This window comes from Mesorhizobium sp. WSM4816 (assembly GCF_055811535.1).
The window spans coordinates 1-56,413 of the sequence record NZ_JBVVQR010000004.1; the positions used below are offsets into that span (position 1 = coordinate 1).

Below are 56,413 nucleotides of genomic sequence, written 5' to 3' on the forward strand. Positions count from 1 at the left end.
ATGACGATGAACACCAGGATCACGGCGATCATGACGTGGTTCTGCAGATCGCCGAGCAACTGGTTGACGAAGACCGACTTGTCCTGCGTGTAGGTGACGTGCATGCCTTCCGGCATGGTCTTTATGAAGGCATCGGACACGGCTCTCACCTGGGCGATCGTGTCGATCAGGTTGGATTCGATGCGCTTCTTCACCTCGATGGCGATCGCCGGCTTGCCGTCGAGACGGGTCGCCGTCTCGGCGTCCTTGAAGGTGGAGCGGACGGTGGCGATATCCTTGGCCTGCACCACGGCATTGGGGCCGGCGACGATCGTCAGCGCCGCCATGTCCTGCGGCGTTTCGATCAGCGACGGCACCTTGACGGCATATTTTCCCTCGGACCCTTCGATGTTGCCGGCGGCGACAACACTGTTGGAATCGCCGACCGCACCGATCAGCTGCTCGAGCTGCAGCCCGTAGGACGACAGTTTCATCGGTTCGATGACGACTTCGACGAGCTCGTCGCGGGCGCCCTGCAGCGAGCCCTTCAGCACGCCAGGCACTTCCTCGATGCGGTCGCGCAGCTCGCGCGCCGCCGTTGTCAGAACGCGCTCGGGCACCTTGCCCGACAGCGTCACGACAAGGACGGGGAACTCGGAGACGTTGACTTCGGAGACCACAGGCTCCTCGGCCGCCTGCGGCAGGTCGGCCTTGCCGTCCTGGACCTTGCTGCGCGTGTCCTGCAGCGCCGTCGCCAGGTCCGTCTGCGGGTGGAATTCGACCATCACATAGCCGCCGCCCTGGAAGGCGGCCGAACGCATCTCCTTGAGACCTTTGAGGCTCTTCAGCTTGGCTTCCATCGGCCGCAGCAGAAGGCGCTCCGAATCCTCGGGCGAGATGCCCTGATAAATCAGGCTGACATACATCATCGGAATCGGAACGTCGGGTTCGGCTTCCTTGGGTGTCGACTGATAGGCGACCGCACCGGCAAGGATGAGGAACACCAGCAGCGAAATGGTCAGCCTGGCATTGCTGATTGCGAGTTTGACGATATCCATGATTACTGCGTCCCGGCCATCGCTTCGCCCAGCAGCTTGTGGATGGTCGCCTGGTCGGCCTCGACCGGCTTGACCACTTCGCCTTCCTTCACCAGTTCCTGGCCGGCGACGATGATGCGCGCATCGGCAGGGATGCCGCCGAGCACCAGGCCGGTTGGCGTATCGTCGACCAGATCGATCGGGAAGAACACGACCTTGTTGTCCTTGTCGACGGCGCGGATACCGAGATCGCCCTTGTCGCCGAGCGTCACCACGGAGCGCGGCAGCATGACTGCGTCGGTCGGCTGCGCGCTCAGCGCGATCTCGGCGGTCATCCCGGCCGGAATAGTGCCCTCGGGATTGGGGATTGCGATCTCGACGCGGAAGGTGCGGGTGGCGGACGAGGCGTCGCGGCTGATATAGCGCACGGTGCCTTCGACATTCTGGTCGCTGACCAACCGTACCTTCGCCTTGTCGCCGATCTTCAGATAGCCGAGTTCACGTTCGCTGACCTCGCCGCGGGCAATCACCGGATCGAGGCTCAAAATGGTCGCCACTTCGTCGCCCTGCATCACGGAACTGCCAAGCTCCACCGGCACCCGGTCGATGACGCCGTCGAACGGCGCCTTCACCTCGTTGCGGTCGAGCTCGGCCTGCGCGGCTTCCAGGTGCGACTGGGCCAGCGTCAGGTTGGAGCGCGCCGTGTCGAGCTGCAGCTTGGGCAGATTGCCGGTTTTCATCAGCCGCAATGCTGCATCGAGTTCGGCCTGACGCTGGACCAGGAGCTGCTGGGCGTTGCTGACCGCCGAAAGCTTTTCCTCGGCGGCCAGCATCAGCACGAGGTCGCCGGTCTTGACGCGCTGTCCCTGCTTGACCGGCAGCTTGTCGATGACGCCGGCGGCGCGCGTCGCCAGGACGGCGCGCTTATCGGCTTCGGTCAGTCCGGAAATCCGGATGGCGCGCGCATGGATACGCCTGGGCGGAGTTATGGTCGCGACGGTACGCAACGGCGCCTTGGGCTGTTCTGCCTCAGCGGGCTTGACCTTGCCGGCGTCGGCCGCCTTTGGCCGCTCGACCTCCCCCGCCTCGGGTTTGTCGGCGGCCGCGCTACCGACCGACGAGAACTCGCCCGTCGCCATCCACGCAGCGAAACCGACAAGCACAACAATGGCTGCAAGCTTGTGAAACCTGTACTTCGGCATCGTCATTTTTCCAGTGCGCGGGATTCGGCCAGGCCGCGTCTTCTAGCTCGGCGCGTCGCCGATATGGGTGCGCGCAGAAAAGTTGATGGGTTATTACTTCGCTGGACAGGATGCGCCCGCCGTCGTGAGGCGCGCCGGACCAGCGCGGCCGTTCATCTGCGACATCACACTCGGCATCTTGTCCCACTCGGGGCAACCCCTTAATTGGGGGCTAGCCGCTGCGTAAAAGCGCCGGCAGCGCACCCGACTTCGAGCGCATTTGCGACAGGACCTTGCGCAAGTGACACCTGAGAATTTGCGTATGGCGCTCCCGCTCGAACGGATTGCCATCGAGCCGCCATGGATCGTCTGCGGCCATTTCTCGATTCAGCAGTTCATGATCGACTTTATGGGTCAAATTCACACCTCGCTAAGTCAGCAATCACCGACGCTGCAAAACGCCGTCAGAGATAGCGTCGGGACCCGGGCACGCTAATTTTGAAAGCGGGGCCGTTCGTGAGACCCGATGTCAAAACACCACCACGCTTCACCGTGTGGTTGCCCACCTCGTGCACTTCTGGGACCATTCAGCGAATGAGAGTCCGTTTGACGCGCGCATAGACACCGATGAGGAGGAACGTCCCGGCACCAATTTCCACCGTCTTCGGATCGTTGCCTTCTGTACTCCTATGGGCATAGGTGGTTGGTGCTCAGGCTTCTTCGTCGGGCGTGCCTGCAGGCCGAGGCACGTGATTTCGGTCACACTCCTAATAGGGTCGGCAGGATTGGCAAAATTGATTGTTCGGATGACAACCATCCACGCCCTAAACACATCGAAGGCGGAATTGGGCTTGCCTGGGTCCGCGCCTGTGTGGCGTTGGCCGACAAACGCTTTGCGGTGGGCGGGAATCCCGCACACACAGCGATTGAGATGCTGACGATCCGCGATGGAAGAGGCTCGCGGCATTCAGCAGCCCCGTCTTCATCAAGCATGGATCCTACCCTGTGCATTATCGATCTCGCAGATGCGATCGAATTTGTGGAGGAGTGGCCGGGGGACCGCCGCAGTCTGATCCATGAACAGCCCTTCACCGGTGCTACCAAGCACAAGACGCCGCACGCCGATGGGCGTGGCCCGCGATGCCTTTGTCGGCTCCGCAATCCTGAAAGACTTCGTGGCGGAAATGCCGTGGATCGCTGCTTCCAATTCGGGCGGTGGACAGGTGCAGGTTCGTTCGGCCGTCCACCTCATTTTGTGCCGCATATGCCGGGCTGCCCGGTCGCTTTGTTGGGCAGGGCACGACCGATGGAGGCAGAATATCACCAACTGCGCCGGATGCGGCTGACCATGGTGGAGAACGACGAGCGTGCAACCACGGAACCGGCTGCGCGCTACGCGGGTCGAAGGTCACGGCCATAAGGCGGAGGTCAACTTCGCAGGGAGCGCGGCGGTCCTCTCTCGTTCGAAGACAGAGCAGTCCTGACCGATCGCTCGTAGAGGGGAGGCCATGCCATAATTGCACCGAAAGCCGACCCTGGCCGAACCAGGAACGCTTGAAAGAGCAGATCACGCTTTCGCGCATACAAGGAAGGGGAGGAAAGCGTCATGCTCTTCACTGGGATCGTGATCCCGTGCAGCCGCGACCGCTCACATCGAACCACACTCGCCAGCTTATTACGACGCCAGCACGCTGACGATGACTGTGACTGTGGCTCACCGCCTCAGCATGGCCGCAATGCCATGACGGACAAAGGGAAGATGTTGGCCGAAGCGCAGCCCCACATGTCTTGCAAGCCGTGCAGCCGGGTGCTCGCTTGAGTAGACTCTGTGGAGCATGTCGGGATCGGCAGTGTCGCGACGGTCGCGCCATACTGTCAGGATACCATGGGCGAGTTGCCTCTGGCCGCCGAGGCCGATGTTGAAGCCATGCGCGGTCACCGGGTGCATGCCAATGGCAGCGTCGCCTATCGATGCGGCGCTCGGCGCCCGGAACCTGTGCGCCCAGGTGGTGACCAAAGGATAAATATGGCGGTTGGTGCAAGCTCATGTTGCCGAGGCGCCCTCGACAGTGCTTCGTCAACTCCATCAGGAACAACTCGTCGTCGAGGGCAAGCAGTCTGTCGGCCTCGTTTGAGGGCAAAGTCAAAAGCAGCGACGACATGCCTCGCGCGAGGGGCAACATCGCTATCGTCTGATGGTGATCGAACCATTCGATCGCGATCTAGTGGTGGGGGCGCTGTTGCCTCACTCGGCAAATCAGCATCGAGCTGCCAAGCCGTTTGATATCGGCGCCGATGCCGAGCAGATTGCGGGTGGCGGACAAACGCGAATCGGCGGCAACGAGAAGTCGAGCGGTCAGTCGCCTGCCGTTGGAGAGCGTTCTGACTGCTCCCTGATGGCTGTTTGTTGCACGCGCGACCGAGTGGCCGCACAGCAGCCCGGCATGGCCCTGCAAGCGGATGATCTTGAACAGGGCATCGCGAATCCGGCAATTCGGGACCAGAACGCCAGTGGTTCCGCGGATCCGCCAGGAGAATCGAAACACAGCGCAAAAGAGGGCTCGATTCGTTGAGGACGCGTGCGCCTTGAAGCGGTGACTTGTCAGAGCCGCGGATAGCATCCCAGGCGCCGAGCTCGCGAAGGATCCCAATAGAAGCGTGGGTGAGCGCGATCTCGCGACCGTCGAAAGCCGGATTTTCCAGTCTTTCCAGGGACTGCCCTTCGACAACCGCCAGTTTGAGCTCGCTGTGGCAAGCGATGCGGCGAAGGAAAGTCCGACCGGCCCGGCGCCAACGACAATGATGTCGAAGCTGTCATCAAAGCCGGCCATCAGCGTGCCGCCAGCGCGTTGGCTATGCCCGACAGATCATGAAGCGCTCCCATGGCCCACATTTTGCGGCAATCGATACGGCAAAGCTGACCAAGAACGAGCGTCGCTTCTTTGCAGAAAGGGCAATCACGGTCATTACATGCCGACGGGTCAAGCCGCAGCCCGTCTCGTCGGACTGGGCGAGACATTGCATGAGGCCTAACGGGCAATCGTTGAGCCTCCCCAGACGCCTCAACATTGCCGAAAAAGTAAAATGGGCATTGTCTTCCGGGTTATTCAACAACTCCGAGAGGCGCTGCTGTTTCGAGCCAGCGCTGGAAGAGCTGCGACGGTTATTTCATTCGAGGCTTCAGCTGCTAGGACATTCGATGCTGCGGATAAACAGCGGCGACGGGCTCGAACCAGCCGAGCAGAGCATCGTCTGGCGCCGGAGTTGTCGCGGCGAGCGGTCGCAGCTGATCGGCTTCATTTGGCGGCGGAAGCTGTGCGCACGGCACGATGATCAGGGGTGGTTGGGGTCGATGCCAATCAAGCTAAGGCCAAGCGTGCTCACCGCATAGGCGGTCACCTGCCACTGCCATCCCAGAGCGTCAGGATGCTCTGCGCGATAGCTTGGCGCGCTGCACACGCGAGCGATTTGTTCAGGGCAAGCCGGTTCATCAACGAGACCCGCTGCTGCAGGAGTTGTAAACGCCCGCACCATGGCGCCGCGAATCCCCGCTTGTGGCGCCATGACCTTGAGGCCAGTGAGTTCGGCGCTAACAACGCAGACTGAAGCAGGCCGATCAGCCCGGCCCATGCCGGAGAGCACGGCGACCAATGCCGTCAGCTACACCACCTAGGGGGACACGACCCAGGACACGATCCCGCCTGCGGCTAAGCGCGAGTTGAAAAGCATACGTCCACGTCCGCCATTACCGCATGCACCGCCTTGGATAAGGCCCGCCCCGAGGCATGGCGGGGCCCCGGTTGGCGTTCGTATCGACGGCAGGTTCCTAAGCAGCGACTCCCGTGAGGTCGAGCAGTTCTAACTGGCGGCTTGAGTCGACGGCGCTCACGCACAGCCGTTCCAGGTGCAGCCCGTTATGCGGCCCCTCGCCCTTCCCATTGGCTTGGGCAAGCTTTTGGGTGGTCCTCAGCACCGCCGGTCGCAGAGACGTCCGGTTTGCACCGTTAGCACAGGCCAATATTGCGGCCGCCTCGGATGTATGCGTCCCTCTCTTCTGTTTGGCCTGACTGAACAAACTTGCACCCGGTCGGACACGCAGTCCAACCAGGATGCGCGCATCCACATCAAGCCCCATGAAGGCGAAGAAAATCCTCATACGTCGCTTGCAACCCGGCACCAAGAGACGTTTTGGCTTTCCAGCCAAGCTTACGCAAGCGCGTTACGTCCAGTAACTTGCGCGGAGTACCGTCTGGCTTCGTCGTGTCGAATACCAGATTGCCCTCCCAGCAGACCGCCGCCTTGACGAGTTCCGCCACCTCGCGAATTGTGACATCCTCGCCAACACCAACATTAATCAGGGGCGCAGTGTCGGGGGCAGTCAAGGCGTCAAAATCCGAATCTGGCAGGCCAAGCAGGAACGCAATGGCATCGCCTATATCCGACGAATACATAAACTCTCGCCGAGGGTTTCCGGATCCCCAGACCCCCACCGAGGAGTCGCCGTTTATTTTAGCTTGATGAAAACGGCGTATCAGAGCAGGCAGAACGTGGCATTTTTCGGGGTGATAATTATCGCCGGGACCATATAAGCTGGTCGGCATCAACGCGAGATAGCGCGTCTGGTACTGCCGGTTAAAAGACCAGCATGATTCGACTCCTGCGATTTTTGCCAAAGCGAAGGGACGATTCGTCGCTTCAAGCGGACCGGTGAGAAGATATTCCTCCCGTATCGGCTGCGGACAGTCGCGTGGATAGATACATGAGGAGCCAAGAAAAATCATCCGTTCGACGCCTGAAGCGTAAGCGGCATCAAAAACACTGAGTTGGATCGCGAGGTTGTTATGAAGGAAATCGACAGGAGAGCTAGCGTTCGCCAGTATACCACCAACCTTTGCGGCGCACATAATGACGTAATCGGGCCGCCGCGACATGAAGAACCTGCGCGTCTCGGTCCGGTCAAATAGATCCAGTTGGTCGTGAGTACGTGTTATTATTTCATACGATCCTAACGTCTCGAGGGCACTCATTGTGGCGGATCCAACAAGGCCGCTATGGCCTGCCACATAGACTTTCTTCATCTTTTTGTTTCCCATGTGATAACGCTATGGACGCTCCTTAAGAAGGCCACCCTAACGCTGACAACAAGCCAGCATGGCGCCGCCGTTGTCATCATAACTCTCGTGGACTGTATGAATAATAACCCTGCGTCATCAGCACTGCGTCACGCTCTGCCATGCGCAAATCTTCCCGAACCATCTCCCTAACCAATTCAATGAAGGAGATTTTTGGCTCCCACCCAAGTTTTTCTTTGGCCTTGCGGGCATCGCCGAGAAGTGTCTCGACTTCTGCAGGACGAAAATAACGGGGATCTACTTTTACGATCAAAGCTCCCGTCTTTGCATCGTATCCCTCTTCGTCGACCCCTTCCCCAACCCAACGAACACCAATGCCGAGTTCAGCGGCCGCGACGGTGACAAATTCGCGCACCGAATGTTGCTCACCGCTAGCGATCACAAAGTCTTCAGCTTGCTCCTGCTGCAGCATCAACCACTGCATCTGGACGTAGTCTCGAGCGTGCCCCCAATCGCGAAGAGCATTAAGGTTGCCCAAGAATAGATTCGGCTGCATTCCAAGCTTAATCCGAGCCAGGGCGCGCGTGATTTTTCGCGTTACAAATGTTTCTCCGCGCGCAGGTGACTCATGATTAAATAAAATGCCGTTACATGCGTACAAGTTGTAAGCTTCTCGATAATTTACGGTGATCCAGTGAGCATACAATTTGGCAACAGCGTAGGGTGATCGGGGGTAGAACGGTGTCGTCTCGGTCTGTGGCGTTTCCCGCACCAGCCCGTAGAGCTCAGACGTCGAGGCTTGGTAGTAGCGCGTATGCTCGACGAGCCCCAGGATCCGAATTGCCTCGAGGATACGCAGCGCACCCAACGCGTCCGAGTTCGCGGTGTATTCTGGTTGTTCAAAGGAGACTGCAACGTGGCTCTGAGCTGCCAGATTGTAAATTTCGTTTGGCTGAACCAGTTGGATGACGCGCGTAAGGCTGGACGAGTCTGTCAAGTCCCCGTGGTGAAGTGTAAGATCAACGCCACTTTCATGAGGATCATGATAGAGATGGTCTATACGGCCCGTATTGAAAAGAGACGATCGTCTTTTTATCCCATGCACAGAATAGCCCTTTTCCAGCAGCAATTCTGCGAGGTAGGAACCGTCTTGCCCCGTGACCCCGGTGATTAAAGCGACTTTTCTCTTTGACAAGCTTGAATCCTTTTGATTTTGACGCGCCGAAGAAAATGCTCGCCTGCGGCAGGATTGCGTGGCGAGAAAGGGGCGCATTGGGCAGGGCGAACGGGGCCTCTGCGCGAAGGCAAGGGAGAGTTAGAGCGGGATGCCAACCCCTTCATGGGGTCGGGGAACGGTCGAAAGAGTTATCAATCAAGATCAAACGACGCGGGTCATTCAGATCGAATTCGACAATTCGTGGCACGAAGAGGCGGGCATAGCGGGAGAAGGCGCTAGTCGGAGGAAACCGAATTACAGTGTCGCATCTACCAAGGAGATACATCTCAACGAGAGCGGAAAAACCCCCGTCAATGCCCAGTGCTGCACTGTTTAAGGGGCCGGCCTGATCCGCTTGGAAGCGTTTGGGGACGGTGAAAAGTTCGGGAAATACGCCCGACAAGTGATCAACAACCTGGGCGCTGTCTGTACACAAGAACACCCTTACAGGTCTTGGATGCGGTTGCGCTTTGGCCATACGAATGGCAGTGCATACCTGCTCTAAGGCAACCTTTGGATCAGCCCAGTAAGGTGCGTGATCCATAATATCTCCGCCGTTGCCGTGGCGGACATGGACCCCAATTATGCTGTGCCCGGCAAAGTGTTCCTGGTAGAGCGCTTCAATCCGATCCTCAATTTCGACCCTCGGTCTGATGCTCCGAAATATCGTTCGCTCGGCTTGCTCATCGCAGCGCCACATCAAGCAAGCATCACACACTACCGTGTTGGCTTCACAATCATCTTGGGCCTGGAAAAGATCGTTAAGCTCGTCACGTTCTTGGAAAATCTGTTCATCCGGACGGTACACGCAGTCGATGGATGGCTTGTTCCACCACGACGGGAAGAAGGGACCGGGGAATGAGACGTGGTTGATCTCGTCATCGCAAATGACCCGTACACCACCGATCTCTTCAATTGGCTTGAAGAAAGCCGGAAAGGCATTCGCAAACGGGTTGTCGAGGTAACAAGAGCCGCGCCAATCTATTGCTAAAGCCCGTCCCGTCCGATGTGCGTAGTCCCATGCCGACGCGAGAGACCACAAGCAATCACCGAGACCCTCGCGCCGTCGAGAAACAACGAACCGATCCATCCTTGAGCCATCAACAAGCATCTAAATTGCCTCTTTCCAAAACAACCACAAACCTCAGCTTTGCTGCTGCCTTTGAGGCAAGCGCCTGCGCAATTCGGGGAGCTTGTCGTGCTGCGCCAATGCGATGCAGCTTGCGTCGATCGCGGAAGTGCCTGGCCGCGATGGACGCGCGCCTCGGCTGGTATTCGGCGCACACCAGAAAATGCTCTTTGGAGCCAACGCAGACATCAACGACTTTCCCTAAAGGCTTACATCTTTGAATTCGTTCTATGCAACGTGCCGCAACATTCGTAAAATCGTCTGTTTCGATGAAACGCATCCACGTTATGGATGGCTAGTGACGTGGGTTCCAGGGCGTTGACCTGAACCCTCTCGTTGTGCGTCACTGCTAATCCCTGCGGAAGCTTACGGCGGCAGCACGCAGCATGACCCAAGTCAGCCGGCCATGAGCGCGACCGCAACGACGACATCCGACGGAGCCGTTGACCTGACTTCACTTGCACACTTCCTCAGATCATCATCCCTGCTGGAAGACCTGGGCAGAGCCGGCGATATCACGAGCGATGCAATTATCGCCGCCGATGCAAAGCCACGCTTTCGCTTAACGCGCGCCAAGCGGGCGTGGGTGCGGGGCTCGACCTGTGGCGTTTTCTTTCTTGCTCGTCGATCCAGCAATCGATGTGCAAATCCGGCGGCCGGACGGCAGCGATGTCGAGCAGGTCAAACCATTGCGATGGTAAACGGGCCGGCGCGAAGCCTGCTGAGCGGACCGCGCTCGATTTTCTGTGCCGTCTGAGCGGCATTGCTACGGCTACGGCCGCGTTGTTTGTCGAAGCGATACGCGGTCAGGCGCCAATCACCGCTTCGCGCTCGACGACGCGGTGCTCAAGGACAACCACATCGCCATTGCCGGCGACATCCGCACCGCAATCGAGCGGGCGCCTAGCGCCATAGGTCACATGGTCAAGATCGAGGTAGAGGTGGACAGGCTGGACCAGTTGGAGATAGCGCTTACAGTGGGCGTCGACGGCATGCTCCTCGACAACATGTCGGTCGAGGAGCTTGCGCAAGCTGTGCCTATGTCGGGCGCAGCGCGATCACCGAGGCCTCGGGCTTGAGTAACGCGGGCGAGCGCCCGGCAATTGCGGCGACCGGCGTGGACCGCATATCGGTGGCTGGCTTACCCGCGGCGCGCCCATTCTCGACATCGGTCTCGTGCTCGGCGCCGGCGGCATGCTGATGTACCCGGCCTGGGTTCTGACCGAATTGAAGAAGATCACTGAGGCCTCCGGCACGCTCCTGATCGCCGACGAAGTGATGACCGGTTGGGGAGCGCACCGGAACCATGTTCGCCTGCGAACAGGCGAACATCTCTCCAGATATCCTGTGCACCTCGAAGGGCTCGATTTTGGGATAGTCGATGCCCGTCGATTTCAGGGTGACGGGATTCAGGTCTGAAACGTCGGTGCGCGGAAGCTCGCGCTCGGATCGATTTAGATCGCAGATCTGCACGCTAATTCAGCCTTGATCCACAGCTAATGTGAATGGGAACGCGTATTCAGTCCTAGTAGCTCTGCAAAAATCCTCCGCTCTGGTGCCCTCAGCGCCATCACCCGGCACTTCAAGATGTCTCATAGCTCCGGACCGTTCCGAACGATCAGGGTGCCGGACGGCCACTCGCTCATCGAGCGTCCAATCGGCACAACCACGACGAGCACGTCCTCGACGCGCGTGGGCGGCAGGTCAAGACACACATCTGCGAGAGTGGACCGCACGCGAACGCCCGACACAATAGCCGCCAGGCCGTCTCTGCAGATCCTCTCAAAATGGTTCCGCATTGCGTGCCGAACGGTGCCGAAAGCGAATGGAACCCCAAGCTGCTGCATTACTGGATATAGAACGCGCATTGAATGACCGATCCCTTGTCCCTCAAGATCCGGACGCACCCCGTACAACCCCAGGTCGGCCACCAGGAGGTCTACCTCGTCAACCTTGATGAAGCGGCGTAGTATGCCGATATGAGCCGCTACGCCGTGCGCGTCGTAACTGATTGCGCGGAGCTCCGGCCTCGCACCGGCCCAGCTACGGCCGCCTTCGAATGGCTCTGAGTTGGAGGCCCCAGTCGGTCCGTAGGTCTTTCGGAAGAACTCGGAGAGTTCGACATGGTCGGCCTGTTGCAACTCATTTTCCCAGCACAACTTCCACCGCACGTCAGAGTACATGGAAAAACCTCATCTTTGTTGCTGCTTTGTTGAGGTAAGCCCCTACGCATAGGGACGTTTGTCGCATCGAGCCGGGTCGATGTAGCTTGCTCAGATCACGGAAGAAACTAGCCGCAATCAAGATGCGACTCCGTTGTGTTCGGCGCACACGGAAGGCGTACACCAGAAAATGCTGCTCGGAGCCAATACAAACATCGTTAATTACCTTTTGGCTTAGATCCTTGATATCTTGCTAGGCGACGTTCTGCAGAATTGGCAAATCGTTTGTTTCGATGAATGCATCCACGCCATGGATAGGAATAGCCCTGCGTTTCAAAGCGCTTGATCTAAACCTGCGCCCAAGGCGGCCTTTATCACACGAGGCTTCGACCCGGCCAGTTGCCCGACCGACCCGCTCGTCAGCTGCCGGCCCAATCGACTGCTATCTGGGACGGAACCTTCCTCCACCGTTGATACGCGTCCTCGTGCGCACTGAACTTTTAGGCTAAATCATTGCCATGCCGCCGTTCACATGAACGGTTTGGCCGGTGATGTAGGCGGCCTCGTTCGAGGCCAGGTAGACCACAGCCGAGGCGACTTCCACGCCGGTGCCCATGCGCCTGGCCGGAATCGCGGCCATGATCGCTTCTTTCTGCTTGTCGTTCAGCTTGTCAGTCATGGCCGATTCGATGAAGCCCGGCGCCACGCAGTTCACTGTCACGCCGCGCGTCGCGATCTCCTGCGCCAGCGATTTCGACATGCCGATCATGCCAGCCTTTGACGCGCAATAGTTCGCCTGGCCGGGATTGCCGGTTACACCGGACACGGAGGTGATGTTGATGATGCGGCCGTTGCGGCGGCGCATCATCGAATAGGTCAGTTCGCGTGTGAGCCGGAACACGGCGGTCAGGTTGACCTCGAGTACCGCGTCCCAGTCCGCGTCCGACATCCGGATAAAAAGCCCGTCCTTGGTGATCCCGGCATTGTTGACCAGTATGTCGACGCCTTCGAGTTCGGCTTCCGCCTTTGCGCCCAGCGCCTTGACCTCGTCGCGGTTCGAGAGGTTCGCCGGAAACAGTTTTGTCCGCTCGCCAAGCTCGGCAGCCAACGCCTCGAGCTTTTCGACACGCGTGCCGTGCAGGCCGACGGTTGCGCCCTGCGCGTGCAGCGCCCGCGCCACAGCCTCGCCGATTCCACCGCTTGCTCCGGTGACGAGCGCGTTGCGGCCGGTCAGATCGAACATTTATCGATTCCCTTTCTAAGGACCGGCTTCGCACGGAAGCGGTCACTGGCGGCCCTGCGCCGTCCAGACATTATCGGTACAGCTGCTGGACAGGCCTCGAGCCGAACTCGGAGGGCCTCGCTTAATCTTCCGGGTAGCGGTACGTCCACATCGCTTCAACAGCTGAGAATTTTGCAAAAACGTGCCCCGGCTCGTCCAGCTTCCGCAGCGCATTCACCGAGGCGGTCCAAGGCCACGCCCTTCACAATCGTGATCCGGCAAAGATTTGGAAACGAGAGATAGAGTTACTGGAGGAATGTCGCATGGCTTCTACACCTGCTTGAACGCCAGAACTGCGTTCATGCCGCCCATGGCGAAGGCGTTGCTCAGTGCCACGCGCACCTTGCGCTCGCGCGCCACATTGGGCGTGACGTCGAGATCGCAATCGGGGTCTGGCTCGCGATAATTGGCGGTCGGCGGCACGACGCCCTCCTGGATCGCCAACACGGAGGCGATCATTTCAAGTGCGCTCGCTGCGCCGAGGCAATGCGCGTGCATGGACTTGGTGGACGAGACAGACATCGAATAGGCATGGCCTCCGAAGACGCGCTTGATCGCCGCCGTCTCGGTCTGATCGTTGGCCTTGGTGCCGGTGCCGTGGGCGTTGAGGTAATCCACGTCCTCGGCATTCAGCCCGGCGTCGGCAAGGCAAGCGCGCATGGCGGCCTCCGGCCCCTCGATAGACGGCGCGACGATGTGGAAGGCATCCGCGGAAAGGCCTATGCCTGCGATCTCAGCAAGCATTGTGGCACCGCGCGCCGCGGCATGCTCATAGCTTTCCAACACGGCCATGCCCGCACCCTCACCTATCACCACTCCCTTCCTGTCGGCGGAGAAGGGCCGGCAAGTATCCGGAGCGAGCGCGCGCATTGCTTCCCATGCCTTCATCTGAAGCCATACGAGTGGCGCCTCGGCGCCTCCGGCAAGCATCACGTCGGCCCGGCCGAGCCTGATCTGATCCGCCGCCGAAGCGATCGCATGGTTGGCTGATGCGCATGCGGAGGCGATGGCAAAGACCGGGCCGCGCAGGCCTAGGCTCATGCTGACCTGGCTGGCAGCGGCGCTCGGCAACCCCCTTGGTGCAGTGTAAATGCCCACACGCCTCGCACCGTCCAAAAAGAGGTCGCGGTAGGTTTCTTCGACCGTTCCCCACCCCCAGCCGCAGACGCCTACTGCCGCGCCGAAGCGATACGGATTTCCCTCGTCGCAGGAAAGTCCGGCGTGTTGCATGGCTTCGCGCGCTGCAAGCACAGCGAGCAAGCTCAGGCGGTCCATGGAGACGAGCTGGTTGCGGCCGATGTCGTGCTTCGGCAGCTCCTTGATCTCGGTACCGACAGTGCCCTTCATCTCATGAAGCTCGGAAGTGACCATCGGGCGGACGGCGGAGCGGCCTTCGCGCATCTCTTTCCAGATAGAGGCGGCGTTGTTGCCTAGGCCGCAAAGCCCGCCCATCCCAGTAATGACGACTCGCCTGTCCAATCAGACCTCCTTCGCGAGCAAACCGCGGACGGCTTCCACCATGTCGCCGACATTCTTGAGATTCGACCAGGCGTCGGCCGCGTTCATGTCGATCTTGATGTCGTAGGCCTGCTCCACATCCCAGAGGAGATCCGCCAGACCCAGCGAATCGACTCCGAGCGAGGTCAGTTCCGTGGCAGTCGTTATTTCGCCGATGATGGACGCACTCTCGCCGCTCTCCGATTCGACGCGGTTCTTGATCGTGGCAATGATTTCCGTCGCGAGTTGATCAGCCATTCTGTTCCTTTCCATAGCAATGCCTTTTGACGTGGGTGCGGCGCCATACCTCTGCCAGTCACGTCGCGAAAATCGTCCCTGACTAGGCTTGTGCCACTCACCAACAGCAATCGGAAAAAAAAGACCGGATGAGTTCCGGTTGGTCTGCGGCGTAGGCATCCAACTGCAACTCATTTTCCTGGGGCAACTTCCATCGCACGTCTGAGCTCATGGAAATTTCTCCTTCGGGCTCTTTTTTCGCTAGCGTCACACGATAAGGGTAGCGGGCGATCAGGGCGTGTGAGGTGCTGTCAATGCGAGATTCCGGAAGATTGATAAAATCGTTTGTTTCGATGAGATGCATCCACCCTGTGGATAGAGATACATTCCAATGAACGGGCAAGCCTCTGGTTGCGGGAGATAATGCTACAGGAGACATCCCGCATGGCTCCACGCAAAAGGTCGGCACGTCTCGGGCGCTACTAGATGCTCAGCGCCTCACACTCGCTCTCTACGGTGCGACGAAGCGCGCTGGCGGTCGCGGAAGGCACAAAGGTTATCAATCCGCAGTGTGGATTCATCCTGTGGCTCGACCTTCCGCATACCATCGATTCGCTCGACTCTTTCAGGGCTGCATCGCGGCGGCGGCATGGGCGGTATGGGCGGTATGGGTTTCTAAGCTCTGCGCCTCTCACCAATCTCAAAGGGCGGCGGCAATGCCGCCCCCTTTTTTGGAACGGAGCCGGTCGGAAAAGGTTTGGGGCTTGGTCATCGGTGGTTCCTTCGCAGGTTGTGCCAGCAACCCAACCTTACCGAAGAACATCAATGACCGCCGCTACGCCGCTCGCTCGCTACAGCGCCGCGATCCTCGCCTTCGGCCTTGTCTACATGCATCCTTTTTTCGGGGACGGTAACGGCCGCATTCACTGCAACCTGATCCACCACGTGCTTGCCGTGCGCCGCTTCAACCCGCCGGGAGTGGTGTTTCCTATCTCGGCCGCGATACTGGACTCATGCCAACGACACGATTTATGCCGCTATTTCTACGCTTCCAACCTGAAGCGTGTCTGGCGTGTGGCGCCACCTCTTTGACGGGCAGCCCCAACACGTCGGCGACATATCCGAGCGCTAGCATATCACCCTCCATTCGATTGCATCTAATTTGAATCCGAACTTCGATACTTTCAATTAAATGCCAATCCTGGTCTAAATGACTGCATTCTCCAGTTAACTGTCATGAGACATATAATAGATTAAAAACATTTTCTGATTGAGTGAGTTCATATTATATTAATATTATGTAGCAAAATATAAACCGTCATAATTATTCATGAACTGGTTGTTTCAAACGCATGAAAAGCAATTAACCCCTTTCTGATTCTGATGCTGACAATGGAGTGGGACAACAGAAGCAGGCGCGATCTCATCTGAGTGGCATGAGATGATGGGCGAGAGATGATGACACTGAATGAGCCGGGGGAGCTTACGGTGTCAATTTCTATGTCTGCGCCTATGTCTGATGACAGAGGTTTCCATGTTCTTGAGGCGGCTCCGAACCGGGACCGACGATGACGTCGGCACCGTCGACATGATCCGGCAGACCGGCAAGTCCAAGAGCTGCTTATGGCGTTGGCAGAGCGCCCCAATTCCTCAATGCGGGTAACAATCCGCTGCATTGCGGCCGGATATCCGGAACGAATCGGCTCATCATCAGCGCCGTGCGGGAACGCGTTCCGCTTGGCAGCCTTGCGGGCCGTCGCCTCGTGCGCTTTCAGCTCGGCGCAGCGGGCGTCCGAAATCCTCATGCGCTTTTCATTGCGAGCCACGCGAAAGTGCTCGCGGTCACTCCGCCTAAAAAATTCGCTCTAACGAGCAGCCCTGATCAGCCTCTCAGCAAGACTTGTCTTTCGAGCGATGATTTCTGATCCTTCATAGGAAAGATGGCCGCTGTCCCGGTAGAGGAATTTGCCATCGATCTCGGTTCTGCATTTTGTGTCGTCGCAGAGAAAGTCGTGGTAAGAGACAACCTCTACGTCAGCTTTCAAAGCCACCTGGTTCAAGAGCTCAAGAGTGCGGGATCGCATCCGGCGGTAATCGGTGACATAAATTTCGCAGTCACTGTGCCGCCCGAGCATAAGATTTCCCCTCACCTTTCGCTCAAGGCAATCGCCGATATCGAAGCTTGCGACTGGCGGGGGAGCAACTACGACCACTCGCCTGCCCAAAGCGCGAACGGCGTCGACGAGGGACTTGATACCCTCAACGGCTCCATCTACCGAAGTTTCAACTTCCGTGAATGTCCCGTCACGCCTCTTAAGCAGCATGAAGTCTTTTGAATCAGGGGCGTCAAATGGGCTCGAAATGACAACGGTCCTTATCCCCGGCCGATTTTTCAGGATACCCAAAATACTGTCATTGAAGCGAATACAGTCCTCGGCGAAGGAGGGAGACGCTGCGCGCTTGGAGAAGGCAGCAACGCCGATGGCGGGGAAGCACCCGCTCATTGTGAGCTGAGCCAGGCCGGCCTCTCCGATCGTTTTGGCCAAGCCGGGAACCAGTGCCATGGCAAATGAATCGCCCCAAACCAGCATTTCGGGCCTGCCGGTCGTCTGACAGGCCTCGGGAATGCCCTGAGGAGGCGATCCAGATGTGAGATCACATGCCCTTCCCAGGCCGTAATTGATCCGTCGGCTCTCGGAAAAGCCAACCCTACTTTCGGCTGCGCCAATGTCGACTGGCCGCGCGAAGCCGAGAAGAACCGTTGCGGCAACGAGTCCTGAGGCCATCCGTCCACGAGATGCGACGAATCCCTGCCGGAACGGCTTTTCCACGAAACGGTGAAGAACTAAGCTGGCTACAACTGAGAAGGCAACTGCCGCGTAGATCGCAAGCGCGGGAGGCTCTGCCAGCCAAGCAGCCCGCACATATACAAGCACCGGCCAATGGACCAGATAGAGCGAGTACGAGATATCCCCGATCCTTGCCATGCTTCGAACCGCCACATTATCCCTGCTGGGCGACAGCAGGAGGATCAGGGTTGCCAAGCAAACCAAAGCGGCATCCACGATCGGGTTCTGCGAACTAAGTCCAATGGGAATAAGGAGGATAAGCACGAGCGCCGGGAGGCGCAGCGCCGCACACTTGGCCGCCACGCGAGCGCTGGCGGGAAGCAATGCCCCGAGCGAACCAATCGCTATTTCCCAAAAGCGGGTCGGCAAAAGATAAAATGCAGCGTATGGGTGACGAATGGCTACGTAGAGACACAGTGCCAGGCTGGCAACCAGGAGCAAACTAACCGCTGTGAGCCGCCATCTCTTGGGAGCCAAGGCCAAGAAAGCAGGAAGCAGCAGATAACACTGTTCTTCGACAGCGAGCGACCAGAAATGCAGGAGAGGCTTCGTTTCGGCGGATTCGCCGAAATAGTCCGCCTGAGACCAGAGAACGATGTTGCCGGTGAATGTGAGCGCCCCGAGGACCTGACTTCGGAAGTCCCGCAGGCCCACATCCGACAGGAAAAAGGGGGCAGCGATCGTCGTGAGCGCAATGACCACATAGGCCGCGGGCAACAGGCGCTTCGCACGACGATAATAGAATTCCCAATAGCTGAACCGTGACTGCTCAAGCTGGGTCGCGATGAGGCCGGTGATCAGAAAGCCCGAAATTACGAAGAAAATATCAACGCCGAGATAACCAAACGGCGCGATTTGGGTATGATAAAGGACAACCAGCAGGACAGATAGACCCCGCAAGGCCTGGACATCGGCTCGAAAGTCTCGCGGCATAGAAGACCTGATGAAATTCCCGGTTTAATTGGATGAACTGAGGCCTCGCACCAACGATGTTAAAATGGTGCCCTTCTAGATCATCCGCTGGATCGAATTCGGCCGATATGCCGCACTCGCCCATAACATAAGTAAGAAAGTTGCCGGCAGAAGGTGTCGGCGTACTTGCTTTCGGTCAATTGTTGTTCTTCTAATGGAGCATGCCCGCTAATTCGTAAAATCGATTGGTTGAATGCCATACATCCAGCCTATGGATCTCTTGCACACACTCTGATAGCATTCGATTCGGCGAGGTTGCCGACTGCTTGCCGTCACGTAAGTTTTTGCCGTCCCACAAAACGTCGAGCCAAAGGCGCCCGCCACGCGCGTTCGCCATAAGGCTTCATCACGCTGCATCTGGCTTCAAGTTCGAATCCACGGCTTTGAAGTAGGCGCGGTAGTTGCGCGCCGCGACACTGGCGTCGCCGATCTGCCGTCGCGTACTGTCGATCCGCACGAGTGCGGTCTCGACTTCGGCGACCGCGTCCAGCACAGCTGACTTGTAGGCGGCCACCGCCACCTTATATGCGGCTGCCGCGCTGCCCACTGCCGCCCGGCGCGAGCCACCGTCAAAGAGCGGGATCGAGATGGCCGGGCCGAAGGACCAGGGCAGAGAGGTTCCCATCAGCGATGAACTGTCGATCGTGACCGAGCCGCCGAGGCTGAGGCTCGGATAGAGATCGGCTTTTTGCCGCGCCGATCTCGGCGAGCGATGCAGCGACCTCGAGTTCAAGGGCGTCGATGTCGGGGCGCTGCCGTAAGGCGTCGGCAGGCACGGCGGACAGCTTGAGGATCCTCGGCGCGGTAACCCTTGCCTGCCCATCGCCAGAATATCGCGGACGTGAGGCCCGTCACCGCCAGTAAGTCGGGCGAGTGACTTGACGAGAACCTCGCACTCGACGTCAGCCCGACCAATCATGAGGCGATCATTTCCTGCGACGCCGAACACCGCCTGCGGAATCGATCGCGACCAGCGCTGAAGCCGATCCGCTCCGCAAGAGCAAGTACCTCAACAATCGGATCAGGACCATCGGCGCATCAAGCGCCGCACTCGGTCGATGCTCGGCTTCAAGTCGATGGCGAGTGCCGATGCCGTCCTTTCCGGCATCGAGATGGTTCACATGATGCGTAACGGCAGGCGAGGTTCGCCATAATCCACGTCCCTCGATCGCCGAGCAGTTCGAAATCCTTGCAGCATGATCTTCGGCGCGAAAGCGTCTCGTTGTAACCAGAAGCACGATTTGCGACAGAACCCTCCCGAGTAACCCCCATTTGCTATACAGCCGCAAAGACTAAGGGCGGGCCGCCAATCACACCACGGTCATAGCGTCTAGGCAGCGGTCTTGATCTCGGCCATGACGCCGACGATGTCGTTCACCACCGTCTCGACCAGCTTCTGGTCGTCGCCCTCGGCCATAACCCGAATCAGGGGCTCGGTGCCGGAAGGCCGGATCACCAGGCGGCCGGACTTGCCGAGCCGGTTGCGGGCATCCTCGATCGCGGCCTTGACGGGTGCCGTCTCCAGGGGCTCGCCGCTGGAAAAGCGCACATTCTTCAGGAGCTGCGGCACCGGCTCGAACTTTTTGCAGATCTCGCTGACCGGCTTGTTCTGGCGCTTGATGCAGGCCAGCACCTGCAGCGCCGAGACCAGCCCGTCGCCGGTGGTGGAGAAATCAGACAGCACGATATGGCCGGACTGCTCGCCGCCGACATTCAGCCCATGCGCGCGCATGTGCTCGACCACGTAACGGTCGCCGACCTGGGTTCGGTGAAATTGCAGGCCGGCTTCACCGAGGAAGCGTTCGAGGCCAAGATTGGACATGACGGTGGCGACGACGCCGCCGCCTGCCAGGCGGCCGCTGTGATGCCAGGATTCGGCGATCAGCGCCATGATCTGGTCGCCGTCGACGACAGCGCCGTTCTCGTCGACGATGACCATGCGGTCGGCGTCGCCATCGAGCGCTATGCCGATGTCGGCGCGCACTTCATGAACCTTCTTGGAGAGGCCCACCGGGTGCGTCGAACCGCATTCCTCGTTGATGTTGAAGCCGTTCGGCTCGTTGTTGATGGTGATGACCTCGGCGCCGAGTTCCCAAAGCGCTGCCGGCGCCACCTTGTAGGCGGCGCCGTTGGCGCAATCGACCACGATGCGCAGGCCCGCCAGCGACATGGACCGCGGCAGAGTGCGCTTGGCGAATTCGATATAGCGGTCGTGCACGCCGTCCACGCGCTTGGCGCGCCCGAGCCCATCCGCGTCGGCCAGCGAAATGTCGACATCCTGGTCGAGCAGCGCCTCGATGCGCATCTCGATCTCGTCCGACAGCTTGTAGCCGTCGGGGCCGAACAGCTTGATGCCGTTATCGTAATAGGGGTTGTGCGAGGCCGAGATCATCACGCCGATATCGGCGCGCAGCGACCGCGCCAGCATGGCGACCGCCGGCGTCGGAATCGGCCCGAGCAGGAACACATCCATGCCGGCGGCACAGAAGCCCGCGACCAGCGCGTTCTCGATCATATAGCCCGACAGCCGCGTATCCTTGCCGAGCACGACGCGATGGCGATGGTGGCCGCGCTGGAACGACAGGCCGGCAGCCATGCCGACCTTCATCGCAACCTCGGCGGTCATCGGAAATTTGTTGGCCCCTCCCCGGATCCCGTCCGTTCCGAAATATCGTCTCGTCATCTTACTCGACGTGCCCATATATGATTCACCCAAGTGTCGCCTCGTGGACATTCCCACAGGCAGCCAGTGTCCGAGTGACTGGCCGCTTGCCACTCCGCATCTTCTTTGCAGGATACCATGATTGTCAGGACGAAAGGTGTCCTTAGCTCACAATCTGGGGTGAGGACAAGAGCTGTACAAAATCTTGCGCTAAGCCCGAACGGATCGTGAAACTCATGCGGCTCGCCGGGTTGGGGTCGGTAGCCTAAGGGTTCGAAAGCCTTCGGGCATCTGATGCTCGGTGTCCCAGGTGGAGATGCCTGTCAGGTTGATATGTTACCAACTCAGCGGCGAGATATACTTCAACAGCGTATCTGGAATGTTTCGCCCTCCTCGTTTCAACTGTGTGGCCCGCGCGGTCGAGATAGACCGTGTTCCAGTGTACGATCGCGCTGACGACGAGGTTGAGCCCGGATGCGCGGAAGGCCTGGCTCTCGAACGAACGATCGCGAATTTCGCCTCGCTCATGGAAGAACACGGCGCGCTTGAGCTTGTGTGCTGCTTCGCCCTTGTTGAGGCCGGCTTGGCAGCGTGCCGGGCTTGAGTACCATTCAATCATGAATATGGATCGCTCGATCCTGCCCCGCAGCGCCCTTGCGAGTTGGCTTTCCTTCTGCAGTTAATGAGGGTCTTCCTCAATTTGTGTGGTTCAACCGCTGTTAGCGACGCCACTCTCTATCTTTCCCTGACATGCTGACCTTCCAACCTGCTTAGCGCTAGCGCGCTACCCCCGACAGCTTACCGAGCTGTAGCATCTGCCTCTTGAAGCGCCTGCGAACCGTCGCCAGCGCATCTGTGTCCATTCCCAGGGTCTTCCTCAATTTGTGTGGTTCATCCGCTGTTAGCGACGCTATCGCTATGGGCGGGCATGCGAACGAAATCGAAATGGTCGCCCGACCCAGGGGGCAGAATTCTGGGTGTCGCGCTCACTGATGATCACAGTTGGGTTGTTTCCGCTGCCGGACCAGCGATCGGCATTTGCCCCGATTGTGGCCGGCGAAGCCGAAGTCGGCATGGCTGGTCCAACCGCAGCCTTCAGGATCTGCCGGTCCAGGGCAAGCCCGTGACGGTGAAGCTCCTGCTGAGCCGCTGGCGATGTGCACATCAGAAATGTGGGCGACAAACGTTCACTGATCGACTCCCGACGGTTGCTTCCCCTTATGCGCGCAGGACGACGAGGGTCGTGGAGATTGTCGGCTTGCTCGGGCATAGCACGGGTGGACGTCCTGGCGAACGCCTCATGCAACGGCTCGGCATGCCGGTCAGTGACGACACCATCCTGCGGCAACTGAAGCGGGATGCCGCGTTTACTCACCGCGCCTCCGAGATTCGGGTGGTTGGCATCGATGACTGGAGCTGGCGGCGAGCGACGCGATACGGCACTATCATGGTTGATCTCGAGCGCCACTCGGACGTCGACATTCTCGATGATCGGAGTGTCGATAGCGCAGCCAGGTGGCTGCGGAATCATCCCTGCGTCGAGGTATCGTCAGCCGAGACCGCTGCGGCCTGTATGCGCAGGCCGTCCGTGAAGGCGCACCGCAGGCTCACCAGGTGGCCGACCGGTTTCATCTGGTCCAGAATCTTCGTACGGCAATCGAGGAACAGATGAGCCTTAGTGGACGTGCTTCAGGAAGATCCATCCTGTCCGAGGACGCTATTGTCGACGCTGCGACACATCGCCGGCGTGCCTGTCTCGCGCATAGGCAGTCTCGCCAGGAGATATTCGAGATGCTACGCCTTACGCCAGGAGGGTCTATCCTACAGCGCGATCGCCCGACGGACCGGCGATGAGCGTCGCAGCGTAGCGAAGTGGCTCAAATTCAAGGCTCCGCCAGATAGGCGGCGAGCAGCATTGAACCCCACATCACCATGGTGCTTTGAAACGTTCATTGCCCAATGCTGGAAGGAAGGGAACCGCTGCGGACGGCATCTTTTTCATGATGTCAAGCAGCGCGGCTACACGGCAGCTTCTCCAATCTGGAGCGACTGCTGGCAGCTTGGCGGCGGGCCGAAAAGAGTGCGCGCCGATGATGTTCCTTCGATCGCGATCAGCTTGGGACCCGTTCGAGATCCGGATACCGGCCACGCGATTTCGCCAGTTGTTGCCGCGGCGCTGTGCATAAAGCCAAGAGGCCTGCTGACGCCTCGACAAGCAAGGAAAGTCGACGCCCTGAAGCAGGGATCTGACGCATTCGCCGAGATGCGACGCCTGGCAATGCGCTTCAACGGTATCCTTCTGAGCAAGAGGTCGGAAACACTGGACCCCTGGATCGACGATGCAATCGACTCCGACATCATTCCGATCATGCGATTCGCCCGTGTTTTGCGCAGAGACTCGATGCCGTCAACAACGCCATTGAGCTGCCCTGGAGCAATGGACAGGCCGAAGGTCAGATCAACCGCCTCAAGACCATCAAGCGCGCAATGTACGGCAGGCTCCGAACCGGCTGGACCGACGATGACGTCGGCACCGTCGACATGATCCGGCAGACCGGCAAGTCCAAGAGCTGCATATGGCGTTGGCAGAGCGCTTCGCCGCCGAAGGCTTCAAGGGCTGTTGCGACAAGACGCGGCCCTCGCGGTATTGCGGCTCTCGGGCCCCGAAGCCCTGCCGAGCGCGGTTCTGATACGCCGTGAGAGGAATTGGATGACGGGCCAGAATTGTGAAATATATTGCGGCATTATGTAATTTTAGAAATCCCAGTAACAAATAAAGTTAACATTCTTTTCACTTGAATTTTCGGCCTTATTGTTAAATTAATTAGGGCGACCGAACCAGTCAAGCTCAAGCTGGTTAGTCGAAATCCAATTTTACTGGTGCTTTTTGAGAGATTAGACTCTACGAATTTTGCGCGAAGCTGCAAATGATTTTGTAGCTTTACTACATAATGGTTCTTTATGGAGTTGTTTGCATGCGCGTAGAAAATGGTCATTGCGATGTGATCGGTGTGTCGGTCGCTCCCACGCAACTTAATAGTCTGTCTGCTGCGATTCTGCAGCAGGGGGGGATGGCGCGAGTGTCGCTGCCAGGCAATGTGGTGACCTGGGCGGCAGGCCGTCACCAGACGCTCAGGCGGATGTTTTCCGACCAGCGTTTCAACAGGGACTGGCGACAGTGGCGGGCGCTGAAGGACGGCGAGATTCCCGAGGATCATCCGCTGATCGGGATGTGTAAAGTGGACAACATGGTCACGGCGCCTGGCACCGATCACCGGCGCTTGCGCGGCCTGCTGTCCAGGAGCTTCGCGCCAAGTCGTATCGCCTTGCTGGCGCCACGGATCGAACAATGCGTCGATCGACTCCTGGCCGAGATGGCGCAGCGCGGCGGCAGTGACGATCTGATGTGCGAGTTCGCCGTTCCGCTGCCCACCAACGTGATCGCCCAACTGTTCGGTTTGCCGGACGAACAGCGCGAGGAGATCGTCGCGCTCACCTACAGCCGGGCCAACACCTCCGCCACAGCCGCAGAGGTGCGACAGACGCGGCACCGCATCCCGGATTTCTTCCGTCGCCTGATCGCGCTCAAGCGGGGCCAGCTCGGCGACGATCTGGATTCGGCCCTGATCGTCGCGCGCGACCACGGCGAGCTCGTTTCCGACACCGAGCTCATCGACATGCTATTTATGGTGCTCTCCGCAGGCTTCGTGACCACCACCGGCGTCATCGGGCAATGGCGTGCTGGCATTGCTGACGCATCCGCAGCAACTGCACCTGGTGCGCAGCGGCTAAGTTCCGTGGTCACAGGCGATCGAGGAGATCCTGCGCTGGGGCAGCGCAGTGGCCAATCTGCCGTTCCGCTATGCCACCCAGGACGTGGAGATCGACGGATGCATGGTCCGCCGCGGCGACGCCGTCCTGATGGCGTTCCATGCGGCGAACCGGGACGAAAAGGCCTTCGGTCCCGGCGCCGACAGGTTCGATGTCACCCGGCGGCACAACCCGCACCTGTCGTTCGGCGAGGGGCCGCATTCCTGCCTGGGCGCTGAGCTGGCGCGCCTGGAATTGCGCTGCGCCTTCCCCGCGCTGTTCCGGCGGCTGGAGGATCTGGCGTTGAGCATCGGCGCGGAGGACGTCGTCTACATGCCGTCTTACGTCATTCTCTGCCCGCAGCGCCTGCCGGTCACCTTCCGCCCTCCATCGCTTAAAGAGTGAGGTGCCACCATGTCCGAACGACCCTTGCCGACGCTGCCGATGTGGCGCGTCGATCACATCGAGCCCTCGCCCGAGATGTTGGCGCTATGCGCCAATGGTCCGATCCACCGCGTGCGGTTCCCGTCCGGGCACGAAGGCTGGTGGGTGACAGGCTACGACGAGGCCAAGGTGGTGCTGTCCGACGCGGCATTCCGGCCCGCGGGAATGCCGCCGGCGGCATCCACCCCGGATTCGGTGATTCTCGGTTCGCCGGGGTGGCTGGTCTCGCACGAGGGGGGCGAGCATGCCCGGTTACGCACGATCGTGGCGCCGGCCTTCAGCAACCGCAGGGTGAAGCTGCTCGCGCAGCAGGTCGAGGCGATCGCCGCGCAGTTGTTCGAGACGCTGGCGGCCCAGCCCCAACCCGCCGACCTGCGGCGCCACCTCTCCTTTCCGCTTCCAGCCATGGTCATCAGCGCGCTGATGGGCGTGCTCTACGAGGATCACGGCTTTTTCGCCGGGCTGTCCGACGAGGTGATGACGCACCAGCATGAAAGCGGCCCGCGCACCGCGTCGCGCCTGGCCTGGGAAGAACTGCGCGCCTACATTCGCGGCAAGATGCGGGACAAGCGCCAGGATCCGGGCGACAACCTGCTGACGGATCTGCTCGCAGCAGTCGACCAAGGCAAGGCAACCGAGGAAGAGGCGATCGGCCTGGCAGCGGGCATACTGGTGGCGGGGCACGAGAGCACTGTCGCGCAGATCGAATTCGGCCTGCTGGCTATGTTCCGCCATCCGCAACAGCGCGAACGCCTGGTCGGCGAACCGTCCCTGGTGGACAAGGCGGTGGAGGAAATCCTGCGCATGTACCCGCCGGGCGCGGGCTGGGACGGCATCATGCGCTATCCGAGGACCGACGTGACCATCGCGGGCGTGCATATTCCTGCGGAGAGCAAGGTGCTGGTCGGCCTGCCGGCGACGTCGTTCGATCCGCGCCATTTCGACGACCCGGAAATCTTCGACGTCGGACGCGACGAAAACCCGCACCTGGCGTTCTCCTACGGGCCGCACAACTGTACCGGAGCGGCGCTGGCCAGGCTGGAACTCAAGGTGGTGTTCGGTTCGATCTTCCAGCGCTTTCCCGCGCTACGCCTAGCCGTGTCGCCCGAAGAACTGAAGTTGCGCAAGGAGATCATCACTGGCGGGTTCGAGGAGTTGCCGGTGCTCTGGTGACGCGCGGACGCCGCCGGGATCGGGATCTTCTGCGCAATTTGCCGGCGCGCCTGGGTGCGCACCGGTCAGATCAGCCAGCCAACAGGTAACCAGGATGGACGTGCAAGAAACCACAGCAGCATGCCGGGACGCCTTCGCCGAACTGGCGTCGCCAGCGTGCATCCACGACCCGTATCCGTTCATGCGGTGGTTGCGCGAGCACGATCCGGTGCATCGCGCGGCGTCGGGCCTCTTTCTGTTGAGCCGCCACGTCGACATTTACTGGGCGCTCAAGGCCACGGGCGATGCGTTTCGGGGACCGGCGCCGGGCGAACTGGCGCGCTATTTCCCGCGTGCGGCGACCAGCCTGTCGCTCAACCTGCTGGCGTCCACGCTAGCGATGAAGGACCCCCCGACGCATACGCGTCTGCGCCGGCTGATCTCGCGCGATTTCACCATGCGCCAGATCGACAACCTGCGGCCGAGTATCGCGCGCATCGTCGCAGCGCGCCTGGACGGCATGGCGCCCGCGCTGGAGCGCGGGGAGGCGGTGGACCTGCATCGGGAATTCGCGCTGGCCTTGCCCATGCTGGTCTTCGCCGAACTGTTCGGCATGCCCCAGGACGACGTGTTCGGGCTCGCCGCCGGCATCGGCACCATTCTGGAAGGCCTGAGTCCGCACGCCAGCGATCCCCAGCTCGCCGCCTCGGACGAGGCCAGCGCCAAGGTGCAGGCCTATTTCGGCGACCTCATACAGCGCAGGCGCACCGATCCCCGCCACGACATCGTGTCGATGCTGGTCGGCGCACACGACGACGATACCGACACGCTGTCGGATGCGGAGTTGATCAGCATGCTGTGGGGCATGCTGCTGGGCGGCTTCGCCACCACTGCTGCGACCATCGACCATGCGGTCCTGGCGATGCTGGCGCATCCCGAACAGCGGCACTGGCTGGAGGGAGACGCCGTGGGGGTGAAGGCATTCGTCGAAGAAGTCCTGCGCTGCGAGGCGCCCGCCATGTTCAGCTCCATTCCGCGTATCGCCGTGCGCGACATCGAACTGGGCGGCGTGGTGATCCCGAAGGACGCGGATGTGCGCGTGCTGATCGCGGCCGGCAATCGCGACCCGGACGCCTTCGCCGATCCCGACCGCTTCGATCCCGCGCGGTTCTACGGCACCAGTCCTGGCATGTCGACCGACGGGAAGATCATGCTGAGCTTCGGCCACGGCATCCACTTCTGCCTCGGTGCGCAACTGGCCCGGGTGCAGTTGGCCGAGAGCCTGCCGCGGATCCAGGCGCGCTTCCCCACGCTGGCATTGGCCGAGCAGCCGACCCGGGAGCCCTCCGCGTTCCTTAGGACATTCCGCGCGCTGCCGGTGCGGCTGCATGCGCAGGGTGGGGCTGAGATGCGCGTCGTGGTCGACCAGGATCTGTGCGGAACCACCGGGCAGTGCGTGCTGACGCTGCCGGGCACCTTTCGCCAGCGCGAACCGGACGGCGTGGCTGAAGTGTGCGTGGCGACGGTCCCGCAGGCGCTGCACGCCGCCGCGCGGCTCGCGGCGAGCCAGTGCCCGGTCGCCGCCATTCGGGTCATCGAAAGCAACTCTGGCGATGACGAGCGCGCCAGCGCCGACCCTGCGCCTTCTCCGGCGGAGGCCTAGCGGCATGCCGCGAAAGACCAACGCAATCAGGAGGACACGATGGGACGGTTTGAAGGCAAGGTGGCCGTGGTGACCGGCGCCGGCGCCGGCATCGGCAAGGCATGCGCCCTCGCCATCGCGCGCGAGGGCGGCAGAGTGGTGGTGGCCGACATTGATGGCTCGGCGGCCATCGCCTGCACCGCGCAGATCGCGGCCGAAGCGGGCCACGCGCTGGCCCTGGCCATGGACATTGCCGATGCGCAGGCGGTAGCAGCGCTGTTCGAGACGGCGGAGCGGCACTTCGGTGGGGTCGACCTGCTGGTGAACAACGCGAGCGCCATGCATCTGACCCCGCGCGACCACGCGATCCTCGACCTGGACCTGGCGGTCTGGGATCAGACCATGGCGACCAATTTGCGCGGCACGCTGCTCTGCTGCCGGCAGGCGATCCCACGGATGATCGCCCGCGGCGGTGGCGCGATCGTCAACATGTCGTCGTGCCAGGGGCTCAGCGGTGACACCGCGCAGACGTCCTACGCCGCGTCGAAGGCGGCGATGAACATGCTGTCGGCCTCGCTCGCGACCCAGTACGGTCATGCGCAGATCCGCTGCAACGCGGTTGCGCCGGGTCTCATCATGACCGAGCGTCTCCTCGCCAAGCTGGACGAGTGCATGCAACAGCATCTGCGCCGGCACCAGCTCCTGCCGCGCGTCGGCCGCCCGGAGGACGTGGCCGCGCTGGTGGCGTTCCTGCTCTCCGCCGATGCTGCGTTCATCACCGGCCAGGTCGTGTGCATCGACGGCGGCATGCTGGCGCATGTGCCGACATACGCCGACGGTGGCAACAGCCGCGCCGCGCGGCCTGCCGGCGACATCGCCGAAGCGGCCGCGGCGCCGCGCTGCTGATGAACATGCTGCTCAACCCGCTGGACCGTCGGCACCGGCTGCGGTACGACATCCCGGTCGTGCCCGGCGCTTTCCCCCTCGTCGGGCATCTTCCCGCCATCGTCTGCGACCTGCCGTGCCTGCTGCGGCGCGCGGAACGGACGCTGGGCAGCCACTTCTGGCTGGATTTCGGCCCGGCCGGCCACCTGATGACCTGCGTGGATCCGGATGCGTTCGCACTGCTCCGGCACAAGGACGTGTCCTCGGCGCTGATGGAAGAGATCGCGCCCGAATTGCTTCGCGGAACGTTGGTCGCCCAGGACGGCGGCGAGCACCGGCAGGCGCGCGATGCGATCAAGGCGGCGTTCCTGCCCAAGGGGTTGACCCAGGCCGGCATCGGCGACCTGTTCGCGCCCATCATCCTGGCGCGGGTGCAGGCGTGGCGCGACCGCGGCGACGTGACCATCCTGCGCGAAACCGGCGATCTGACGCTCAAGCTCATCTTCAACCTCATGGGAATCCCCGCGAACGACCTGCCGGGTTGGCATCGCAAGTACCGGCAACTGCTGCAGTTGATCGTCGCGCCTCCGATTGACCTGCCCGGACTGCCCTTGCGGCGCGGCCGCGCCGCCCGCGACTGGATCGACGCGCAGTTGCGCCAGTTCGTCCGCGACGCGCGCGCGCATGCCGCGCGAACCGGGTTGATCAACGACATGGTGAGCGCCTTCGATCGCAGCGATGATGCGCTCTCCGATGACGTCCTGGTCGCCAATATCCGCTTGCTGCTGCTTGGCGGTCACGACACCACCGCCTCGACGATGGCCTGGATGGTGATCGAGCTGGCGCGGCAGCCTGTGCTGTGGGACGCCCTGGTTGAGGAGGCGCAACGCGTGGGCGCGGTGCCGACCCGACACGCGGACCTGGCGCAGTGTCCGGTCGCCGAGGCGCTGTTCCGCGAGACGCTGCGCGTGCATCCGGCGACTACGCTCCTGCCGCGTCGCGCGCTGCAGGAATTGCAACTCGGCCAACGGCGCATTCCCGCGGGCACCCATCTGTGCATCCCGCTGCTGCATTTCTCGACCTCGGCGCTGCTCCACGAGGCGCCTGATCAGTTCCGCCTGACGCGGTGGCTGCAACGCACGGAGCCGATCCGGCCGGTGGACATGCTGCAGTTCGGTACCGGGCCACACGTCTGCATCGGCTACCACCTGGTATGGCTGGAACTGGTGCAGTTCTCCATCGCCTTGGCGCTGACCATGCACAAGGCCGGGGTGCGGCCGCGGTTGCTGAGCGGCGTCGAAAAAGGCCGGCGCTATTACCCGACCGCACATCCGTCCATGACAATCCGCATCGGATTCTCATGAGCTGGCATCGCATGCCCCGTGTGCGAGGAAGCGGCGCCGGCGACGCGCGGCATTGCTGCACTCGGCGCGCTCGCTCGGTGCGACGCCGTCAACACCGCGGCGGCTCGCCGCTCGCCGTTGCGGTCTCCTGGCAGGTACAAGGACATGAACAACATGCAGACCGGTTCCACGCTACACGACGACCGAACTGGCGTTTCCGCGTTCGGCGGATTGGGCGCGCAGGCGCGCGGCGCATCCGGCGGGCAACTGCCGGAGATCTGGATGCAGGACGGCGTAAAGCGGGTCGAACAGGCGCTGGCGCGTCTCCTCTGCGCCGAAGACGACGGTGAGACCGAGCTGATGGCGGCGATGCGCTACGCCACCTTGCATGGCGGAAAGCGCACCCGCGCCTTGCTCTGTCTGGCTGCCGGCGCACTGGCCGACACGCCGGCGCACATGCTCGACGACGTCGGCGCCGCCATCGAGATGATGCACGCCTGTACCCTGGTCCACGACGACCTGCCCGCGATGGACGACGACGTGCTTCGCCGCGGCTTTCCGACCGTGCACGTCAAGTTCGGCGAAGCCACTGCGATCCTGGTCGGCGATGCGCTGCAGGCGCACGCCTTCCTGACCCTGGCGAGCCTGGATGCACCGGGCCACAACCGTATCGCGCTCGTGCGCGAACTGGCGCAGGCGGTGTCCGCCGAGGGTGCCGCAGGCGGACAGGCCATGGATCTATCGCTGGTCGGAAAGCACGTCGAGCTGGACAGGATCGTGGCGATGCACCGGATGAAGAGCGGAGCGCTAGTGCGCGCGTCCGTTCGCATGGGTGCGCTAGGCGCCATCTCGGAGGATGCCGCGCACGCTGCGCTGTACTGTGCGCTCGATCGCTACAGCGCCTGTTTCGGCCTGGCGTTGCAGGTAGTCGACGACATTCTCGACGCGACAGCGGATACCGCGACGCTGGGCAAGACGCCCGGCAAGGACGCGGCGGCGCAGAAGCCGACCTGCGCGTCGATCATGGGGCTGCAGGCAGCGCGCCAGTTCGCGCTGGATCTGTTGCGCGACGCCGGGGAGGCCATCGCCCCGCTGGGTCCGCGTGCGGAACGATTGGCGCAGATGCTGCAGCGGGCCAATGCGTATCTGTTCAAGCACGCGCCCTGCGCATGAGCGCGCGCGTCCGCATGGAGCCGCCCCTGTGCCGCTGCGATCGGCTGGCGGCAGCGGTGCATGCTGCACTGTGTTCCAAGTCGGCGGCGCCGATCGCAGCGGTTGCCCAGCACGGCCGCGGCGCACGCGGCGCGCTGCGCGAGCAAGCCTATGCGGCGGACCGGCGCCGGCTTCGGGGCGCATCGCCGCGCCGGAGCAGGGCGGCCGTCCGGCGCTGCCCGTGTGCCGGGCCGCGACGGGCCTGCGGCGACGTGCGCGGCGTCTGCCCTATCCTGGTTCTCGTCAACCGTGTGCAGAAGGAATATCCCGCGTGAACGCGCTGTCCGAACAGATCCTTTCCGAATTGCGCCACCTGCTGAGCGAGATGAGCGACGGCGGCAGCGTCGGTCCGTCCGTCTACGACACGGCGCGAGCTCTGCAGTTCTACGGCAACGTCACCGGTCGGCAGGACGCATACTCGTGGCTCCTCGCGCAGCAACAGGCCGATGGCGGATGGGGAAGCGCGGACTTCCCGCTGTTCCGCCATGCGCCCACGTGGGCGGCGTTGCTGGCATTGCAGCGTGCCGATCCTTTTCCCGGCGCTGCCGATGCAGTCCAGGCTGCAACCCGGTTCCTCGAGCGCCAGCCCGATCCCTACGCGCATGCGGTGCCGGAAGACGCGCCGATCGGCGCGGAGCTGATCCTGCCGCAGTTGTGCGGCGAGGCCGCATCCTTGCTGGGCGGCGTGGCGTTTCCGCGCCACCCGGCGCTGTTGCCGTTGCGGCAAGCGTGCCTGGTCAGGCTGGGGGCGGTGGCGACGTTGCCGAGCGGCCATCCGTTGCAGCACTCCTGGGAAGCCTGGGGAACGTCGCCGACCACCGCATGCCCCGATGACGACGGCAGCGTCGGCATCAGTCCGGCGGCCACTGCCGCGTGGCGTGCGAACGCCGTGACACAGGGGAGCACGCCTCAGGTCGGGCGCGCCGACGCGTATCTGCAGGCGGCATCGCGGGCGACGCGCAGCGGCATCGAAGGTGTCGTGCCCAACGTCTGGCCGATCAATGTGTTCGAGCCATGCTGGTCGCTGTACACCCTGCATCTGGCCGGGCTGTTCGCGCATCCCGCGCTCGCCGAGGCGGTGCGCGTGATCGTCGCGCAGCTCGACGTCCGCCTGGGCGTGCGCGGTCTGGGCCCTGCCTTGCAGTTCGCGGCCGATGCGGACGACACCGCCGTTGCGTTGTGCGTCCTGCGCCTTGCGGGCCGCGACCCGGCGGTCGATGCGTTGCGCCATTTCGAAATCGGCGAGCTGTTCGTCACCTTCCCCGGCGAACGCAATGCCTCGGTGTCGACCAACATCCATGCCCTGCATGCGTTGCGACTGTTGGGAAAGCCCGCCGCCGGCACCAGCGCCTACGTCGAGGCCAATCGCAACCCGCACGGTCTATGGGACAACGAAAAATGGCACGTTTCGTGGCTGTATCCCACCGCGCATGCGGTCGCTGCGCTAGCGCAAGGCAACCCCCAGTGGCGCGACGAGCGCGCGCTGGCGGCGCTGCTGCAGGCGCAGCGCGACGACGGCGGCTGGGGCGCCGGTCGCGTGTCCACATTCGAGGAAACGGCCTATGCGCTGTTCGCGTTGCACGTGATGGATGGGAGCGAAGAGCCGACAGGGCGCCGGCGCATCGCGCAGGCGGTGGCGCGTGCGCTGGAGTGGATGCTCGCCCGACATGCGGCGCACGCACTGCCGCAGACGCCGCTGTGGATCGGCAAGGAACTGTATTGCCCCACCCGGGTCGTGCGCGTGGCCGAACTTGCCGGGTTGTTGCTGGCGCTTCGTTGGGGGCGGCGCGTCCTGGCCGAGGGACCAGGAGCGGCGCCATGATCCAGACCGAACGCGCGCTGCAGCAGGTGCTGGAGTGGGGGCGTTCCCTGACCGGGTTCGCCGACGAGCATGCCGTGGAAGCGGTCAGGGGCGGCCAGTACATCCTGCAGCGTATCGAACCGAGCCTGCGCGACACCAGCGCCCGCACCGGCCGCGATCCGCAGGACGAAACGCTGATCGTGGCGTTCTATCGCGAACTGGCGCTGCTGTTCTGGCTCGACGATTGCAACGACCTTGGCCTGATCGCGCCGGAGCAGCTCGCCGCGGTGGAGCAGGCGCTGGGGCAGGGCGTACCGTGCGCGCTCCCCGGATTCGAGGGCTGCGCTGTGCTGCGCGCTTCGCTGGCCGCGCTGGCCTACGATCGTCGCGACTATGCTCAGCTTCTCGACGATACCCAGTGCTACTGCGCGGCGCTGCACGCCGGACACGCGCAGGCGGCAGGGGCGGAACGCTGGTCCTACGCCGAGTATCTGCACAACGGCATCGATTCGATCGCCTACGCTAACGTGTTCTGTTGCCTGTCGTTGCTGTGGGGGCTGGACATGGCGAACTTGCGCGCGCGTCCGGCGTTTCGCCAGGTCCTGCGGCTCATCTCCGCGATAGGGCGCTTGCAGAACGATCTGCATGGACGCGACAAGGACAGGTCGGCCGGCGAGGCCGACAATGCCGCGATCCTGCTGCTGCAGCGCTATCCGGCTATACCTGTGGTGGAGTTCCTCAACGACGAGCTGGCCGGCCATACGCGCATGCTGCACCGGGTGATGGCGCAAGAACGCCTTCCCGCGCCATGGGGACGGTTGATCGAGGCCATGGCGGCCATCCGCGCGCAGTACTACCAGACCTCGACCAGCCGCTACCACAGCGACGCTGCGGGGGGAGGCCAGCGTGCGCCGGCCTGAGCGCGCGGGAGACGGCGGCGTGTGCGCGCTGCCGTCGGTCCGATCCGAAGCAACGCCGTCGCCCGATGCGACGGATGGAGCGAGCATGAGCGACACCGCCCTGAGCCGGCGCAAGGACGACCATCTGGACATCGTGCTGGATCGGCGAACGGCGCCGGCCACGGTCGCCACCGGCTGGGAGTACATCCGTTTCGAACACTGCGCATTGCCCGAGTTGGACTTGACGCAGATCGACCTGCGCGCATCGCTGCTGGGCAAGACCATGCCCGCGCCGCTGCTGATCAGCTCCATGACCGGCGGCATGCCACGCGCCGAGGCCGTCAACCGGCATCTGAGCGAGGCAGCGCAAGCCTTGGGGATCGCCATGTGCGTCGGTTCGCAGCGCGTGAGCCTGCAATCCCGCAACTCCCAGGGGCTGACGCGCACGCTACGCCGCCTGGCCCCAGACATTCCCTTGCTGGCCAATATCGGCGCCGCGCAACTTCGCGAGGCCGACGGCCTGGACCTGGCGCGCCGGGCGGTGGATGCGCTGGAGGCCGATGGACTCATCGTCCATCTCAATCCGCTGCAGGAAGCGGTACAGCCGGAGGGCGACCGCGACTGGCGCGGCGTCCTGGCGCAGATCGCTCGCGCCGCGCGCAGCGTGGGCGTGCCGATCGTGGCCAAGGAAGTGGGGGCGGGCCTGTCCGCCTCGGTGGCCTGTGCGCTCGTCGAGGCGGGCGTGGCGGTGATCGATGTCGCCGGCGCCGGCGGCACCAGTTGGGCCGCGGTGGAGGGCGAGCGCGCCCGCGATGCCGCCGACCGTGCAGTGGCGATGGCGTTCGCCGATTGGGGGATTCCGACCCCGGCCAGCGTGCAGGCAGTACGTCGGGCGCTGCCAACGGTGAAGCTAATCGCGTCGGGCGGGATCCGCGACGGCGTCGACGTGGCCAAGGCTATCCACCTGGGCGCGGACATCGCCGGGCAGGCGGCCGGCGTGCTGCGCGCGGCGACGGTGTCCACCGAGGCGGTTGTCGCGCATTTCGAGATCGTCATCCGCCAGTTGGCCGTCGCCTGCTTCTGCACCGGCTCGGCTGATCTGGCAGCGTTGCGTCAGGCGCGCTTGTTGCCCTCGGCGCATCTGCCCGCCGGTTGACCCCGGCGTCGCCCGCACGTGGCGGCGGGCGCCTAGCAGGCTGCTGAAATGCCTACGCCAAACATAGACTAACTGATCCACCTTGGCGAAGCGGTTCGATGCGCGGGAGCGATGTGTTCATGGAGCAGCTGTTCACGATGAAGCGGCTGGAGGATTTCGTTCCAGCCGACCATCCACTGTGCCCGATCCGGCTGATGGTCAATGAAGCGCTGGTGCGGCTAGACCAGACGCGAGGAATGACAGAAACTCTCCGTAGCACTTCGACAGGTTCAGGCCATTGAAGCTCGTTATTGAGTACCAACCAGGCGGTGCCGAAATTGATTGCAGATATGGTGGCCGGAGTTGATGTTCGAGCACCAGGCCATGGTATGGGGTGCCACCGGTCGCCGCGAGCAGCACGGTCTTGCCCGTCAGCGCACGTATCGACGAGATCGAACAGGTGTTTGAGGGCACCGGTGTAGGATGCTCGATAAACAGGCGTTCCAACCACGAGCAGATCGGCCTTCTCGACGCGCTGGATGATCCCTTCTCCGGATGCACCGAGTGCGTCGCGGGATAGCCCCGGCGAAAAGCGAGGGTGTCGCCTCGGTAATCTCGATCAGACCGGTGTCCGCCGGCACGCGCAACGCGACCGCCTTGACAGCGCGTTCACCACCGCGGTGGTGCGGGTTGCCGTGTTTACGCCGCCCGATATTCCGAGAACCGACGTCCCTGGGAAAGACGGGCTGTTAGCCGCGTGGCAAAGGGGCAAGCTTCGAAGCGCCACGCAGATTCGCGCGACGAGCTATTTCGTACCGACCGGCTCGGTGACATAATCGTCGGCGCCGAGTTCGAGGCCCGAGACGATACCAGCCTCGTCGGTGCGGCAGGAGAGGATGAACATCGGAATATCGAAGCCCGCTCTGGCGCCATTTTCGGTTTTGTGGGCTTGAACGTGCGTTCTGGGACCGCCGATCAGTTAACGATCGTCGCCTCCGTTGCGTTGCGCAGTTCGCTTTCGGTTACGCCATTGGCGACCTCCACCAGCCTCAGGCCTCCTTCAACGACATCTAAAACGCCAAGGTTCGTGATGATTCTGTTGACAACCGATTTGCCGGTCAGTGGCAGAGTGCACGCCTTCAACACTTTAGACTTCCCCGGCTTGTTGGTGTGGTCCATGACCACGACGACGCGCTTGACGCCGGCGACCAGATCCATTGCTCCACCCATGCCCTTCACCAGCTTCCCGGGGATCATCCAATTCGCTAAGTCACCGTTCTCGGCTACTTCCATGGCGCCGAGGATAGCCATGGCGATCTTGCCGCCGCGGATCATTGCAAAGCTCTGCGCCGAGTCGAAGAAGGCGGAATCTGGCAGTGCGGTCACCGTTTGTTTGCCGGCATTGATAAGATCGGCGTCGATCTCCTCCTCGGTCGGGAATGGACCAATACCAAGCAGGCCGTTCTCCGACTGCAGCGTTACATGGATGCCGTCCGGAATGTAATTGGCGACCAACGTGGGAATGCCGATGCCGAGATTGACGTAAGTGCCGTCTTCAAGTTCTCGTGCAGCCCGCGCCGCCATTTGGTTTCTGTCCCAGGCCATTTTTTCTCTCCCCTCAAGCCGCCGCACGCGTCGTGCGTTGTTCGATCCGTTTCTCATGCTCGCCCTGGACCAGGCGATGCACGTAGATTCCCGGCAGGTGGATCTGATCGGGATCGAGGCCGCCAACAGGAACGATCTCCTCGACCTCCGCGACGCAGATGTTGCCGCAGGTCGCCGCGGGAGGATTGAAGTTGCGAGTTGTCTTGCGGAATACGAGATTGCCGGACGTGTCAGCCTTCCAGGCCTTGACTATCGAGAGATCCGCGACGATGCCAGTCTCGAGCAAATACGTTTCGCCTTTGAAGGTCTTATGCTCCTTGCCGTCGGCTACAACCGTGCCGACACCTGTCTTCGTGTAGAACCCTGCGATACCGGCACCACCGGCACGCATTCGTTCGGCGAGCGTTCCCTGCGGGTTGAACTCAAGCTCCAGCTCTTCGCTCAGATACTGGCGCATAAGCTCGGCGTTCTCGCCGACATAAGACGAGATCATCTTCTTGACTTGCCTCCTCCTCAACAGGACACCAAGCCCGAAGTCGTCGACGCCGCAGTTGTTCGAGGCTATCGTAAGGTCCTTGGTACCAGCTTGCAGAACAGCGCTGATCAAAAGCTCGGGAATACCACAGAGGCCAAAGCCGCCAGCCGCTATGCACATTCCATCGAACAAAAGCCCTTCAAGTGCCGAAGCAGGGCTGCTAAATACTTTTTGCACGTCATCACTCCGATCCAGCTTTACCAGATGGGCTCATCGTCATCGCAACAGTCGTCGCACGGCCAACCCGTCCGCGAACGGCACATGGAAAACTTTCCGCAACGGCCTGATGCTGCTTCGAGAGAGCCACTTTCTTTGTTGCCCGACCTACATGCTGGTCGTTTTCTGATCACCTTGACTTCGGGTTCACGCCGCCTGCGGCTCCGCCAGATAGTCGTGAACAATTGTCCCGAGGCCGAGTGTCAGATCCGCGATGAAATGGGCGGCTGAAACGACCTCCAGAACCGGCAGTTCTGCAATCGGCGCGAGTGCATGCGACCGTAAGTCCAAGCCTGCGGGAGCACCCCATGCGCCCTTCAATGTCACGTCCTCCATCTTAAGGCGTACCAACTCGCAGACGCGCAGGCTGCCATCGACATGCGGAATAATCTTCAGGAGGAATGTCGGCTGACACAGCGAGGCCAGCACCTCGCTGTGGTCGAGCGCCCAATGTTTAAAGCCCATGGTGCCTGTTGCGATCCGGACCGGGCCGTAGTCGAGGGTGCCGACCAGTGTGTCTCCATAGAGCTCCAACGCAGGATGTGCGTATTTCTTCGGGAATCCCCACAACTCACGGCCACCCAAAATTGGCGGTCCGTCGTCCAAATACATGGCATGCGAATAGCCGCCGATCACGTCGTTAAACCTAACGGGAATGACCTGGCCGGACTCAATATAGCTCCCGAAACCCGCAGAGTCGGGCATTCGAATGAACTCAAACTTTACCAAGGGATCATCGAATTCGAGTGGCTGAGGGACTAGGGCGCGTAGCCGGTCGGGGTCCGTCCGGTAGGTGATGATAAGGTACTCGCGGTCCACGAAGCGATATGGCCCCGTCGGGTAGGCGGGGCTTGTCAGCGGCATCGAATAGGCTTGGGCACGCACATCTTTGGATTTCAAGGCTTCTACCTCCCCGGTGAGCGGTGCATCCCGGATAAGGATGCTTCACTGCTAAGATCTGCATGAACCTCGCAAGGAGCATGCCAAGCCGGTAATCCCTTGATTGATTGATATCTTTTCAGGTTTGCTACAACGGCCGCTCAGCTATTAGGTCTTGAGATGTCCTTTTTTGTAATCATCCTGCCATTGCGCCATCGGCGACACAGGCATCGCCTAGGGCTTGTGTATATGCGCGAGTTTACCGAGGCTTCGAAATAAGCACCGACCGGCTCGGGCACCTCTGGGCACCATTCCTGTCCCCCTGCAGATTTATCCCGTTCCACGGGGGCGCATCAATTCAGTTGAGCGAATTACAAACGGTTCGACGCAAACAAGCATTCACTGGCGGTGCGGAGTCACCAGCTAGGAGTCGCTGATCAAGGCCATTCCCCCCGGCACACTGCAGGTAGTGCAAGTCGGGTGACTTGAAACGAAACGGCGCCCGATGTCGATCAGGGATGGGGCGGGGAGCGCACTACCTGCCGGGCTGGCTTATCCTGACGCTCGCCTTGGTACGAGACCTGGCGCAGGAGATTGTCTTCCGTCCAGGTGAGATAGGTGACCTCGACCACCACTTCAGGCCTGACCCAATGCTCGCGCGACAGCTTAAGCGGCGAGCCGAACCGGCTCTCGCGCGGCGGTGGGACGTCGAGGGGCATTCGAGTTGCCTGAAGTGGCCCAAGCCGGCGAGCCAATCGCTTGAGCTCTGCAACCGTGATGGCCGTGCCGGCGCGGCCCGCGTACATCAGACGACCATCATCGGTGTAGTAGCCTAGAAGCAGCGAGCCGATATGCGGCCGGCTTCCAGTCGGATCGGTCCAGCCGACGACGATGAATTCCTCTCTGTTGAGACACTTTGACTTGACCCATAGGCCGCGATTGCCGGATGCATAGGCGCTATCGATCCGCTTTGAGATAGCGCCCTCGAGTGCAAGCCTACAGGCGTGCTTGCGGAACACAGGCCCGTCGCCGATCACGTGATCGCTGAAGCGCAGTCCAGGCATGTCGGTCGAAAACAGGCCTTCGAGTCGCGCCTTGCGGTCGATGAGCGGCAGCTTCGCAATGCTTTCTCCGTTCAGGAACAGAAGATCGAAAGCAAAGAAGACAAGATCGCTCGTGCGGCCCTCGTCCATAGCGGCCTGCAGGCGGCTGAAGGAGGTGACGCCGTCTGCCCGAATGGCGCACAGCTCCCCATCGACATATGCCTCTTTCACCGGGAGCGCGCTTAGGGCCGCTATCGTCGCTTGATAGCGATGCGACCAATCGAGGCCGGTGCGGGTGAGCAAGCGGATGTCGCTGCCGTCGATCCGCGCGTGCATGCGGTATCCGTCGTACTTGATTTCGTGAAGCCAATCGGGGCCGTTGGGCGGTTCGTCGACCAGGCGCGTCAGCTGAGGCTCGATCCATTTCGGCGGATGCGTTTTATTCGGCTTTGCCGGACTCACCGTCTTCTGCGCCAATTGAGATGAAGCGTCGTCATGCGGGCCAGACTACCACATCATACGGTATATCAGCTGCAGCTTCTATCGGATCGCGGGTCTTCACCTTGATGCCGTCGATGAGCCGGCAACTATGCCGATTAAGCTGCCTGAACCACGGGACTTTTTGATAAGAACGGCCGCTGGCTCGGCATAGTATTCTGCCCTCCTTGCAACAACGCAAATGAGAGCAAAATGACCAACACCATAAATCTCTAAGCCATCAGCTATTGCAACGATTGGTGGGTGGATCTTTCGTGACAATGTCGATGCTTACACCCAGGAAACGCCTTCGCAAATGCGATAGGTAATTTGTGCATTGCAATATCTGGGCGATCGATATGATCATGTTGTCGGCCATCTACTCCTCCCAGATGCGATGCCGGCGCTGAGTGCGGCGCACCTCCTCCCGCGCTGCATTTCAAATCGAGCCCACTGCCACTTCCCGGCAGTGGGCTTTTCTTTTGATGAGCGGCAATTTGGCCCTTGGCCAACGTATTGGCTTCTAGGCGAGGCGAATGCTCCGGACTTCCAGGCCTTTCTTGCCGTGCCCGCATTCGACAAACACTTTCTGTCCCTCCACCAGCACGCTGAGCCCTGAGCGGTTCAACGCGGTGGCATGAACGAAAACGTCCTTCTCACCGTTATCGGGAGCAATGAAGCCGAAGCCTTTTTCGGGATTGTACCACTTGACCGTGCCCTCGCTCTCCAACTGCGCACCACCCTTACCGGCGATGGACCCCTCGGCAAGGTGCGCATCTGCCGGCGTTTTCACGATCTGATCGCTGATCTCCAGCACGTGCACGACCTGACGACCTCTTGGACTTTCTTCAACCGCGACCTTGAGACGTGTCCCTTCGGCAACAGCGCGGCTTCCGGCAGCCTCCAACACTCGGATGTGGAGATAAGCCTCCGTGCCATCGGACAGTTTGACGAAGCCGAAACCCTTGCTGGTATTGAACCAGATCACCTCGGCATCGACAGGCTCTGCCGTTGCGGTCGACGGGCGTTGAAAGTAGCTCGGTTCGGAAGTCCGTTCCGAAAAGGAAACCGGGTCATCGACATACCGACGCCTACGTGGCTCGCGTTGGTCTCTATACTTGCCCGTGATCGTCTCGACTAAAATGGCGCGCGCACTGCGCTAGAGCGGGATGAATTTAGGTTGGTGCATAGCCGGCCTCATGAAGTAATTTGTGCATTCGGTTGAGGTGACAGTGCCGAGGATTTGGCCGATGGCGTCACAGACGGTCTCGACCGTTCGCCTGGCAGCCTTGCGCAGCCAATGCTTGAGCTTGGCGAAGAATTTCTCAATAGGGTTGAGGTCGGGGGAGTATTTGGGCAGCAAGAACAGCCTGGCGCCGGCCGAGCGGATGGCACGGCGCACGGCCTTGCCCTTGTGCGAACCGAGATTGTCCATGATGACGATGTCACCGGGCTTGAGGGTGGGGACGAGAACCTTGTCGACATAGAGCTGGAAACGCTCGCCGTTGATCGGTCCGTCGATCAGCCATGGTGCATCGACACGGTCGTGGCGCAGTGCCGCCAAGAAGGTCATGGTCTTCCAATGACCGTGCGGCACCTTGGCCTTGATCCTCTCGCCGCGCGGCGCCCATCCGCTGAGCGGCGCCATATTGGTCTTGGTCCAGGTCTCGTCGATGAACACCAGGCGGGAAGGATCGATGCGGTCCTGATACTTTGCCCACTGGACCCGCCGGCGCGCCACATCGGGGCGATCCTGCTCAGCCGCGATCAGCGTCTTTTTTTGTGACTGAGCTTCTCGGCGTGAACGAACTCCCATACCGAGCGGTAATCGACCTTCAGGCCGTGATCGCCGAGCTCGGCCACAAGACCGCGCAGCGTGAACTCCGCCGCCCGGCAGCGTACCAACAGCCACTCCCGATGCTCTCCGGCAATCTTCTTCGGTCTGTGCCCACCCATCTTGCCGGGTGTCAGCTTGTTCGTCTCGCGCAAGCGGCGCACCCATCGGATGACCGTGCTGATTCCAACCCCGTAGCGCTCTGCCGCCTGACGTCGCGACAGGCCCTCCTGCTCAACCGACGCCACTGATCGTCAGATCTTCAATCATCCGCTGACGCAGAGGGCTTATCTGGGCCATCTAGGGTTCTCCTGTCTGGAAGGTTGGCTCGACACCAAATCTTCTCAGACAGGGGCCTCCTCAGGCCAGACCCCGCATCAGCTACCGCGGCAGCGGGTTAGTTCAATCAGATTTGCTCGCCTTCGGGAATCCCCTTTCGATTCAGACTCAATTCATCCCGCTCTAGCTGTTCAGGATAATCTCCATCGGGCGACGCGTTTGTGTCAAATGGCCTGCGACTGAAAAAAGATAAAAACAATGCCTATATTGGCGATGAATCCAAATTCAGGAGGTCAGAGACCATGACGACCGAACGCGCTGTGCTTGCAGGCGGCTGCTTCTGGGGTATGCAGGATCTGATCCGCCGCTACCCCGGCGTGATTTCCACCCGCGTCGGCTACACCGGCGGTGAGGTGCCTAACGCTACCTATCGCAATCATGGCAGCCACGCCGAGGCGATCGAGATCGTGTTCGATCCAGACACGATCAGTTATCGCGATCTGCTGGAATTCTTCTTCCAGATCCATGATCCAACGACGCGCAACTCCAGGGCAACGATGTCGGCGCGAGCTACCGCTCAGCGATCTTCTATACAGACGACGAGCAAAAGCGCGTTGCGGAAGACACCATCGCCGATGTCGAAGCATCCCGGCTTTGGCCCGGTAAGGTCGTGACCGAGGTGGTGCCGGTCAGCGATTTCTGGGAGGCCGAGCCGGAGCATCAGGACTATCTCGAGCGCTATCCCAATGGCTACACCTGTCATTTCCCAAGACCAAACTGGAAGCTTCCGAAGCGAGAGGAAATTCGCCGCGCGGGGTAGACCGCCGCACTTTACAACTCCTTCTCGGCCAATTCGCGGAATCCGTCGGGGACCGAGCGCGGACCGTCCAGCGCTGTGGCGGCATAGCCCACCGCGTCACGTCCAAAGCGGTCGCGAATAATGTCGATGGCGCGATCGGCGGTCCAGCGTGCGATGCCTTTTCTCGCCCCGGGCCTGCGCTTTTCGTCCGGAAGCCCCAGCGGCAGATCGAGCTGGATATCCGGCTGCTTTCTCAGATGCAAGACCGACACCGCCAGTAGCGTGAGTGTCCGCTCTCCTGGATGATCGGCAAGCGCTATCCGCACAAGGTCCTCTGCAATCTCCGCCAGCATAACCGTCGCCGAAATCGGCGCATCCAGCGCCGTCGATCTGGTAACGGCCTGCGGCGAACCTGACCCGCGCTGTGACAGTGCTGCCGGCGAGAGACTTTAGCGCGCAGGCGCGAGGCAACGCGGTCGCGACCAGCACCATGCCATCGGGCTTGGCGACCTGCTAAGCGATCTTGGCCAGATGTTTTGTCCGCGCCACGCCGACCGAGATCGGCAGGCCGAGCTCAGTGCGGACACGGCGCCTGATCGTCGTGGCGATCTGCGCTGGCGAGCCGAACAGATGCGTGCAGCCTGCGACATCGACAGAGGCCTCGTCGATCGAGGACAACAATGCGGGAAGAAAAGGCTTAACGAACCAGGAAAAACACGACAGACAGGAGCTCACCACCGATGCTGCACGGCATTCACATTGACCGCGTCGCACGAGATGCAAAGCGGCTCGGTTGCGGGAGCAACGACTTAGAGCCGACACTGCTCTTCCTGCTCCATTCGTAGTGAACCGAAGAGGAACCGGATAGGAACAAGGAAAGGCCGCGGTTACATCCTGGCGAGGGATCGACCGCTACTGTGGCATGCGCGATCTCTGTAACGGAAGGGCGGTATGTGCCTACTCTGGAATATTGCAATACTCCTGCGTGCGATCGCCTAATTTTCCCAAGTTTTTCGCCCTACTTCAGGAACATATGTTCGACACGAAAGTTCGGCACGTGCAGCTATTATTCCCTCCCATTGAACGGCCGCAGATCGGCTCGATGCACCGATCGGCCCGCGTCCTGTTCTCATGGGCGCAGGCTTTACTGCTCGCACTGAACACCAGGCGGCGGTGTGCGTTCGCCGGCATGAAGCAACTTCTCAGCGAAATGGCCGCTTTGGCCGATCCAAGCTTTTGGGTCGCGTTGGCGGTCGCTCTGGTTCCTATGCCATCGGCGTCCGACTGCTTGTCTGGGCAGCCAGCTGTTGATTGTGCCGTTTCCCGGCAGCATGAAGCCCACGTAAGCACTCTGTGTCGACCAAGCCAGAAAACGTCTCTCGATTTTTCAGGACTCTTCGCGCCAATAGGCGTAGGTTGCTTCATATCGGCGATAAATTTCACGGGCATCGCTGGCTGTGAGCGAGCATCGTGCTTCCGCCCCAATTCGGGAGGGAGCTATGAGCGGCCCCAACACCTCCAAAATTGGCCTCGTCTTTTCAAAGGACCGCGACCGCCCGCAGCCAACTCGCAGCCCAGAAACTGTCTATAGAAACGAACTGCTGCGACGCATGGCTCCGGCCGACCTGAGATTGCTGAGGCCTCACCTTCAAAGCAGCTTTCTGCCCCTGAAAACTCAGCTCGAAAACGCAAACGCTGTGATCGAGGCCGTCCACTTCTTTGAGAGGGGAATCGGCTCGGTGGTGGCGAAGCTTCGTCCGGCGATTGACGCCGAGGTTCGCCTCATCGGCTTCGAGGGCATGACCGGCTCGGCGCTGATCATGGGTGGCGATCGATCCCCGCACGACTGCTACATTCAGGTGGAGGCCGAGGTCCTCAGCATGGACGCCGAGCCATTTAATAACGCGCTTTCCGACAGCCCGACGCTGCGGCTGTTTCTGCTGCGCTATGTGCATTACGCGCATATCCAGGCCAGCTACACCGCCCTGGTCAATGCGCGCTTGAAGATAGAAGAACGGCTGGCAAGATGGCTGGTCATGTGCGACGACCGCATAGAAGGCGACCGGCTGCCGGTTACCCATGAGTTCCTGTCAGTCATGTTGGGAGTACGACGGCCGGGCGTCACCGTGGCACTTCAGTTGCTGGAGGGCCGCGGCCTGATCAGGTCAAACCGTGGAGAGGTTATTATCCGTGACCGAGACGGGCTCATCGTCTTGGCAGACGGCTCGTATGGGCAGCCGGAGGCAGAGTATGCCCGATTGATTAGTGATCCAGCATCCCCATGATCTCAGGGCAACGCTCACGGCGGCCATCTCCTGTATTCGAGACATTGGAAGGTCAGCACTTGTTTTTAAGAGCCGCGGTATTCGATAAAAACGTACCAACGTTTTTCCAGACTCTCTGAGCCCATTGTCGTACCCTCTTCCGATCGGCGCTAATCACTCGCGGGCGTCGCCCGCTGTGAGCGACCACCGCGCTCCGCCCCAAATGGGAGGAAAGGCATATGGTCAGCCTTAAGACTGCAAAGAGCGGCATTGCCTTTCCGAGTGACCTGACTTTGTTGAAGCAGGTCTTTGATCGTGTTCGCGTTGAGGAAGGTATTCCCGTCGGTAGCGAGCAGGCGGAGCGCCTGAGCGTGATCGCAATGGAACTTTTCTCAGATGGCGAATTTGACGAGGCAGTTCTTTATGAACGCCTTCGACTCTATGCGCGATTGTAGCGCGGAAAGAAAAGCGTTGACTTCCCACCATCAGAAAGCCCCAACGAGCCTTGTCGCTCGGTGTGAAATCCTCGTGTCGATCCAAGACAGGATTCGTTGAGCACGACCGGCGGTTCGGCCTGGCTTCCGAAGTGGACGAAGGCCTTCTAGAGCGCCTGTTCGTATCGCTTTGGCAAGCCCCGCATCGCCTTGATCCGCGAGGTCGGCTCAAAGCCCGGTCTTCGTTCACTGCACAATTGCCAGCGGCTGGTGCTCCGGCTCCGCATGGTTCAACCGCGACGTCGAGGTTCATCTTCGTTGGATGTCGGCGAGACGGCATTTACCTCAAGCGATTCGATCGCCAGCGACAGGCTGAGCCTCAGAACCTTTCTGCCACTCTCGTCCCTGATATCCATGATGAGTTGCTGCCCATCGGGACCTTTCAGTTCGTCCTTTGCCAGCTCAGTTAATCCTTCAACGGCTGCATTGCGCGCTGCCTCAATCCCCTCGCATTCCAGCCCCGTGTTGTCTTCCACGAGATGCTGGCGATCGCCGCTATCAAAGAAATATCTTGGCATATCGGCTTCCGTCATCAGAATGCCACGTCAGGGTCCTTCAGGTGCAGGTAAGTCGGATCGAAGTCTCCTGCCTGAACCAAACCCGGCCAATCGAGAGCACGCAACTTTGTACCTGACGTGGCGATCAGCCCGTCACCTCGTAGCGCCTGAAGCGTGCGGTTCACGTGAACCGCGGACAAACCCACCGCATCACCAAGTGCTGCCTGGGTTATAGGTAGATCCGCGACGTGGTCCTCAATGCGTCCAGCATACCTTAACCGCACAATGAGTTCGCATAACAGGTGGGCAGTGCGCGCGTAGGCGTCCCGTCTCCCGACGTTGGTGACCCATTCCCGGTAGATCGCAGCGTCAATCAGGGTCGATCGCCACAACGCGGTTGCAATACGCGGGCGCTTTTCGCAAATTGAGCGAAGAACGCTGTGGTGGATGAGGCCCAACCTGCCCGGCGTCATGCTGGAGAAGCTGCAATCCATGACTGTGAGATGGATGCCGTGCAGATCCGGGAGATCGCCGGCGACAAAGAAGCTGGTGATCTGCCGCTTTCCCTCACCTGTGTGCTTGTATGAACATACTATGCCGTCCAAGACGACAAATGAGTTGGTTGGTCGATCGCCTTCCAAGACCAGATCCTGGTTAGCCGGAACATCCTTCTCCTGAATCGTGATGCCTCCTAAAGCTGCGGCGTCATCATCGCTGATCTCAGCGATGCCACGCAGCTTGCGGATGAGCACGTCCGAGGAGAAAGCTGGACACAAGGACTTGGTTACCTCCATGGGGTTACAGGCCAAACTTGCATTCGCCTCAGATGTTCCACGCTGCGATGCCGGCCGCCAGGATGAAGCTGCGCATTAAGCATCTGCGTGGCGATCACAGCCACAGACGCCATGCCCCGCTGCTGGGTTTCGAGAATAAGGAGTAGGGACGAGATTTTGACCGGTTCGAGGCGCGGCGTACGATCTTCGGGGCACGCGTCGCTCCAAGCCTTGCGAAGCCTAGAGGTACGACGGGACTGTTTTCGCCCGTTTTAACAAATGAGCATGCACTCTGATCCGGACTGGCTTATGAAATTGGTTGCCGTGGTGTCAGCGCACGTCGTGCTCCTGCCCAGGAAGGAGGAGCACGTGAGAAAGCCTCTAGCACTTATTGTTGAGGACGAGCCGATGATCGTGGTTGACATCGAGGCGTCCCTTAAACAGGCTGGCTTTGCGGTGGCCTCAGAGCCAAGTTGCGTTCGTGCAAGACAAATTTTGGCCGTTGTCGAGCCCGACGTCGTTATCCTGGACGTGCTCTTGCGTGACTGCGTCAGCTCTTCGGTTGCTGAAGAACTGGTGGCCCGCAATATCCCCTTTGTGATTTATAGTGCCACGGATATCGATGGCCGTGGTGAAGCTTTCAAGGCCGGGACTTTTGTCGAGAAACCTGCTGAAAATTCCGTGCTCGTAGCTTTGGCGAGTTCGATGGCTAGGGAATCCACGGCTGCGAAGACGGTTCCAGCTGACTAAAAACTATGCAAGTCGGTACAATCTGAGATCGCCAGCCACGCTCAATGGGGCGCTGACGCTTGGGAGCGACCATCGGACTCCTGCCACAAACGTAAGGCATTGTCTGATGCAGAACAACCAGGGCGGTTCCGCCTTACAAACGACTATGTACGCTCACTTGCGCAGGGTTGGCGTGGACTGGCGAGGACCAAACGTGGTGAACTATCTGACACTGCCTACGACCACATCGAAGGGTCGGATCAGGGTGGTCGTGGACACACCGCGTGGCACCGAAGCAAAGTTGACTTACAAGCCCAAGAAGAAGCTTTTCGAATATACGCGGCCGCTTCCAGCGGGCCTCGCCTATCCATACGACTGGGGCTTTCTGCCTTCTACACTGGGCGACGATGGCGATGCCCTCAACGGCCTAGTCATCCATGAGGCAGCCAGCGCTCCCGGTGTTGTCATCAAGTGCGATCTGCTGGCGTCACTTTGCGTCATGCAAACGGAGAACGGCGAGACCGTGAGAAACGATCGCTTTTTATTTTGCCCGCACAAGCAAGATGCGCATAGCGAGTCTCTCCTTGGCGAGAATGTTCTGGATCGTCTGCGATCCGAGATCGAGCAGTTTTCCTCGCGTCGGTGTCCGGCACCGCAAGCAGATCGAGTTCGATGGGTGGCACGATTCCAGCCAAGCTCTCCGGAACATCCATCGGGCCATGAGAACTTTCGAGCGGAAACATGGAGCCGCCGGTCTCTGAGCGTTCCCACAATGTGAGAAGAACGTAGCTTGAGAACACAAGGCTGCCTGGACGCCGGTGGCGGGCACTTTCACAGGTCAACAACTGCGAAGTGCACCCGCAAACTGACCGCTGGTACCTGGTAGCGAAGCGTGCCGTCAAGAATTTGATGGCGAAATGATTTGGCGATGGGAAACGCTAATGCGCGATGCGTCGTTTGAATTGCCGACGATGTGGCGCGCTGTGGTCGCTAGTGACTTTCGCCGAAGCCGCCGATCATAGCGAAGACACTCGGATAGTGTCTGAAGCGTACCAACCGGGGATATGTATACCGGACATTCGACGTATAGGACTGCCTTGAGCGCCTGTGCAGCCTCAGCGATCAGCTGACGATGTCTGTGACTTCTGACCTGTCGAACAGCACGCCGAGACCATGTTCGACGGCACAGGCGGCGATCATGTCATCAAGGGCTTTCCCGGACACAGGGCAATTGGGGAGGACTTCCCGTATGGCGGTTTCAGCCCTCGATGTGGAAACCACATCGTGCCGCCTTTTCCTGGTCTCCATATAGTGCTCGACCAGGGATTTCAGCCGCCTTGCCGCAATCTCATCTACAAACATTGTTGTTCACTCCTGTCAATCAGGTTGCCCGGAAACAATGGCCCGCCCTGTACGAGGGCGGGCAAATCGAGTGACCGGTGATCCGAGTGAGGGACTTGGATCGCTAAAGTAAGTTTGAGCCGGGTTGTTCGTTCCAAGGCGGCGATGGCATGGTAATTCCCGTACATTGATTCCTTTGCTGAGGCCTGCGCCCGGCAAAGGGACAGCCTCGGTTGCGTGCGCGGCACCAAGCCCCTTTTGATGGGCACGGCGGACCTCCCCGCACTTCAGGCGGCGCAGGAATTCAGAACAGAGCAGGTCAGACGGCGCGCGCGCCAGCGCCCAATAAACTTTGCTGTTTCGCGCACTCATTGCTTTGTTTTTCACCTGGCTTTCTCGCAATGCATTGGCGCGTCTTTGCATCTCGTGCCACGCGCTCGACCTCGATCAATTCTAGCGCAGCATCCGACGTGCGCTCCCTTTCTGTCGTGTTTTTCCTTATCGTGTTGCCGCACCGAAGTATTGTCCCAGATCGGGCTCCACCCGCACAGCAAAAAAGTTGCCATATCCTTTGGCACGGCGGGCTGCATCGACCCCCAAAAGCGCACGCCGCTCCTCTGGAACGCTTCAACCACTTTGCCGTTGATTAGGCACCTGCAGGAGGCTGGGCATGAGAATACTCCCATACCGAATTTTGCGGCCAGCTTTGATTACATGGCTGCTCTTTACCGTGCAGACATTTGCTCAGACTGGGCAGCAAGACGATTTACCGAGCCAAGGCGCATCGCCGACGACGGGAAATCCGCAGGAGCCGAAAGATGTTGGCGTTGACGTTTCGCTTGGTAGGTTGGAGGTGAAACAGAAAATCGCAGCCAAGCTTGGAATCTCTGAGACTGAGGTGCCTCTGGCCGTGCATGTTCCCATCGAGCTCGCTGAGCGGGTCTGCGAAAAGGCGGCGTTCGAGGCGCGCGCCAACGCGAACCGAAGCTGCACAGCGACCAAATACATCCCGGAAATTGCCGAAGCCGCGCGAAATCATCCGCAGACCTCCGCGGTTCCGGAGCAATAGTCAGAATAAGGACCCCGCTCGTAGCAGGTGAAGGGGTTCGGCATTCCCCCACGGCTGGGGCGCGACAGCTCGCTCATGAGCGCAAATAGCAGCGGCGCCTCTGCACGTCATCGTTCGCGCCATCGGCATCCCGTTCGTCGCGGCGGATGAACTCGGTGGTGACCGTGCCGAGTTTGCTTTCCACCAAGTCGGCCATTGCCCCTTCCTCGCGCAGGTTTTGTTCGCACACACTCTGGACCGGCGTCGCCGACCTCGCCGGCTGCCGCAATGAGCATTTTGTAGCTGGCAATTTCCATGTGCTCGAATGTAGCTGGCCAGCGAACCCTCTCGTCGCCAGCAAAGATACCGCTGATGCTCTGCCCCATGGCGATTAACTTGCCGCCGGCATCCGTCAGCGTCGATGATCCTTCCCCCATCCGATCGAGCCATTGTTCGAGACGTTCTGCCTGCTGTCTCGTTTCTTCCAGGTGCAACCTCATCCGGTCGCGGAGCTCGGGATAGTTTCAAGACGCTCGATTTGGCCGCAACATGGTCTCGGCCTGTTCCCATCGGTGTGAGCGTCGCGAAGCCACTGCGCCAGACGTTCTTTCGAGTCTGTCATATCTGTCTCCGTTGGTCAGCATAATTGACACCGCGACGTCGCCACAGATCGTTACCCGATCGCCCGCCAAGGCGCAGTCGATACTCGTGGCCCGTGCTCCCTCCCAAGAAGCGCGGGCTTTGCATTGGCAATCCGATACCGCCTGAACGGCTATGCTAGCGCAGCAGATCTGCTACTATCCCCAGGTCGAGGGCATCTTCGGCGTGGATGTAGCAATTGGTGGTCGCTCGGCGGTAGAGTTCGTCAACGCTAAGCGAACTGCCCTCAACGAGTTCCTTGAATCCCTCCATTTCCAGTCGCTCCGCTGTCTCAAGTAGCGCAAGCTGCTCGCGCACGATCTGGATGGAAGATTTCATCGGGCCATTCAGTTCGACACTCGTCTGCATACGGCGCTCATGCACCAGGAGAACCGCGTCCGTGGTGAGGAAGCGGAACGGCTTCGGGAAAGCCGCGAAGATAGTCACACCCGCCGAATACACTTTCGTCTTGCCGACGCAGTACGCATTTCGGCCTGAATGCTGGCGAAACAGCCGAATTTCGAGGGCAATCCGCCGGGCCGCATCGGCATCCCCGCCGTTGGTGTTGAGCTCCATGATGAGATCGTCGCCGCTCTGGCGTATGGCTTCCAGGCGACCAAGGCAGAAGACGACAGTGGCATCGTCGATCAGACCGTTGACCGAGATGTTAGGCTCGAACAGAAGTTGCCGCAGGCTTGGCGCCCGGCCCGCCGGCACCGGCGACAAAGGTGCGCCTCCGTCGTCCGGAGGCGCGTTCTCTCTATTGTTCATGGACGTGCTCGGTGATTTCGTCGAAGCGCCGATTACCTACGCAGCTTCCTGCATCGCTCTCTCGTTGACGCTGGTTTCTCCAAGCTGCGTTAGCGCTTCGTCAGTCGCCTTTTCCTCTTCGAGCGTCTCCTCGAGCAGCGGCACGGCATCCTTCAGGCCGAGCAGTCCGGCCCAGGTGATCAGGGTGCCATAACGGGCGATCTCATAGTGCTCAACCTCTTGCGCCGCCGCCACAAGACCGGCGTCCAGAGCTGGAGCTTCCTTGAACTCCTCAAGTATCTCCTGCCCCTCCTCAATGATGCCGTCGATCGCGGGGCATGTCTTTCCTTGTGGCCGTTTGCCGAAAATCTCGAAGACCTGCTGCAGCCGTTCGATCTGAGCTTCCGTCTCGTCGCGGTGCTTTTCGAATGCGGCGGTCAGTTGGTCGGATTCGGCACCCTTCGCCATCTTCTTCAGCGCAGCCAGGATTTTGCGCTCAGCGTAGTAGACGTCCTTCAGTCCGTCGTGGAAAAGATCTTCGAGGCCCTTGGCCTTGCTTTGCGATTCCTTTTTCGCAGCCATCGTCGTCTCCGAGTGTGAGAAACGCGTGTCTGGTGGCACGCGCAGCTTTAACCAAAGTGGGTGCTGTTTGTTCCTTCGGCCCGATCGGCACGGGTCATCCTAGTGCCGAGGACGAAACTTCTTAGACCTCGGAACCGCCTTCGAGCGGGTGGAGGGCCAGTGGCCCGTGTCGATTTACGAGCTGAGAGGTATTCACATACATCCGGTTCGGTTGGATCGCGAACTCACCCGTCACGACCTCCGCTTCCAACAGTGCGCGTCGCTGAATGATGCTCGCCAGCTCGCTCTTGTGCTCGAGATGCTGAATGGCAACATAGGCGAGTCCGCGGTCGGTGAGACGCCCGGGAAGAATTTCTGAGTGCGGCTATGTCGCCGGCCGTGCGCCTATGCCGACAAACGGACACTCCCTTGCGGCGCCACCCGACGCGTTCGGCAAGGCCGATCAGTTTTGTTTCGTGATCGCGCCATTCTCTGCCACTGTGCCCCGCCTGCTTTCGAGTATTCGTTCGATCACTTCGGCGTCCGCTTCATATTCTCTCGACCGCTCCTTGAGCTTTGCCGCGATGTCAACGCGGGCCAACTCACTTCCCCGGTCGGCCATTCGCCGGGTGAATGCCGCCCGCTGCTGATGCGCGCGCAGCAAGCTCCACAATATCTGGTCAGTCTCGGCCGACTGGGCCTCGAGCATCGCTTCCGACGTGAAGGCATGCCCAGTGTGGCATCGGTAGCGAAGCATGTCGCCGTCCTCGTTCTCCCACAGAGGACCGTGGCACTCCGGACAAACAAACAACGAAAGTTCGCCGAGACGATCTTCATTCGACATAGCCGAGTGCTCCTGAGCTGCGACTGCCGACTCCAGCCGGACTCCGGGCGGAACAGAAAGCGTCTCGCCGGGGGCTCGGAGGCCAACCGGGCCAACAGGTCGCCCATTCCGGCGATCGGCACGCAATGGTCGATTTCGACATGGCGCTGGGCGCTCCGAACCAGGTCTGGTACGGCCGCGTCTTGCGAGTCCTGGATCACTGTTACTCCCCGACGGCCTTGATTGCCCGGAGACCCGAAGTGCCGTCGGACAAGCTGCCAGAGAGAAGGACGCCAATGACCCGAGCTCCATCGAGGATGGCTCGCTGCGCCTACAATTGCAGAGGCGGCCCGCTCGGCGGAGTAAACGGGGATAATGGATCGCGCCTTGCGGCCGAACACATTCGCCGTTTTCAGGTACATAGGGGTGTCTATGGCTGCAGGAAGGATAACACACATGAATGCCGGGCGTGGTGCGCAACTCCTGCCGGATGGACGCTGTGAGCCCGCCTATGAAAAACTTGCTCGCGACATATACACTGACATGAGGCTCAGGAGCGACACCGAGCATCGAACTGACGTTGATCAGCACTCCACGGTCTGCTTGAGAGCGGAATTGCTTGAGGGCGACCTGAGATTCGTTGATGTAACCAAACACGTTGGTGTCGACAAGACGGTGGAACAGCGGAGGCGGAACTTTCTCGAAACGCCCGAAAATCAGCACTGCGGCGCAATTTACCAAACGTCAATCCCGCCGAAATGCGATACCGCAAAACCACGGATTTCCTCCACCGCGCTGTAGTCTGCCATATCGGCGGGAAAGGTGAGTGCCTCACCGCCTGAGCCGACGCATTCCTTGGCGACATTGTCGAGCGCTTCGTCATTTCTCGAAACCAGTACCAGCCGCGCCCCTTTTCGCGAGAACCTAAGAGCAGCCGCTCTGCCGATGCCGCTCGAAGCGCCGGTGACCACGACAACGCGTCCCCGCAGGTCGGCCATGCCACAACCTCAATCAAGTTAGTCCCGATCGAGAACTGGTGTCCTCTCCCTCCTCAGGATGTACTCCTACCCTGTGCTCGTAGACGAGCGTTCCGCCCTTCCAGCCGGTGTAAACGAGAAGCAGGACAACAAGCGTAGACAGGGCCAATCCCCACGGCAGAATCCCCTCGACCGTGCCTGCACTGAGCCGCAAAACGAAGTTAGCCAAGGCGAGTACCACTGCGATGACATTGCCTATCATGTGGTGCCACGCGGCGCCGAAAGAGCGTACTACCGCGTTTCCAAGGAAATCGGCAAAGCCGGCCAGCGCCGCTGCGGCGCTCATAAGCAAGGCAAAGCCGAGTAGCCAAAAAGAAGCCTCGGCCCAGAAAGCATTACTGGTCGACCAAAACACCAGGTCTGAGAGGAACACCGACACAAGCAATGCGATCGGAAAAGAAATCAACATGGGGTGGATCGGATGACCGCCGATTTTCGCGGTGGTTGCGACGCCCAGCAGACGATTGGCTCGATCATGAGGCAGTCAAAGAACGTTGAAAAGCCTGAATAAGTTCCAGGACCAGGGGGCCAGCGATCACTGTCGAGCTTCTTCGCTCACGGCGCCCGGTGACGGATGGCGATGGTATGCGAGATATTTCTTTGATAGCGGCGATCACTAGCATCTCGTGAAGACAACACGAGTCTAGAACGCGAGGGGATTGAGGCAGAGCACAAGCGGCCATTTCGCTGCATGCCGGCGAAACGTGCACCCGCCCCGGTGTCCCGTGAACGAAAGAAAGCCCGCGCCCTTCGGGAAAAAGGGCGCGGGCCCATTGGGAGTCATCCATGTCGCAGCTGCACGAATGAAACTTTCAGCCCGCGCCGAAGTTCCATAAGGAAACAAAAAAGGGCCCGCGCCACTTCACGTCGTTTTTCGGATTGAGCCTCGACCTTTGGCCGGTCGAAGATGCGGCTCAGTAGCGCCATTCGGAGGGGCGGGACGCACGCTCCTTCAGCTTGTCGGTGATCGCCACGACACCCCGTGCCCTGCCCACCGCACCTCCTCGTCTCCCCGAATTCCCAGGTCGGAAGAATGGACGAGCGTTCGCAACCGGGAGCGATCACGACTGAGTTCTGGAGGAACGAGTTCCAGAACCTCTATCCCGTCCAGACACCAGCCGTGCCTGCTTGCCACATGGTGAGTTCGCCCCTGGACAGCGGCGCTTGGCCTGGCGTTCGTTCGGCTGCTGAAAAGCAAAGAAGGTCCTGGTCGATCAGATCAGAGTACTGGTGGCTGACCGCGCTGCGACGCAGGATGTGGCGACGGGGCAGACAGCATCACCCATCACCTTGCCTATCTGCAGCCTGGGACAGATCGGCATCATGCCTGGCTATCGGCGGCGACGCCGAGAGAAGGAGATCAGGTTCGCGCCAGCTAGCCATCGCTCAATTCTGGCCGGCAGGTCACATGTCTTTACGTGCAAGGCCCCGCACGGCTTCAAGACCCCGCGGGAAGCCGCTGCGGTTACTAAAATCCTGGGCTTGCTGGCCGCCGCGAGCGTGCCGGGCGCTTAGCTTTTGCGCGGTTAATAAATCGATGAGTGTCACACCGGCAACGAGCACCAATGCAAGTCCGACGTTGGCACGTTTTGGATTGTCATGCCGGAACGCCCACAGGAGTGTTGCGATGTCGAGCCCATCACCGGCCACACGGCTCCAAAGTCCCGACTGTTTGTCTGCCGACAAGGACAGAATGCCGCTGCTGACTTCTCGCGCTCCGTAGGCACGGATCACGCCTCCCTTGCCAGGCATGCCGAGTGCGCGGGCGATGCGCTCGGAGGCTATGAGTTCGGCCATGCCCAGCGCAATGCTAAACCATCCGAGTTTGCGCGCTACCATCTCGGAGGGCGCGAGCGCCTTCGGGCCAGATTTTACGACCATTGGGTCGCTTGGCCATCTGCTGAGATTTACGAGTTTGCTAAGCATGTTCATGACACTGGCCCCCTATGGCTTCAGTACGACTTTGACGCAACTGTCCTGCTTGTCGCGAAAGAGCTTGTACATCTCGGGTCCTTGTTCGAGCCCGGCAGTGTGGGTGATGACAAACGACGGGTCGATCTGATCGTCTTCGATGCGGCGCAGTAGATCGTCGGTCCAGCGGTTCACATGCGTCTGGCCCATCCTGAAGGTCAGGCCCTTGTTCATGGCTTGGCCCATCGGGATCTTGTCGACGAACCCGCTATACACACCCG

Annotated in this window: 49 protein-coding genes and 16 pseudogenes (1 of these 65 cut by a window edge); 24 read left to right on the plus strand and 41 right to left on the minus strand. The window is 60.7% G+C overall.

Annotated elements, in window-relative coordinates; genetic code table 11:
• The 4 genes and pseudogenes from AC0L3H_RS06245 to ubiM form a co-directional block, all read right to left on the minus strand.
• Positions 1-1,037 (minus strand): efflux RND transporter permease subunit (locus tag AC0L3H_RS06245; RefSeq protein ID WP_473584868.1); only part of this gene is annotated, 1,037 nt, incomplete at its 3' end.
• Between the two features lie 2 nt (positions 1,038-1,039).
• Entirely contained in the window at positions 1,040-2,218 is a 1,179-nt protein-coding gene (locus AC0L3H_RS06250) for an efflux RND transporter periplasmic adaptor subunit (protein ID WP_473584869.1), read from the minus strand.
• A 203-nt stretch (positions 2,219-2,421) separates the two neighbouring features.
• Positions 2,422-2,576, minus strand: a pseudogene (locus AC0L3H_RS06255) (SAM-dependent methyltransferase); the annotation flags it as partial.
• 1,335 nt (positions 2,577-3,911) lie between these two features.
• Positions 3,912-5,028 (minus strand): annotated as a pseudogene (ubiM, locus tag AC0L3H_RS06260) (5-demethoxyubiquinol-8 5-hydroxylase UbiM).
• Positions 5,029-5,051: 23 nt separating this feature from the next.
• Here ubiM and AC0L3H_RS06265 point away from each other — a divergent pair.
• Positions 5,052-5,230: pseudogene (locus AC0L3H_RS06265) on the plus strand (SIR2 family protein); the annotation flags it as partial.
• 1,091 nt (positions 5,231-6,321) lie between these two features.
• On the opposite strand, the gene AC0L3H_RS06270 reads toward AC0L3H_RS06265, so the two are convergent.
• From AC0L3H_RS06270 to AC0L3H_RS06285, 4 genes are all read right to left on the minus strand, one after another.
• Positions 6,322-7,275, minus strand: a complete 954-nt coding sequence (locus AC0L3H_RS06270) for a GDP-L-fucose synthase family protein (protein ID WP_473584870.1) — start codon at positions 7,273-7,275, stop codon at positions 6,322-6,324.
• 91 nt (positions 7,276-7,366) lie between these two features.
• Complete coding sequence (gene gmd / locus AC0L3H_RS06275) at positions 7,367-8,464, minus strand: GDP-mannose 4,6-dehydratase (protein ID WP_473584871.1); 1,098 nt, start codon at positions 8,462-8,464, stop codon at positions 7,367-7,369.
• A gap of 142 nt (positions 8,465-8,606) precedes the next feature.
• Positions 8,607-9,596 (minus strand): nodulation protein NodZ, encoded by a 990-nt coding sequence (locus AC0L3H_RS06280; RefSeq protein ID WP_473498004.1) that lies wholly within the window; start codon positions 9,594-9,596, stop codon positions 8,607-8,609.
• Entirely contained in the window at positions 9,586-9,894 is a 309-nt protein-coding gene (locus AC0L3H_RS06285) for a hypothetical protein (RefSeq protein ID WP_473498002.1), read from the minus strand. Before AC0L3H_RS06285 ends, AC0L3H_RS06280 begins: the two co-directional genes overlap by 11 nt.
• Before the next feature lie 126 nt (positions 9,895-10,020).
• Here AC0L3H_RS06285 and AC0L3H_RS06290 point away from each other — a divergent pair.
• Both AC0L3H_RS06290 and AC0L3H_RS06295 read left to right on the plus strand, forming a co-directional pair.
• Positions 10,021-10,790: pseudogene (locus AC0L3H_RS06290) on the plus strand (beta/alpha barrel domain-containing protein); the annotation flags it as partial.
• Positions 10,785-10,977, plus strand: a pseudogene (locus tag AC0L3H_RS06295) (aminotransferase class III-fold pyridoxal phosphate-dependent enzyme); the annotation flags it as partial. The pseudogenes AC0L3H_RS06290 and AC0L3H_RS06295, both read left to right, overlap by 6 nt.
• A gap of 229 nt (positions 10,978-11,206) precedes the next feature.
• Here AC0L3H_RS06295 and AC0L3H_RS06300 read toward each other — a convergent pair.
• Together AC0L3H_RS06300 and fabG are read right to left on the minus strand one after the other, a co-directional pair.
• Complete coding sequence (locus tag AC0L3H_RS06300; RefSeq protein ID WP_473498000.1) at positions 11,207-11,797, minus strand: NodA family N-acyltransferase; 591 nt, start codon at positions 11,795-11,797, stop codon at positions 11,207-11,209.
• A 484-nt stretch (positions 11,798-12,281) separates the two neighbouring features.
• Positions 12,282-13,019: a 3-oxoacyl-[acyl-carrier-protein] reductase gene (gene fabG, locus AC0L3H_RS06305; RefSeq protein WP_473584872.1), complete on the minus strand. Its 738-nt coding sequence runs from the start codon at positions 13,017-13,019 to the stop codon at positions 12,282-12,284.
• A 212-nt stretch (positions 13,020-13,231) separates the two neighbouring features.
• Between fabG and AC0L3H_RS06310 the strand changes: the two are divergent.
• Positions 13,232-13,342: pseudogene (locus AC0L3H_RS06310) on the plus strand (LysR family transcriptional regulator); the annotation flags it as partial.
• Here AC0L3H_RS06310 and AC0L3H_RS06315 read toward each other — a convergent pair.
• The 3 genes from AC0L3H_RS06315 to AC0L3H_RS06325 form a co-directional block, all read right to left on the minus strand.
• On the minus strand, positions 13,329-14,537 hold the full coding sequence (locus AC0L3H_RS06315; protein WP_473584873.1) for a beta-ketoacyl-[acyl-carrier-protein] synthase family protein: 1,209 nt from the start codon (positions 14,535-14,537) through the stop codon (positions 13,329-13,331). The pseudogene AC0L3H_RS06310 and the gene AC0L3H_RS06315 overlap by 14 nt on opposite strands.
• Positions 14,538-14,813: an acyl carrier protein gene (locus AC0L3H_RS06320; RefSeq protein ID WP_473498024.1), complete on the minus strand. Its 276-nt coding sequence runs from the start codon at positions 14,811-14,813 to the stop codon at positions 14,538-14,540.
• A gap of 97 nt (positions 14,814-14,910) precedes the next feature.
• A complete protein-coding gene (locus AC0L3H_RS06325; RefSeq protein WP_473584874.1) occupies positions 14,911-15,231 on the minus strand; it encodes a hypothetical protein in 321 nt (106 codons plus the stop codon).
• Positions 15,232-15,617: 386 nt separating this feature from the next.
• On the opposite strand from AC0L3H_RS06325, the gene AC0L3H_RS06330 reads away from it, so the two are divergent.
• A complete protein-coding gene (locus tag AC0L3H_RS06330; RefSeq protein WP_473497995.1) occupies positions 15,618-15,884 on the plus strand; it encodes a hypothetical protein in 267 nt (88 codons plus the stop codon).
• A 773-nt stretch (positions 15,885-16,657) separates the two neighbouring features.
• On the opposite strand, the gene AC0L3H_RS06335 is transcribed toward AC0L3H_RS06330, so the two are convergent.
• Together AC0L3H_RS06335 and AC0L3H_RS06340 are read right to left on the minus strand one after the other, a co-directional pair.
• Positions 16,658-18,574: an acyltransferase family protein gene (locus AC0L3H_RS06335; RefSeq protein WP_473584875.1), complete on the minus strand. Its 1,917-nt coding sequence runs from the start codon at positions 18,572-18,574 to the stop codon at positions 16,658-16,660.
• Positions 18,575-18,959: 385 nt separating this feature from the next.
• The gene (locus AC0L3H_RS06340) at positions 18,960-19,532 is read right to left on the minus strand and encodes a TolC family protein (protein ID WP_473585048.1); all 573 of its coding nucleotides are present in this window, start codon (positions 19,530-19,532) and stop codon (positions 18,960-18,962) included.
• Here AC0L3H_RS06340 and AC0L3H_RS06345 point away from each other — a divergent pair.
• A pseudogene (locus AC0L3H_RS06345) lies at positions 19,512-19,813 on the plus strand (DDE-type integrase/transposase/recombinase); the annotation flags it as partial. The gene AC0L3H_RS06340 and the pseudogene AC0L3H_RS06345 overlap by 21 nt on opposite strands.
• A 130-nt stretch (positions 19,814-19,943) precedes the next feature.
• On the opposite strand, the gene glmM reads toward AC0L3H_RS06345, so the two are convergent.
• Together glmM and AC0L3H_RS06355 are read right to left on the minus strand one after the other, a co-directional pair.
• A complete protein-coding gene (gene glmM / locus AC0L3H_RS06350) occupies positions 19,944-21,296 on the minus strand; it encodes a phosphoglucosamine mutase (protein ID WP_473584876.1) in 1,353 nt (450 codons plus the stop codon).
• Between the two features lie 213 nt (positions 21,297-21,509).
• Positions 21,510-21,948 (minus strand): annotated as a pseudogene (locus tag AC0L3H_RS06355) (Tn3 family transposase); the annotation flags it as partial.
• Positions 21,949-22,203: 255 nt separating this feature from the next.
• Here AC0L3H_RS06355 and AC0L3H_RS06360 point away from each other — a divergent pair.
• A pseudogene (locus AC0L3H_RS06360) lies at positions 22,204-23,774 on the plus strand (ISL3 family transposase); the annotation flags it as partial.
• Between the two features lie 245 nt (positions 23,775-24,019).
• On the opposite strand, the gene AC0L3H_RS06365 reads toward AC0L3H_RS06360, so the two are convergent.
• A complete protein-coding gene (locus tag AC0L3H_RS06365; protein ID WP_473584877.1) occupies positions 24,020-24,919 on the minus strand; it encodes a hypothetical protein in 900 nt (299 codons plus the stop codon).
• Between the two features lie 196 nt (positions 24,920-25,115).
• On the opposite strand from AC0L3H_RS06365, the gene AC0L3H_RS06370 reads away from it, so the two are divergent.
• The 11 genes and pseudogenes from AC0L3H_RS06370 to AC0L3H_RS06420 all read left to right on the plus strand — a co-directional run.
• A complete protein-coding gene (locus AC0L3H_RS06370; protein ID WP_473584878.1) occupies positions 25,116-25,490 on the plus strand; it encodes a cytochrome P450 in 375 nt (124 codons plus the stop codon).
• Between the two features lie 9 nt (positions 25,491-25,499).
• On the plus strand, positions 25,500-26,702 hold the full coding sequence (locus tag AC0L3H_RS06375) for a cytochrome P450 (protein ID WP_473584879.1): 1,203 nt from the start codon (positions 25,500-25,502) through the stop codon (positions 26,700-26,702).
• A 94-nt stretch (positions 26,703-26,796) separates the two neighbouring features.
• Complete coding sequence (locus AC0L3H_RS06380; RefSeq protein WP_473584880.1) at positions 26,797-28,344, plus strand: cytochrome P450; 1,548 nt, start codon at positions 26,797-26,799, stop codon at positions 28,342-28,344.
• 39 nt (positions 28,345-28,383) lie between these two features.
• Positions 28,384-29,229: an SDR family oxidoreductase gene (locus AC0L3H_RS06385; protein WP_473495419.1), complete on the plus strand. Its 846-nt coding sequence runs from the start codon at positions 28,384-28,386 to the stop codon at positions 29,227-29,229.
• Positions 29,229-30,572, plus strand: a complete 1,344-nt coding sequence (locus AC0L3H_RS06390) for a cytochrome P450 (RefSeq protein ID WP_473584881.1) — start codon at positions 29,229-29,231, stop codon at positions 30,570-30,572. Before AC0L3H_RS06385 ends, AC0L3H_RS06390 begins: the two co-directional genes overlap by 1 nt.
• Before the next feature lie 153 nt (positions 30,573-30,725).
• A complete protein-coding gene (locus tag AC0L3H_RS06395) occupies positions 30,726-31,724 on the plus strand; it encodes a polyprenyl synthetase family protein (RefSeq protein WP_473495432.1) in 999 nt (332 codons plus the stop codon).
• A 14-nt stretch (positions 31,725-31,738) separates the two neighbouring features.
• Complete coding sequence (locus tag AC0L3H_RS06400) at positions 31,739-32,038, plus strand: hypothetical protein (RefSeq protein ID WP_473495421.1); 300 nt, start codon at positions 31,739-31,741, stop codon at positions 32,036-32,038.
• On the plus strand, positions 32,035-33,585 hold the full coding sequence (locus tag AC0L3H_RS06405; RefSeq protein ID WP_473584882.1) for a hypothetical protein: 1,551 nt from the start codon (positions 32,035-32,037) through the stop codon (positions 33,583-33,585). Before AC0L3H_RS06400 ends, AC0L3H_RS06405 begins: the two co-directional genes overlap by 4 nt.
• Positions 33,582-34,484: a terpene synthase family protein gene (locus AC0L3H_RS06410; protein ID WP_473584883.1), complete on the plus strand. Its 903-nt coding sequence runs from the start codon at positions 33,582-33,584 to the stop codon at positions 34,482-34,484. The genes AC0L3H_RS06405 and AC0L3H_RS06410 overlap by 4 nt, the downstream gene beginning before the upstream one ends.
• Before the next feature lie 85 nt (positions 34,485-34,569).
• Positions 34,570-35,619, plus strand: coding sequence for a type 2 isopentenyl-diphosphate Delta-isomerase (gene fni, locus AC0L3H_RS06415; protein ID WP_473584884.1), 1,050 nt, complete (start codon positions 34,570-34,572; stop codon positions 35,617-35,619).
• A 98-nt stretch (positions 35,620-35,717) separates the two neighbouring features.
• Positions 35,718-35,846, plus strand: a pseudogene (locus AC0L3H_RS06420) (IS5/IS1182 family transposase); the annotation flags it as partial.
• 560 nt (positions 35,847-36,406) lie between these two features.
• Here the strand turns inward: AC0L3H_RS06420 and AC0L3H_RS06425 are convergent.
• The 7 genes and pseudogenes from AC0L3H_RS06425 to AC0L3H_RS06455 all read right to left on the minus strand — a co-directional run.
• Positions 36,407-36,536 (minus strand): annotated as a pseudogene (locus AC0L3H_RS06425) (response regulator); the annotation flags it as partial.
• A gap of 37 nt (positions 36,537-36,573) precedes the next feature.
• A complete protein-coding gene (locus AC0L3H_RS06430) occupies positions 36,574-37,203 on the minus strand; it encodes a 3-oxoacid CoA-transferase subunit B (protein ID WP_473584885.1) in 630 nt (209 codons plus the stop codon).
• 13 nt (positions 37,204-37,216) lie between these two features.
• Complete coding sequence (locus AC0L3H_RS06435) at positions 37,217-37,915, minus strand: CoA transferase subunit A (RefSeq protein WP_473584886.1); 699 nt, start codon at positions 37,913-37,915, stop codon at positions 37,217-37,219.
• A gap of 186 nt (positions 37,916-38,101) precedes the next feature.
• Positions 38,102-38,854 (minus strand): acetoacetate decarboxylase, encoded by a 753-nt coding sequence (locus AC0L3H_RS06440; protein WP_473584887.1) that lies wholly within the window; start codon positions 38,852-38,854, stop codon positions 38,102-38,104.
• 491 nt (positions 38,855-39,345) lie between these two features.
• Entirely contained in the window at positions 39,346-40,353 is a 1,008-nt protein-coding gene (ligD, locus tag AC0L3H_RS06445) for a non-homologous end-joining DNA ligase (protein ID WP_473584888.1), read from the minus strand.
• 523 nt (positions 40,354-40,876) lie between these two features.
• Entirely contained in the window at positions 40,877-41,341 is a 465-nt protein-coding gene (locus AC0L3H_RS06450) for a cold-shock protein (protein ID WP_473584889.1), read from the minus strand.
• A 187-nt stretch (positions 41,342-41,528) separates the two neighbouring features.
• A pseudogene (locus tag AC0L3H_RS06455) lies at positions 41,529-42,435 on the minus strand (IS630 family transposase).
• 333 nt (positions 42,436-42,768) lie between these two features.
• Between AC0L3H_RS06455 and msrA the strand changes: the two are divergent.
• A pseudogene (gene msrA / locus AC0L3H_RS06460) lies at positions 42,769-43,286 on the plus strand (peptide-methionine (S)-S-oxide reductase MsrA).
• Positions 43,287-43,297: 11 nt separating this feature from the next.
• On the opposite strand, the gene AC0L3H_RS06465 reads toward msrA, so the two are convergent.
• Positions 43,298-43,618 (minus strand): hypothetical protein, encoded by a 321-nt coding sequence (locus AC0L3H_RS06465; RefSeq protein WP_473584890.1) that lies wholly within the window; start codon positions 43,616-43,618, stop codon positions 43,298-43,300.
• Between the two features lie 160 nt (positions 43,619-43,778).
• Positions 43,779-44,000: a Y-family DNA polymerase gene (locus tag AC0L3H_RS06470; protein WP_473584891.1), complete on the minus strand. Its 222-nt coding sequence runs from the start codon at positions 43,998-44,000 to the stop codon at positions 43,779-43,781.
• A gap of 875 nt (positions 44,001-44,875) precedes the next feature.
• Here AC0L3H_RS06470 and AC0L3H_RS06475 point away from each other — a divergent pair.
• A complete protein-coding gene (locus AC0L3H_RS06475) occupies positions 44,876-45,550 on the plus strand; it encodes a Crp/Fnr family transcriptional regulator (protein ID WP_473585049.1) in 675 nt (224 codons plus the stop codon).
• A gap of 218 nt (positions 45,551-45,768) precedes the next feature.
• Complete coding sequence (locus tag AC0L3H_RS06480; protein WP_023803428.1) at positions 45,769-45,984, plus strand: hypothetical protein; 216 nt, start codon at positions 45,769-45,771, stop codon at positions 45,982-45,984.
• Positions 45,985-46,253: 269 nt separating this feature from the next.
• On the opposite strand, the gene AC0L3H_RS06485 is transcribed toward AC0L3H_RS06480, so the two are convergent.
• Together AC0L3H_RS06485 and AC0L3H_RS06490 are read right to left on the minus strand one after the other, a co-directional pair.
• The gene (locus tag AC0L3H_RS06485) at positions 46,254-46,556 is read right to left on the minus strand and encodes a DUF6894 family protein (RefSeq protein WP_473584892.1); all 303 of its coding nucleotides are present in this window, start codon (positions 46,554-46,556) and stop codon (positions 46,254-46,256) included.
• A complete protein-coding gene (locus AC0L3H_RS06490) occupies positions 46,556-47,314 on the minus strand; it encodes a Crp/Fnr family transcriptional regulator (protein WP_473584893.1) in 759 nt (252 codons plus the stop codon). The genes AC0L3H_RS06485 and AC0L3H_RS06490 overlap by 1 nt, the downstream gene beginning before the upstream one ends.
• Positions 47,315-47,602: 288 nt before the next feature.
• Here AC0L3H_RS06490 and AC0L3H_RS06495 point away from each other — a divergent pair, with 288 nt between their 5' ends.
• Positions 47,603-48,043 carry a response regulator gene (locus AC0L3H_RS06495; protein WP_473584894.1) on the plus strand — a complete coding sequence of 147 codons (441 nt, stop codon included), beginning with the start codon at positions 47,603-47,605 and terminating at the stop codon, positions 48,041-48,043.
• 106 nt (positions 48,044-48,149) lie between these two features.
• Positions 48,150-48,800 carry an inorganic diphosphatase gene (locus AC0L3H_RS06500; RefSeq protein ID WP_473584895.1) on the plus strand — a complete coding sequence of 217 codons (651 nt, stop codon included), beginning with the start codon at positions 48,150-48,152 and terminating at the stop codon, positions 48,798-48,800.
• Between the two features lie 344 nt (positions 48,801-49,144).
• Here the strand turns inward: AC0L3H_RS06500 and AC0L3H_RS06505 are convergent, their stop codons facing one another.
• Entirely contained in the window at positions 49,145-49,384 is a 240-nt protein-coding gene (locus tag AC0L3H_RS06505) for a hypothetical protein (protein ID WP_473584896.1), read from the minus strand.
• Between the two features lie 649 nt (positions 49,385-50,033).
• Here AC0L3H_RS06505 and AC0L3H_RS06510 point away from each other — a divergent pair.
• Positions 50,034-50,432 carry a hypothetical protein gene (locus AC0L3H_RS06510; protein WP_473584897.1) on the plus strand — a complete coding sequence of 133 codons (399 nt, stop codon included), beginning with the start codon at positions 50,034-50,036 and terminating at the stop codon, positions 50,430-50,432.
• A 73-nt stretch (positions 50,433-50,505) separates the two neighbouring features.
• Here AC0L3H_RS06510 and AC0L3H_RS06515 read toward each other — a convergent pair whose 3' ends face one another.
• The 11 genes and pseudogenes from AC0L3H_RS06515 to AC0L3H_RS06565 form a co-directional block, all read right to left on the minus strand.
• Complete coding sequence (locus tag AC0L3H_RS06515) at positions 50,506-50,628, minus strand: hypothetical protein (RefSeq protein WP_473585061.1); 123 nt, start codon at positions 50,626-50,628, stop codon at positions 50,506-50,508.
• Between the two features lie 103 nt (positions 50,629-50,731).
• Positions 50,732-50,911: pseudogene (locus AC0L3H_RS06520) on the minus strand (DUF892 family protein); the annotation flags it as partial.
• 277 nt (positions 50,912-51,188) lie between these two features.
• Positions 51,189-51,767, minus strand: a complete 579-nt coding sequence (locus tag AC0L3H_RS06525) for an ATP-dependent Clp protease proteolytic subunit (protein ID WP_473585050.1) — start codon at positions 51,765-51,767, stop codon at positions 51,189-51,191.
• 90 nt (positions 51,768-51,857) lie between these two features.
• Positions 51,858-52,382 carry a YciE/YciF ferroxidase family protein gene (locus AC0L3H_RS06530; RefSeq protein ID WP_473584898.1) on the minus strand — a complete coding sequence of 175 codons (525 nt, stop codon included), beginning with the start codon at positions 52,380-52,382 and terminating at the stop codon, positions 51,858-51,860.
• A 442-nt stretch (positions 52,383-52,824) separates the two neighbouring features.
• Positions 52,825-53,205: a hypothetical protein gene (locus tag AC0L3H_RS06535; RefSeq protein ID WP_473585062.1), complete on the minus strand. Its 381-nt coding sequence runs from the start codon at positions 53,203-53,205 to the stop codon at positions 52,825-52,827.
• A gap of 202 nt (positions 53,206-53,407) precedes the next feature.
• Positions 53,408-53,458, minus strand: a complete 51-nt coding sequence (locus AC0L3H_RS06540; protein ID WP_473585051.1) for a hypothetical protein — start codon at positions 53,456-53,458, stop codon at positions 53,408-53,410.
• A 239-nt stretch (positions 53,459-53,697) separates the two neighbouring features.
• Positions 53,698-54,182 (minus strand): annotated as a pseudogene (locus AC0L3H_RS06545) (SDR family NAD(P)-dependent oxidoreductase); the annotation flags it as partial.
• Positions 54,183-54,195: 13 nt separating this feature from the next.
• Complete coding sequence (locus tag AC0L3H_RS06550; protein WP_473585052.1) at positions 54,196-54,681, minus strand: DUF2231 domain-containing protein; 486 nt, start codon at positions 54,679-54,681, stop codon at positions 54,196-54,198.
• A 561-nt stretch (positions 54,682-55,242) separates the two neighbouring features.
• A pseudogene (locus AC0L3H_RS06555) lies at positions 55,243-55,359 on the minus strand (ATPase domain-containing protein); the annotation flags it as partial.
• Between the two features lie 266 nt (positions 55,360-55,625).
• Positions 55,626-56,153: a hypothetical protein gene (locus AC0L3H_RS06560; RefSeq protein ID WP_473584899.1), complete on the minus strand. Its 528-nt coding sequence runs from the start codon at positions 56,151-56,153 to the stop codon at positions 55,626-55,628.
• 12 nt (positions 56,154-56,165) lie between these two features.
• Positions 56,166-56,413 carry the 3' end of a zinc-dependent alcohol dehydrogenase gene (locus tag AC0L3H_RS06565; RefSeq protein WP_473584900.1) on the minus strand. The gene runs 928 nt beyond the window's last position, so only the last 248 of its 1,176 coding nucleotides appear in the window; its start codon lies beyond the right edge, outside the window; its stop codon occupies positions 56,166-56,168.

Excerpts from the sequence above, each read along its gene's own strand:
- AC0L3H_RS06250 (WP_473584869.1), bottom strand. The coding sequence starts at position 2,218 with ATGCCGAAGTACAGGTTTCACAAGCTTGCAGCCATTGTTGTGCTTGTC.
- AC0L3H_RS06270 (WP_473584870.1), bottom strand. The coding sequence starts at position 7,275 with ATGAAGAAAGTCTATGTGGCAGGCCATAGCGGCCTTGTTGGATCCGCC.
- AC0L3H_RS06280 (WP_473498004.1), bottom strand. The coding sequence starts at position 9,596 with ATGCTTGTTGATGGCTCAAGGATGGATCGGTTCGTTGTTTCTCGACGG.
- AC0L3H_RS06285 (WP_473498002.1), bottom strand. The coding sequence starts at position 9,894 with ATGCGTTTCATCGAAACAGACGATTTTACGAATGTTGCGGCACGTTGC.
- AC0L3H_RS06300 (WP_473498000.1), bottom strand. The coding sequence starts at position 11,797 with ATGTACTCTGACGTGCGGTGGAAGTTGTGCTGGGAAAATGAGTTGCAA.
- fabG (WP_473584872.1), bottom strand. The coding sequence starts at position 13,019 with ATGTTCGATCTGACCGGCCGCAACGCGCTCGTCACCGGAGCAAGCGGT.
- AC0L3H_RS06320 (WP_473498024.1), bottom strand. The coding sequence starts at position 14,813 with ATGGCTGATCAACTCGCGACGGAAATCATTGCCACGATCAAGAACCGC.
- AC0L3H_RS06325 (WP_473584874.1), bottom strand. The coding sequence starts at position 15,231 with ATGTCTCCTGTAGCATTATCTCCCGCAACCAGAGGCTTGCCCGTTCAT.
- AC0L3H_RS06330 (WP_473497995.1), top strand. The coding sequence starts at position 15,618 with ATGACCGCCGCTACGCCGCTCGCTCGCTACAGCGCCGCGATCCTCGCC.
- AC0L3H_RS06335 (WP_473584875.1), bottom strand. The coding sequence starts at position 18,574 with ATGCCGCGAGACTTTCGAGCCGATGTCCAGGCCTTGCGGGGTCTATCT.
- AC0L3H_RS06340 (WP_473585048.1), bottom strand. The coding sequence starts at position 19,532 with ATGATTGGTCGGGCTGACGTCGAGTGCGAGGTTCTCGTCAAGTCACTC.
- glmM (WP_473584876.1), bottom strand. The coding sequence starts at position 21,296 with ATGACGAGACGATATTTCGGAACGGACGGGATCCGGGGAGGGGCCAAC.
- AC0L3H_RS06375 (WP_473584879.1), top strand. The coding sequence starts at position 25,500 with ATGTCCGAACGACCCTTGCCGACGCTGCCGATGTGGCGCGTCGATCAC.
- AC0L3H_RS06380 (WP_473584880.1), top strand. The coding sequence starts at position 26,797 with ATGGACGTGCAAGAAACCACAGCAGCATGCCGGGACGCCTTCGCCGAA.
- AC0L3H_RS06385 (WP_473495419.1), top strand. The coding sequence starts at position 28,384 with ATGGGACGGTTTGAAGGCAAGGTGGCCGTGGTGACCGGCGCCGGCGCC.
- AC0L3H_RS06390 (WP_473584881.1), top strand. The coding sequence starts at position 29,229 with ATGAACATGCTGCTCAACCCGCTGGACCGTCGGCACCGGCTGCGGTAC.
- AC0L3H_RS06395 (WP_473495432.1), top strand. The coding sequence starts at position 30,726 with ATGCAGACCGGTTCCACGCTACACGACGACCGAACTGGCGTTTCCGCG.
- AC0L3H_RS06400 (WP_473495421.1), top strand. The coding sequence starts at position 31,739 with ATGGAGCCGCCCCTGTGCCGCTGCGATCGGCTGGCGGCAGCGGTGCAT.
- AC0L3H_RS06410 (WP_473584883.1), top strand. The coding sequence starts at position 33,582 with ATGATCCAGACCGAACGCGCGCTGCAGCAGGTGCTGGAGTGGGGGCGT.
- fni (WP_473584884.1), top strand. The coding sequence starts at position 34,570 with ATGAGCGACACCGCCCTGAGCCGGCGCAAGGACGACCATCTGGACATC.
- AC0L3H_RS06430 (WP_473584885.1), bottom strand. The coding sequence starts at position 37,203 with ATGGCCTGGGACAGAAACCAAATGGCGGCGCGGGCTGCACGAGAACTT.
- AC0L3H_RS06465 (WP_473584890.1), bottom strand. The coding sequence starts at position 43,618 with ATGCTGGCGGAGATTGCAGAGGACCTTGTGCGGATAGCGCTTGCCGAT.
- AC0L3H_RS06475 (WP_473585049.1), top strand. The coding sequence starts at position 44,876 with ATGGCTCCGGCCGACCTGAGATTGCTGAGGCCTCACCTTCAAAGCAGC.
- AC0L3H_RS06480 (WP_023803428.1), top strand. The coding sequence starts at position 45,769 with ATGGTCAGCCTTAAGACTGCAAAGAGCGGCATTGCCTTTCCGAGTGAC.
- AC0L3H_RS06485 (WP_473584892.1), bottom strand. The coding sequence starts at position 46,556 with ATGACGGAAGCCGATATGCCAAGATATTTCTTTGATAGCGGCGATCGC.
- AC0L3H_RS06490 (WP_473584893.1), bottom strand. The coding sequence starts at position 47,314 with ATGGAGGTAACCAAGTCCTTGTGTCCAGCTTTCTCCTCGGACGTGCTC.
- AC0L3H_RS06495 (WP_473584894.1), top strand. The coding sequence starts at position 47,603 with ATGAAATTGGTTGCCGTGGTGTCAGCGCACGTCGTGCTCCTGCCCAGG.
- AC0L3H_RS06500 (WP_473584895.1), top strand. The coding sequence starts at position 48,150 with ATGCAGAACAACCAGGGCGGTTCCGCCTTACAAACGACTATGTACGCT.
- AC0L3H_RS06505 (WP_473584896.1), bottom strand. The coding sequence starts at position 49,384 with ATGTTTGTAGATGAGATTGCGGCAAGGCGGCTGAAATCCCTGGTCGAG.
- AC0L3H_RS06510 (WP_473584897.1), top strand. The coding sequence starts at position 50,034 with ATGAGAATACTCCCATACCGAATTTTGCGGCCAGCTTTGATTACATGG.
- AC0L3H_RS06515 (WP_473585061.1), bottom strand. The coding sequence starts at position 50,628 with ATGGCCGACTTGGTGGAAAGCAAACTCGGCACGGTCACCACCGAGTTC.
- AC0L3H_RS06530 (WP_473584898.1), bottom strand. The coding sequence starts at position 52,382 with ATGGCTGCGAAAAAGGAATCGCAAAGCAAGGCCAAGGGCCTCGAAGAT.
- AC0L3H_RS06535 (WP_473585062.1), bottom strand. The coding sequence starts at position 53,205 with ATGTCGAATGAAGATCGTCTCGGCGAACTTTCGTTGTTTGTTTGTCCG.
- AC0L3H_RS06560 (WP_473584899.1), bottom strand. The coding sequence starts at position 56,153 with ATGAACATGCTTAGCAAACTCGTAAATCTCAGCAGATGGCCAAGCGAC.